General features: G+C 46.7%; 51 protein-coding genes (1 of these 51 running past the window's edge). 20 read left to right on the plus strand and 31 right to left on the minus strand.

Annotated elements, in window-relative coordinates; translation table 11 throughout:
- The 4 genes from HUU58_08415 to HUU58_08430 all read right to left on the minus strand — a co-directional run.
- Window positions 1-314, minus strand: a 314-nt coding sequence (locus tag HUU58_08415; GenBank protein NUN45691.1) for a 3-oxoacyl-ACP synthase, incomplete at its 3' end; no start/stop codon positions are given.
- A gap of 45 nt (window positions 315-359) precedes the next feature.
- Window positions 360-1,376: a phosphate acyltransferase PlsX gene (gene plsX / locus HUU58_08420; protein ID NUN45692.1), complete on the minus strand. Its 1,017-nt coding sequence runs from the start codon at window positions 1,374-1,376 to the stop codon at window positions 360-362.
- 159 nt (window positions 1,377-1,535) lie between these two features.
- The gene (gene rpmF / locus HUU58_08425) at window positions 1,536-1,718 is read right to left on the minus strand and encodes a 50S ribosomal protein L32 (protein ID NUN45693.1); all 183 of its coding nucleotides are present in this window, start codon (window positions 1,716-1,718) and stop codon (window positions 1,536-1,538) included.
- 28 nt (window positions 1,719-1,746) lie between these two features.
- Window positions 1,747-2,244: a DUF177 domain-containing protein gene (locus tag HUU58_08430; GenBank protein ID NUN45694.1), complete on the minus strand. Its 498-nt coding sequence runs from the start codon at window positions 2,242-2,244 to the stop codon at window positions 1,747-1,749.
- 447 nt (window positions 2,245-2,691) lie between these two features.
- Between HUU58_08430 and HUU58_08435 the strand changes: the two genes are divergently transcribed.
- Entirely contained in the window at window positions 2,692-4,059 is a 1,368-nt protein-coding gene (locus HUU58_08435) for a hypothetical protein (GenBank protein ID NUN45695.1), read from the plus strand.
- Here the strand turns inward: HUU58_08435 and HUU58_08440 are convergent.
- Entirely contained in the window at window positions 4,047-5,285 is a 1,239-nt protein-coding gene (locus HUU58_08440; GenBank protein NUN45696.1) for an ABC transporter permease, read from the minus strand. The genes HUU58_08435 and HUU58_08440 overlap by 13 nt on opposite strands.
- A 198-nt stretch (window positions 5,286-5,483) precedes the next feature.
- On the opposite strand from HUU58_08440, the gene HUU58_08445 reads away from it, so the two are divergent.
- From HUU58_08445 to HUU58_08510, 14 genes are all read left to right on the plus strand, one after another.
- A complete protein-coding gene (locus HUU58_08445; GenBank protein ID NUN45697.1) occupies window positions 5,484-6,848 on the plus strand; it encodes a glycine--tRNA ligase in 1,365 nt (454 codons plus the stop codon).
- A 207-nt stretch (window positions 6,849-7,055) separates the two neighbouring features.
- A complete protein-coding gene (locus tag HUU58_08450; GenBank protein NUN45698.1) occupies window positions 7,056-7,439 on the plus strand; it encodes a hypothetical protein in 384 nt (127 codons plus the stop codon).
- The gene (locus tag HUU58_08455; protein NUN45699.1) at window positions 7,423-8,118 is read left to right on the plus strand and encodes a hypothetical protein; all 696 of its coding nucleotides are present in this window, start codon (window positions 7,423-7,425) and stop codon (window positions 8,116-8,118) included. The genes HUU58_08450 and HUU58_08455 overlap by 17 nt, the downstream gene beginning before the upstream one ends.
- A complete protein-coding gene (locus tag HUU58_08460) occupies window positions 8,118-9,179 on the plus strand; it encodes a histidine kinase (protein NUN45700.1) in 1,062 nt (353 codons plus the stop codon). The genes HUU58_08455 and HUU58_08460 overlap by 1 nt, the downstream gene beginning before the upstream one ends.
- Window positions 9,176-9,910 (plus strand): response regulator transcription factor, encoded by a 735-nt coding sequence (locus HUU58_08465; GenBank protein NUN45701.1) that lies wholly within the window; start codon window positions 9,176-9,178, stop codon window positions 9,908-9,910. Before HUU58_08460 ends, HUU58_08465 begins: the two co-directional genes overlap by 4 nt.
- Window positions 9,911-9,998: 88 nt before the next feature.
- The gene (locus tag HUU58_08470) at window positions 9,999-11,249 is read left to right on the plus strand and encodes an efflux RND transporter periplasmic adaptor subunit (protein NUN45702.1); all 1,251 of its coding nucleotides are present in this window, start codon (window positions 9,999-10,001) and stop codon (window positions 11,247-11,249) included.
- Window positions 11,250-11,283: 34 nt separating this feature from the next.
- Window positions 11,284-11,955, plus strand: a complete 672-nt coding sequence (locus tag HUU58_08475; GenBank protein ID NUN45703.1) for an ABC transporter ATP-binding protein — start codon at window positions 11,284-11,286, stop codon at window positions 11,953-11,955.
- Window positions 11,956-11,994: 39 nt separating this feature from the next.
- Window positions 11,995-13,152 carry an ABC transporter permease gene (locus HUU58_08480; GenBank protein NUN45704.1) on the plus strand — a complete coding sequence of 386 codons (1,158 nt, stop codon included), beginning with the start codon at window positions 11,995-11,997 and terminating at the stop codon, window positions 13,150-13,152.
- A gap of 37 nt (window positions 13,153-13,189) precedes the next feature.
- Entirely contained in the window at window positions 13,190-14,356 is a 1,167-nt protein-coding gene (locus tag HUU58_08485) for an ABC transporter permease (GenBank protein ID NUN45705.1), read from the plus strand.
- 89 nt (window positions 14,357-14,445) lie between these two features.
- Window positions 14,446-15,702: a hypothetical protein gene (locus HUU58_08490; GenBank protein NUN45706.1), complete on the plus strand. Its 1,257-nt coding sequence runs from the start codon at window positions 14,446-14,448 to the stop codon at window positions 15,700-15,702.
- 117 nt (window positions 15,703-15,819) lie between these two features.
- Complete coding sequence (locus HUU58_08495) at window positions 15,820-16,173, plus strand: TIGR03067 domain-containing protein (protein ID NUN45707.1); 354 nt, start codon at window positions 15,820-15,822, stop codon at window positions 16,171-16,173.
- Between the two features lie 13 nt (window positions 16,174-16,186).
- The gene (locus HUU58_08500) at window positions 16,187-17,371 is read left to right on the plus strand and encodes a class I SAM-dependent RNA methyltransferase (protein ID NUN45708.1); all 1,185 of its coding nucleotides are present in this window, start codon (window positions 16,187-16,189) and stop codon (window positions 17,369-17,371) included.
- 95 nt (window positions 17,372-17,466) lie between these two features.
- A complete protein-coding gene (locus tag HUU58_08505) occupies window positions 17,467-18,456 on the plus strand; it encodes a hypothetical protein (protein NUN45709.1) in 990 nt (329 codons plus the stop codon).
- Window positions 18,457-18,488: 32 nt separating this feature from the next.
- On the plus strand, window positions 18,489-18,950 hold the full coding sequence (locus HUU58_08510; protein NUN45710.1) for a DUF3996 domain-containing protein: 462 nt from the start codon (window positions 18,489-18,491) through the stop codon (window positions 18,948-18,950).
- A gap of 680 nt (window positions 18,951-19,630) precedes the next feature.
- Here the strand turns inward: HUU58_08510 and HUU58_08515 are convergent.
- The 6 genes from HUU58_08515 to HUU58_08540 all read right to left on the minus strand — a co-directional run bounded on the left by HUU58_08515 (window position 19,631) and on the right by HUU58_08540 (window position 23,588).
- Complete coding sequence (locus HUU58_08515) at window positions 19,631-20,104, minus strand: Lrp/AsnC ligand binding domain-containing protein (GenBank protein ID NUN45711.1); 474 nt, start codon at window positions 20,102-20,104, stop codon at window positions 19,631-19,633.
- 347 nt (window positions 20,105-20,451) lie between these two features.
- Window positions 20,452-20,802, minus strand: a complete 351-nt coding sequence (locus HUU58_08520) for a hypothetical protein (GenBank protein NUN45712.1) — start codon at window positions 20,800-20,802, stop codon at window positions 20,452-20,454.
- 87 nt (window positions 20,803-20,889) lie between these two features.
- Complete coding sequence (locus HUU58_08525) at window positions 20,890-21,060, minus strand: hypothetical protein (GenBank protein ID NUN45713.1); 171 nt, start codon at window positions 21,058-21,060, stop codon at window positions 20,890-20,892.
- A 162-nt stretch (window positions 21,061-21,222) separates the two neighbouring features.
- Window positions 21,223-22,125 carry a hypothetical protein gene (locus tag HUU58_08530; protein NUN45714.1) on the minus strand — a complete coding sequence of 301 codons (903 nt, stop codon included), beginning with the start codon at window positions 22,123-22,125 and terminating at the stop codon, window positions 21,223-21,225.
- 150 nt (window positions 22,126-22,275) lie between these two features.
- Window positions 22,276-23,190: a hypothetical protein gene (locus HUU58_08535; GenBank protein NUN45715.1), complete on the minus strand. Its 915-nt coding sequence runs from the start codon at window positions 23,188-23,190 to the stop codon at window positions 22,276-22,278.
- Between the two features lie 56 nt (window positions 23,191-23,246).
- On the minus strand, window positions 23,247-23,588 hold the full coding sequence (locus HUU58_08540; protein NUN45716.1) for a helix-turn-helix transcriptional regulator: 342 nt from the start codon (window positions 23,586-23,588) through the stop codon (window positions 23,247-23,249).
- A 157-nt stretch (window positions 23,589-23,745) separates the two neighbouring features.
- Between HUU58_08540 and HUU58_08545 the strand changes: the two genes are divergently transcribed.
- The 3 genes from HUU58_08545 (at window position 23,746) to HUU58_08555 (ending at window position 25,639) form a co-directional block, all read left to right on the plus strand.
- Window positions 23,746-24,534, plus strand: coding sequence for a type 1 glutamine amidotransferase domain-containing protein (locus HUU58_08545; GenBank protein ID NUN45717.1), 789 nt, complete (start codon window positions 23,746-23,748; stop codon window positions 24,532-24,534).
- 16 nt (window positions 24,535-24,550) lie between these two features.
- Window positions 24,551-25,150: a DUF1211 domain-containing protein gene (locus tag HUU58_08550; protein ID NUN45718.1), complete on the plus strand. Its 600-nt coding sequence runs from the start codon at window positions 24,551-24,553 to the stop codon at window positions 25,148-25,150.
- A gap of 69 nt (window positions 25,151-25,219) precedes the next feature.
- Window positions 25,220-25,639, plus strand: a complete 420-nt coding sequence (locus HUU58_08555) for an OsmC family protein (GenBank protein NUN45719.1) — start codon at window positions 25,220-25,222, stop codon at window positions 25,637-25,639.
- A 46-nt stretch (window positions 25,640-25,685) separates the two neighbouring features.
- On the opposite strand, the gene HUU58_08560 is transcribed toward HUU58_08555, so the two are convergent.
- Window positions 25,686-26,438, minus strand: coding sequence for a response regulator transcription factor (locus HUU58_08560; GenBank protein ID NUN45720.1), 753 nt, complete (start codon window positions 26,436-26,438; stop codon window positions 25,686-25,688).
- Window positions 26,439-26,452: 14 nt separating this feature from the next.
- Entirely contained in the window at window positions 26,453-27,418 is a 966-nt protein-coding gene (locus HUU58_08565) for a histidine kinase (GenBank protein NUN45721.1), read from the minus strand.
- A gap of 304 nt (window positions 27,419-27,722) precedes the next feature.
- Here HUU58_08565 and HUU58_08570 point away from each other — a divergent pair, with 304 nt between their 5' ends.
- Window positions 27,723-28,133, plus strand: a complete 411-nt coding sequence (locus HUU58_08570; GenBank protein NUN45722.1) for a DUF1761 domain-containing protein — start codon at window positions 27,723-27,725, stop codon at window positions 28,131-28,133.
- 52 nt (window positions 28,134-28,185) lie between these two features.
- Here HUU58_08570 and HUU58_08575 read toward each other — a convergent pair whose 3' ends face one another.
- The 18 genes from HUU58_08575 to mraZ form a co-directional block, all read right to left on the minus strand.
- Window positions 28,186-30,519: a zinc-dependent metalloprotease gene (locus tag HUU58_08575; protein ID NUN45723.1), complete on the minus strand. Its 2,334-nt coding sequence runs from the start codon at window positions 30,517-30,519 to the stop codon at window positions 28,186-28,188.
- A 218-nt stretch (window positions 30,520-30,737) separates the two neighbouring features.
- A complete protein-coding gene (locus HUU58_08580) occupies window positions 30,738-32,030 on the minus strand; it encodes a cyclic nucleotide-binding domain-containing protein (GenBank protein ID NUN45724.1) in 1,293 nt (430 codons plus the stop codon).
- A gap of 103 nt (window positions 32,031-32,133) precedes the next feature.
- Window positions 32,134-33,489 (minus strand): MATE family efflux transporter, encoded by a 1,356-nt coding sequence (locus tag HUU58_08585; protein ID NUN45725.1) that lies wholly within the window; start codon window positions 33,487-33,489, stop codon window positions 32,134-32,136.
- Between the two features lie 310 nt (window positions 33,490-33,799).
- On the minus strand, window positions 33,800-35,044 hold the full coding sequence (ftsZ, locus tag HUU58_08590; GenBank protein ID NUN45726.1) for a cell division protein FtsZ: 1,245 nt from the start codon (window positions 35,042-35,044) through the stop codon (window positions 33,800-33,802).
- Between the two features lie 48 nt (window positions 35,045-35,092).
- Window positions 35,093-36,418, minus strand: a complete 1,326-nt coding sequence (gene ftsA / locus HUU58_08595; GenBank protein ID NUN45727.1) for a cell division protein FtsA — start codon at window positions 36,416-36,418, stop codon at window positions 35,093-35,095.
- A 24-nt stretch (window positions 36,419-36,442) separates the two neighbouring features.
- A complete protein-coding gene (locus HUU58_08600; GenBank protein NUN45728.1) occupies window positions 36,443-37,822 on the minus strand; it encodes an FtsQ-type POTRA domain-containing protein in 1,380 nt (459 codons plus the stop codon).
- 31 nt (window positions 37,823-37,853) lie between these two features.
- Complete coding sequence (gene murB, locus HUU58_08605; protein NUN45729.1) at window positions 37,854-38,783, minus strand: UDP-N-acetylmuramate dehydrogenase; 930 nt, start codon at window positions 38,781-38,783, stop codon at window positions 37,854-37,856.
- Window positions 38,780-40,141, minus strand: coding sequence for a UDP-N-acetylmuramate--L-alanine ligase (locus HUU58_08610; GenBank protein ID NUN45730.1), 1,362 nt, complete (start codon window positions 40,139-40,141; stop codon window positions 38,780-38,782). Before HUU58_08610 ends, murB begins: the two co-directional genes overlap by 4 nt.
- Window positions 40,138-41,250 carry an undecaprenyldiphospho-muramoylpentapeptide beta-N-acetylglucosaminyltransferase gene (murG, locus tag HUU58_08615; GenBank protein NUN45731.1) on the minus strand — a complete coding sequence of 371 codons (1,113 nt, stop codon included), beginning with the start codon at window positions 41,248-41,250 and terminating at the stop codon, window positions 40,138-40,140. The genes HUU58_08610 and murG overlap by 4 nt, the downstream gene beginning before the upstream one ends.
- Complete coding sequence (gene ftsW, locus HUU58_08620; GenBank protein NUN45732.1) at window positions 41,250-42,539, minus strand: putative lipid II flippase FtsW; 1,290 nt, start codon at window positions 42,537-42,539, stop codon at window positions 41,250-41,252. The genes murG and ftsW overlap by 1 nt, the downstream gene beginning before the upstream one ends.
- 3 nt (window positions 42,540-42,542) lie before the next feature.
- The gene (locus HUU58_08625) at window positions 42,543-43,895 is read right to left on the minus strand and encodes a UDP-N-acetylmuramoyl-L-alanine--D-glutamate ligase (GenBank protein NUN45733.1); all 1,353 of its coding nucleotides are present in this window, start codon (window positions 43,893-43,895) and stop codon (window positions 42,543-42,545) included.
- A 4-nt stretch (window positions 43,896-43,899) separates the two neighbouring features.
- Window positions 43,900-45,006 (minus strand): phospho-N-acetylmuramoyl-pentapeptide-transferase, encoded by a 1,107-nt coding sequence (locus HUU58_08630; protein NUN45734.1) that lies wholly within the window; start codon window positions 45,004-45,006, stop codon window positions 43,900-43,902.
- A gap of 11 nt (window positions 45,007-45,017) precedes the next feature.
- Entirely contained in the window at window positions 45,018-46,385 is a 1,368-nt protein-coding gene (locus HUU58_08635) for a UDP-N-acetylmuramoyl-tripeptide--D-alanyl-D-alanine ligase (GenBank protein NUN45735.1), read from the minus strand.
- A gap of 6 nt (window positions 46,386-46,391) precedes the next feature.
- Complete coding sequence (locus HUU58_08640; GenBank protein NUN45736.1) at window positions 46,392-46,580, minus strand: hypothetical protein; 189 nt, start codon at window positions 46,578-46,580, stop codon at window positions 46,392-46,394.
- A 16-nt stretch (window positions 46,581-46,596) separates the two neighbouring features.
- Entirely contained in the window at window positions 46,597-48,771 is a 2,175-nt protein-coding gene (locus tag HUU58_08645; protein ID NUN45737.1) for a PASTA domain-containing protein, read from the minus strand.
- A complete protein-coding gene (ftsL, locus tag HUU58_08650) occupies window positions 48,761-49,312 on the minus strand; it encodes a cell division protein FtsL (GenBank protein ID NUN45738.1) in 552 nt (183 codons plus the stop codon). Before ftsL ends, HUU58_08645 begins: the two co-directional genes overlap by 11 nt.
- A 27-nt stretch (window positions 49,313-49,339) precedes the next feature.
- Window positions 49,340-50,263 carry a 16S rRNA (cytosine(1402)-N(4))-methyltransferase RsmH gene (gene rsmH / locus HUU58_08655; GenBank protein NUN45739.1) on the minus strand — a complete coding sequence of 308 codons (924 nt, stop codon included), beginning with the start codon at window positions 50,261-50,263 and terminating at the stop codon, window positions 49,340-49,342.
- 3 nt (window positions 50,264-50,266) lie between these two features.
- A complete protein-coding gene (gene mraZ, locus HUU58_08660; protein NUN45740.1) occupies window positions 50,267-50,704 on the minus strand; it encodes a division/cell wall cluster transcriptional repressor MraZ in 438 nt (145 codons plus the stop codon).
- 498 nt (window positions 50,705-51,202) lie between these two features.
- Between mraZ and HUU58_08665 the strand changes: the two genes are divergently transcribed.
- On the plus strand, window positions 51,203-57,671 hold the 5' portion of the coding sequence (locus tag HUU58_08665; GenBank protein ID NUN45741.1) for a VCBS repeat-containing protein. Its footprint extends 3,062 nt past the window's final position; the window shows 6,469 of its 9,531 coding nt (coding positions 1-6,469); the start codon lies at window positions 51,203-51,205; the stop codon falls past the right edge of the window.

The raw sequence follows: 57,671 nt of genomic DNA on the forward strand, positions 1-57,671 counted from the left end.
CCAAGTCGTGCCTGTAAAAGACATGCGGTCGCCGGAAAAAACATATCCGGCGTAACGGTTCCTACAATGATCAAATCAATTTCGGCAGGATCTGTATTCGTTTGTTCCAAAAGACGTTTACAAGCTTCATAGGCAAGATCGGATGTGGCTTTACCTTTTTCTAAAATATGTCGTTCTTTGATACCGGTCCGCGTGGTTATCCATTCATCGGTGGTATCTACCATTTTCTCAAGCTCTTTATTGCTGAGAATTTGCTCGGGCACCCAGTGGGCAACACCCGAGATTTTTGCACGATACTTATTGCCTAACGCCATAATTCTTTTCTACTGCGGCATGCAGCACAGCGCGCAGTGTGTTAGTTATGATAATCGAATACGTTCTTTAATGACTTCGTTTATTTTTTTATCCACCATTTTTTGCGCAACCATGATCGCGTTGTACATGGCTTTGGGCGAAGAACTGCCGTGACCGATGATCACCACACCGTTTACACCCAACAAAGGAACGCCGCCATATTCTTCATAATTCATATCTTTAAAAACACCTTTGATGCCGGTCTTTGCCAACAGTAATTGGAGTTTCGTCATAAAACTCGACTCAGCGGCCTGTTTGAAACGGGCTTTGAGAAAACCGGGAACACTTTCTCCAAATTTTAATACGATATTTCCTACAAAACCGTCGCACACGATAACATCCGTCGTTCCCTTGAGAATGTCCCGACCTTCCACATTACCCGCAAAATTGAATAATTTTTTTTCTCGAAAAAGGGCGTTGGTTTCTTTGGTTACTTCATTTCCTTTGGAGTCTTCTTCACCGATACTCAAAAGCCCTACAGTGGGATTTTTTACACCCCACATCGCCTCCATATAAATACTACCCATGAGGCCAAACTGCAAAAGATGTTGCGGTTTACAATCCGAGACGGCACCCACATCAAGCACCAGAGAGCGCCCGCGGGCTGTCGGGAAAAAAGCACCTATTGTAGGACGTTGAACACCTTCGATCCGCCCAACGCCGAGTAACCCGGCTGTCATCATCGCTCCGGTATTGCCCATCCCGATAAACGCATCCGCTTGGCCGGATTTGACTAATTCCGCACCGCGATGAATCGAGGAACCGGACTTATTTCGCCAAGCGTCCGCCGGTGACTCATGCATATCGATGACAGATGTCGTATGTTCTAAGCGTAAAATATTGCCGCATAAATCACGACCTCCGCAGCGCTCGATCTCTTTCATTACTACATCTTTATCGCCGGTCAGAATGATTTCGTGATTTACGCCGGTAGATACCCATGCCCGAGCCGCCAAAATGACGCCGTCAATTATATGTTTGGGCGCTTCATCACCGCCCATCGCATCCACAACGATCTTCATTACCTTCTCCGACTTATATGCCTGTTCGTTTCATATTACGAAAAGACCGCGCCAATATACCGTTATCAACCCACATTATCAAACCGCAATTAAAAAAAAACCTGTCGTTGCCGTGGGAACAAGGACAGGTTTACTTAGACGATTTGAGCGCACTCCAAATCAGGCTTCGCGCGCGATCACGATCTGACGGCCATCGTAGTGCCCGCAGTTGGGGCACACACGGTGATGCATTTTGGGTTGACCACAGTTGGCACATTTGCCGACGGCGGCATTATCCAGTTTCCAGTGCGTACGACGTTTATCACGGCGCTGCTTTGAATGTCTGCGTTTGGGATTAGGCATGATATTCTCCTAAAATAATGTAAAATCGTTATTCGTTCACGGTCTGCGCATGCTCACATGCACGTTCATTGAGATTCGCTCCGCACTGTACACACAAACCTTTACAATCTTCATCGCAAAGAACTTTATGCGGCATCGCAAGCTCAATCGTATCTACAATATCTTTATCTAAAACGATTTGGTTTTCCTTGCGGACATCCAATAACCGTATTTCCGTTTCACCGCTCTGCGCGTTCCGCTCGCTCCGATGATCGGTGTAGATGACCTGAAAATCATCGGCCACATCTACACTTACATCCTCCAAACAACGGTCGCATACTAATCTCGCCTCCCCAATCACTTTCATCTTTATATAATAGACGTGATTGGTTTTGGTCAACACCGCGTCCGCCGAAATCGGTTTTTCGAAGTGATTCCGGCCTTCAAAATCAATACTGTTCAAGCCGATATCTTCGGCCTTAACATCAAAATGGAAACGGTGTTCACCGTCTCCTAAGCTTAAAATTTTGTCAATTTTCGCAACCAAGCGAACACCTAACTTCAATTTGATAAAACACTTATCAAATTTTGGGGCACGAAGATAGTTTTTTTTGTTTGGATTGTCAAGGGAAAAGAGGAGCTTTCAAGCTCTATATACATAGCTGCCCCATTAACGTCTATATCGCATCCTACCGCAAATCAATTTATTCAGCCAACTTCAATAGTCGGTCTTTCATCGGCTGAAAAAAAATTTGTTTTTGGCGCAAAATAAGATGTTCAACCTTTTTAATTTCAGACGGTTAATTAATATGTTCAGGCACTCAATCATGCACAAACATAAAATTCTAAAACAAATCCACAAAACATACATTGATATTTTTCACACAAACTAACCCACGCAAAAACAGCTACATCTTGATGTAGGTTGATGTTTTTGTAAGAAAGGTGGATTTTGCTCCATTCAATTTATACCTTCGCAACATCATTACATACAATGCACACATTCATCCAAAAATTCGTTTGGTTACCTCACGATCCCGGCCTCCCTCCGCTTGAATTCTGGAGAAAACGCATCACTATCGCCGTAGTAGCTGCCAACTGCATTATGGGAACCGCCGCATTGATCCCTACAATTCCATTTTTCATGCAAAGCGAAACGCCATGGATAGGCCTTATTTTCGTTGTGATGATGATCGGCATGTATTTCGCGTGGTTTTCTCAAAAACTATCACAATTAAAAAAGTCTATTTTAGTTACAGTCAGCTTTTTGATTGCCGGGACATTGTGTTTTAAACCCTTTGGTGCCGCGGGAGCAATATGCACTCTATTCGTCGCACATATCTTATCGTCATTACTTTTTCGTCCACGCCTTTTTCTTATAAGCCTTTCTTACATTTTTATCGTTTTTATCGTGGCCGGGTTTTACATGGATACCGGAAATACCATAGGTGATGACCAGTTTGAATCGCGTTATACATGGAACACCTGGTTCATCGTTATTTCTAATGTAATTGCAGCGCTCTTGACTATCGGCTGGGCAATTCACATAGTCATCAATAGTTTGGAACATTCACTGATCATGGAGAATTCTTCTCGATTAGCACTTCAAGAGGAAATAAATCAGCATAAAAGAACGCAAACCGAACGTATAAAACTAGAAGAAGAAGTATTCCATATGCAGAGAGCTCAGGCTATGCATCAGATGGCTGGCGGTGTTGCACACGACTTCAGCAATATATTAACCAGTACGCTCGGTTATCTTGCGCTTTTACAAGAACGGGTTCAGCATGACCCTAAAGCGATTGAAATGATAAGTTCGATGAATGCCGGAGCCCGGCGTGGGCGTCAACTTATTCGCCAATTGCTTATGTATAGCCGGCAAACCGAAGTGCATCAAGAAGCTTTTCAGCTTTCTCCTTTGATTGACGAATGTTATGATATGGTTAAACCCGCCTTAAAGCATATACGATATCAATTCATATCCGAAGTCAAAAATGACACTATATTTGGCGATCCGACACAAATGCATCAGGTGCTATTTAATCTGATGACAAATGCTATACAGGCCATGGATGGAAAAGGTCATTTGAGTGTCAAAGTAATCCCGGGACCGCACCAATATCTTCGAATTTTAGTTTCCGATACCGGCCCCGGCATAGCAACCGAAAATATTGATAAAATTTTTGAACCCTACTTCAGCACCAAGCCCCAAGGGCTCGGCACGGGATTGGGCCTTGCGGTGGTACAAAGCATTATACGAAATCACCATGGGGCTATTCGTGTTCGCTCCACACCCGGGCAAGGCGCCACATTTGAAATTGATTTGCCTTTGCAAAAACTTAATACGGATCAACCTTCATGACGGATGGCCTCCGCCGGATTTAGCTTGGATGCTAAAGCGGCGGGATATGTACCAAAAATAATTCCCACCATCACAGCTATACCTGAGACGGTCAGCAATGTGCCCCACGTAACGGAGGCTTGAAACGGTGTTGTAGCCATGTGGCTGATGATCACAGCCAAAAGCATGGCGCCGAGATACCCTAAAATCATCCCCAAAACGCTCCCCAAAAACGATACCACTACCGATTCCGATAAAAACTGAACCAATATATCGCGGCGCTTGGCACCGGCCGCTTTGCGAACACCGATTTCCATCGTACGCTGCGTGACTGAGATTAACAGTACATTCATCACACCGATACCGCCGACAAGCACTGAAATGCCGACGATAAACCCCATCACAATCCGAAATACAAGAAACCCTTTGGCCATCTGATCAACCCGTGATTTATTACTGGCTACGATCAATGTATCTCCCGCACTGACAGGGTGCGTATGGAGATAATTTTGTATATGCTCTTGCAGCGGTATCACGTTTTCTATCTGTGGTGTTTCAAACAATCCGATCGGCGGGTACTCGGTAAGCTTCGCTGAATCCATAAGCGAAATAGGCAGTATTGCTTCGGCGGTAGTTTCACGCGCCGCCGTAATCCCGATAATGGTATAAGTTTGCGCGCCGATATGTATCGATTTGCCAATTAACGCAGGAATCAAAGACGAATCTTTCGCAGATTGAAAAGCAAGAAACCGATTGATGACCGCAAATTTCCTTTTACCGTAGATATCCTCTTCCGATAAAACCCGGCCGTCCAATAAAGAATCTGCCCTTAAAACCATGGCCGAACTAAAATTGATCTGAGCGCCTACCCATTTGGATGAATCTACTTTTACCTCTGCACCATAAGTGGAAACTAATTGCGCGGTATGGGACATACGCAGTGAACTTTTCAGCGAATCAAATACGACCGGAGACAGTATGGCCAGGTCCGTTTTACGCATACGAACGCCGTCTGATTTTTTAAACGGCTCGCTGCTCACGATGACCATGTTCATGGACGTAGTTTGCAGTATCTGTTTACGAACGGATGCCTCCATACCTTCGATGAGGGCCAGCACCATCACCAAGGACGCCACACCGATCACGATTCCCAAAACTGAAAGAAAGGTATGAAAAAAACGCGCCTTCACATTATGCATTGTAAACGAAACGGCGCTACGGAAATTTTCAAAAAATGTCATTCGCATAACAACCCGGTTTTTAAATCTGTTTTATGTGCATGGTATACGTTTTCAATTCAAAAAGTTTCCTTTCAAATTTTATGGCCATTCATCAGTTGTAGTTTCAAATTGCAAATCATCGTGAATGTCAATATAATCCGTCGTTAAAATTAATTATGTCCGCACACATCCTATGTGCGGATTCACGTTGGTCAACGGAGCAGTATGAGCACGCAGAAGCCTCTTTCGGGAACAGAACTCATGGACAAAATCGTATCGCTATGCAAGCGGCGCGGATTTATTTTTCAATCGTCGGAAATTTACGGCGGCCTCAACGGATGCTGGGATTACGGCCCACTCGGCGTCGAACTTCTGAAGAATTATAAAGATGCTTGGTGGAAGGCCATGACCTTTCGGGACGATATCGAAGGTTTGGATGCCGCTATACTTATGCATCCGCGCGTATGGGAAGCCTCCGGTCACGTGGAAAATTTTACCGATCCGATGGTGGATTGCAAAGAATGTAAAGCGCGTTTTCGTGAAGACCAGATCGAGGATTCGATGTGCGGCAATAAAGCCTATCAAGGCCGGAAAGCACATAAATGTATGGCCGAAGGAAAGTTTACCGAAGCGCGACAATTTAATCTGATGTTCAAAACCTACATCGGACCGCTCGAAGACTCCAGCGCGGTAGTTTACCTTCGCCCGGAAACGGCGCAAGGCATCTATGTCAATTTTCACAATGTCAAAGATTCTTCCCGCCAAAAAGTACCGTTTGGTATCGCACAGATCGGCAAAGCCTTCCGCAATGAGATCAACACCAAAAACTTTTTATTCCGTACGCGGGAATTCGAACAAATGGAAATGCAGTTTTTTGTGAAGCCCGGTACGGATATGGAATGGTTTAATACGTGGAAAGAAAACCGTAAACAATGGTACCTTTCGCTCGGCTTTACGGAAGACAAACTAAAATTTCACGCGCATGAAAAACTGGCGCATTATGCGGCGGCGGCTTTTGATATCGAATTTCTTTTCCCCTTCGGATGGGGCGAAATTGAAGGTATACACAACCGTACGGATTTTGATCTCAAGCGCCATCAGGAATATTGCGGTAAGAATCTGGATTATTTTGACGATACGACCAAAGAAAAATACTTGCCGTATGTGATAGAAACATCGGCCGGCGCTTCGCGCGGTGTCATGGCTTCGCTGGTCAATGCGTATGCCGAAGAAGAAGCACCTACCGGCGACGGTAAAACGGAAACCCGCGTCGTGATGAAGTTTCATCCCACACTCGCACCGGTCAAAGCCGCTATTTTGCCTTTGGTCAAAAAAGACGGTATGCCGGAAGTGTCTATGACTTTATATAATGAACTCAAGAAGCATTATAAGATATTTTACGATGAATCCGCCACCGTCGGAAAACGCTACCGCCGGCAAGATGAAATCGGTACGCCGTATTGTTTTACGATCGATAGCGAGACACTGCAAAATCAAACCGTCACCGTCCGTCACCGCGACAGCATGACGCAGGAACGTATTGCAATGGATCAGGTTCTGCGGTTTCTCCGAGATAACTTGAACACTTAAAAGCATTGTGTGAAATAATACCGCTGCATGAGGGCGCATATTTGTCTTTCTAAAAAACAAAGACATTCATTTATATGCGCTCTTTTGCAACATATACTTGATCGCGTCGCCGTTCACCGACTTCCCGCCACCATTCACCGAAATGCGTGCAACAAAATTTATTTTCCTATGTATGTTTATGGCGTAAACAAAAACAAGGAAAAAGCCATGTTCACGCATCACTCTCATGACATAAAAAGACACCTGATCTGGGGCGTTGCCCTGATCGCAATCGGTTTCGTCGTGTTATTAGACCGATTGCACGTGTATGACATCGGCCCGTTGTGGAAATTCTGGCCTGTATTTTTGATCGTAGGCGGTATCAGCGATTTACTCAGTTACAACAAGGCGCGTCGCATCGCCGATGGCGTGTTTTGGATATTAACCGGCGGTTGGTTGCTCGCGGTACAGTTTTATGCATGGGGATTGACCTATCGCAACAGTTGGCCGTTTTTATTGATCGCCTGGGGCGTCAGTAAAATCACGAGAAGTTTATTAAACAAATATTATTTCACACCACAAACTACGACACATTATGAAAACGGACTCTAAAATCCCCGGGCAGGTTATCCTCGGAGTTATCGCCATCGTTCTCGGCGTTTTATTTCTCCTGGACAACCTCCGAATTATAGAAGACTTCAGGCTTTCGCGTTTATGGCCGGTTATCTTTATTATTTTCGGCGTCCTCAAAATTCGCCAATCGCGTACCGTACCGAGTTATTTTGTCGGCAGCGTATTGATATTCGTGGGTACGATCATGATTCTCCACAGACTTGGGATCATCTATTTCAGTTGGCACACATGGTGGCCGGTTTTTATGATCCTCGCCGGCGGTGCTTTTATACTCAAAGGTTTTTATCGCCATCGTGGACAGGACGAAACGAACATACCGAAAGCCGATAATGAACACGTCGTACAAGCAACAGCGATTTTCGGTGGCAACTCACGTATCATTGCCAGTCAGGATTTTAAAGGCGGCGAAGTAACGGCCGTCATGGGCGGATGTGAGATAGATTTGCGTCATGCTTCCGTCGCCGATGAGGCGACGATCCACGTGTTTGCATTATTCGGCGGTATTGATATCAAAGTGCCGACGGACTGGGCGGTATTTCTCAACGGCACACCGATTCTCGGCGGCTTTGATGACAAAACACTGCATCCCGCCGCTCAAACCAAACGCTTGCACATCCAAGGATATGCCATCATGGGCGGCGTTGAGGTTCGAAACTAATGCATCCTGTACTCGGCAACATTCGCAGTCTTGCATGGTACGCTCTGGTGTGGCTTTTTGCGGGTGTCCTGATCGCAAAGCTGATTTATTTTACCGGACGCGGTGATTGGGCGCAAGCTTTTGCATTTGCGATACCGCTCACATTGGTTTACGGATTCATCAATCTTTCGGCGTATTATGTCAGCCGTTCCTCGCCGCTCGCATCGGATCGCCGGCTTCGTGTGGTGCTCACAGCGTTATTCAACGCCATGCTCACCGCTTGTTTTTGGCTGGCACTGGCGATGGGATGGAATGTTATCCTGCATGAATGGCAGACGGCCATTGTCATGGATACCGGCACGACCATGATCATGATCGTCGTCGGCACGGTCTTGTACCTACTCTCCATAGCAATTTATTATGTGATGATGATGGCGCGGCAGGCCGAACAAGCCAAACAAAATGAATTGCAAAGTGCTGTGCTTTCAAGGGATGCCGAGTTGCGGATGCTTCGTGCGCAAATTGATCCGCATTTTTTATTCAACAGTCTCAACTCCATCAGCGCTCTGACGCATAGCGATCCTGACGGCGCGCGACGCATGACGGTGGAACTGGCCGCCTTTTTTCGTCAGACCCTGGCCCTTGCACAAAAGCCGCTGATCACTTTGCGTGAGGAATGGAATCTGTGTGAACATTTTTTGTCTGTTGAAAAAGTTCGATTCGGCAATCGTTTGACCGTAGAAATGATGTTACCCGAGCAATTGTACGATATACTTTTACCGCCCATGCTGATACAACCTTTAGCGGAAAACGCCGTCAAACACGGCATCGCACAGTGTGTTGAGGGTGGTACGATTCGTATTCATGCATTAACCGATGGACCGTATGCCCATATCGTTATCGAAAATCCAATGGAGGATGAATCATCCTATTCCGAAGGAACACATATCGGTTTGGATAATATCCGTAAACGTATTCAAAACCAATATGGTCGCGACGCCCGGCTCACCACCGAAAAACAAAACCGCCTATTTGTCGCTAAATTATCAATACCTGTTTCGCCCGGAGAAGTGTCAGCATGAATACACCACAACTTCGCGTTATCATCGTGGATGATGAAGCACTGGCTCGTCAGTTGATACGCGAATACCTCGCTTCGCATACAGATATCTCCGTCATCGAAGAATGCGCCAATGGGTTTGAAGCCGTCAAAGCAATCACGGAGATTCATCCCGATTTGGTTTTTCTTGACATCCAGATGCCTAAACTCTCTGGATTTGAAGTGTTAGAGTTAACCCAACGAAAGCACGGTGTGATTTTTACGACGGCGTATGATCAATATGCATTGAAGGCTTTTGAAGTGCATGCATTGGATTATTTACTCAAGCCGTTTAGCCGTGAACGTTTTGATGCGGCACTTGCGCATGCACGGCAACATATACAAGACGCAATCACATGGGAAGTTCCGTCGTCATTGACGTCGGATAAAAAAACAGAGCGTATTCTCATTCGCGATGGCGTACAGGTGCATGTGATACCCGTAACACAAATAGATTATATTGAAGCGCAGGACGACTACATTGCAATTTACACTGCCGGCAAGTGTTATCTTAAAACACAAACGTTGGCCGATATAGAGAAACAACTTGATCCGTCACGTTTTGTACGCATTCACCGTTCGTACATCGTCCATGTCGAACGTATTGCCCGAATAGAACTCTACGCCAAAGACAGCCGAACGGCAATTTTACGCGATGGCAAACAAATACCGATCAGTCGCTCCGGATATGATCATATCAAGCAGCTATTATGATTTGCATCGAATTATTGCAATTTTAAGTAATTTTACTGACTTTGGTTTCGTTTGAATAAAACATCACCGTCTATACAAAAACATAATTATGGCATCTGAAGCAGAAAAAGTAGATTTATCTTCGCTCCGTATTCAACGCGAGCCTATGAAATTTGATCCAGAAGACAAACGCTCCTCCGGTAGTTTAGTCAAATGGGCGCTGATCGTCATTGGCGTCGTAGCCATCGGGTTTATCGGCTATGTATCGCGCAATATGTTCAAATCAACACCGGTCGTGCAATTGACCACCGTAGCATTTGTAGCACAGGGCAGCGGTGGCGGCGTTCTGACGGCAAGCGGCTATATCGTGCCGCAGCGCAAAGCGTCCGTCGCTTCCAAGGGCACCGGTCGTTTAGTGTTTCTTGGCGTCGAAGAAGGCGACCGCGTCCAATCGGGTCAGGTCATTGCACGTTTGGAAAACAATGATATCCAAGCCGGACTCGAACAAGCCCGCGCCAATTTGCTCGTCGGTCAAGCGCAGGTCGAACAAACTGAAGCCGATCTGGAACGCGTGAAACGCAACTATGAACGAAATGAAACATTACTCAAAAGCAATGTCATTACCGATGCAGATTTTGAAATCGTTCGCGCCGAGTACCGTTCCGCACAGGCACGCGTGAATTCGGCCAAAGCCGGCGTAGCCGCGCTTCAAGCCGGGATCCATGCGACGGAAGTGGAATTGGAAAATACGATTATTCGTGCCCCGTTTGATGCAACGGTGCTTACCAAAAATGCCGACGTCGGTGAAATCGTAGCGCCGTTTGCGGCCGGAGCCAATTCCCGCGGCAATGTTGTGACACTGGCTGATATGAGTTCGTTGATGCTCGAAGCCGATGTTTCTGAATCCAACATCGAGCGCGTAAAAATCAAACAGCCTTGCGAAATCACGCTGGACGCGCTTCCGGAAAAGCGTTACCGCGGTGAAGTTTGGAAAGTCGTTCCGACGGCCGATCGTTCCAAAGCTACGATTTTGACCAAAATACGATTTATTGATATTGACAATCGTGTTTTACCTGAGATGAGTGCTAAAGTCAATTTTCTCACCGAAGCGATCAGCGACAGCGCGATGCAAGCCAAACCCAAACTGATGGTCAACACCTCCGCCGTCGTCGAACGAAACGGGCGTAAAGTCGCATTGAGTGTGGTCAGCGGAAAAATCCGCGCGATCCCCGTAATGACCGGTGAGCGTAACGGAAATAAAACCGAAATCGTAAACGGTCTCACGGCCGGCGATAAAGTCATTGACAATCCCACCGCCGATCTGAACGACGGCGACACCGTAACAACAGAACAAAAATAAAACATACATTATTCACTAAACCCGAGAACCAATTATGCCCGGATTAGTAGAAATTCAAAACGTAAGCAAAGCGTACCAACGCGGCAGCATGAGTATTCCTGTGCTGCAAAACATCAATCTTTCCATTGCCGACGGCGATTTCATGGCGCTGATGGGACCTTCCGGTTCCGGTAAATCCACGCTGCTCAATCTGATCGCCGGTATTGATAAACCGACGCAAGGATCTATCATCGTCGGCGGTACGGACGTCGCTTCGCTCAGCGAATCGGCTTTAGCTAAGTGGCGTTCCTATCACGTGGGATTCATTTTTCAGTTTTACAATCTTATGCCTGTCCTCACGGCCTATGAAAATGTGGAACTGCCGTTGCATCTGACCAATCTTTCTAAAAAAGAACGGGATGAACGTATTCAAAAAGTGCTCACCATCGTCGGTTTAGGCGATCGCATGAAACACTATCCCAATCAGCTTTCCGGCGGTCAGCAACAGCGTGTGGCCATTGCCCGCGCGATCGTCACCGATCCTACGCTGATCGTAGCCGACGAACCGACCGGCGATCTGGACCGCACTTCGGCCGAAGAAATCATGACGCTCATGACGCGCCTCAATCAGGAACTGGGTAAAACGATCGTCATGGTGACGCACGATCCGCACGCTGCCGAAAAAGCCAAAACCCAGCGCCACCTCGATAAAGGTACGTTGAGTTAAATCACTTAAACCTTCGACATCCAAAACGGACATAAATATATGCTCTTCAAAATGATGTTACGAAATGCGTTGCGCCACAAGCTGCGTACGATACTGACGATACTCGGTATCGCTATCGCCGTAGGCGCGTTTGGCCTTTTGCGAACGGTCATTACCTCATGGTATGCCGCCGTCGAAGCCGCCGCCGTGGATCGCCTTATCACACGGCAAGCCGTATCGTTTATTTTTCCTTTGCCTTACGCGTATCGTGATCAGATACTCAAAGTACCCGGCGTGGAAAAAGTCGGATATTTCAATTGGTTCCAAGGCGTATACAAAGATAAATCGGAATTTTTCCCGCGCATGGCCTGTGATCCGGAAACGATATTTGATGTATATCCCGAGTTCCTCGTCACACCGGAGGAAAAAGCCGCATTTCAAAAAGAACGCAACGCGTGCGTCGTCGGCGCGGACATTGCCAAAAAGCATAATCTGAAAATTGGCGATGTAATGAGTATCGAGGGCGATATTTATCCGGGGCGATGGGAATTTGTAATACGAGCGATTTATCAACCTAAAACGCCCGCGATTGACGCCACGCAAATGTTTTTTCATTGGACGTATCTCGACGAACGCATGAAACAAGATATGCCCGGGCGCGAAGGCAACGTCGGGTGGTACGCCGTCAAAATCAAAGACCCTAGCGAATCGGCCGCGGTATCCGAGGCGATTGATGCGATTTTCAAAAATTCCAACGCGGAAACCAAAACCGAAACCGAACGTGCTTTCAATCAAGGTTTTATCGGTGCGTACGGCGCCATCATCAACGGCATCAATATTATGGCGTTCATGATCATAGGGATCATCCTTTTGGTGTTAGCCAATACGATGATCATGTCGGCACGCGAACGTAACCGCGAATACGCCGTAATGAAAACACTCGGATTCACGGGCAAACACATTTTCGGCGTCGTGACCGGCGAATCAATTATTATCGGCATTCTCGGCGGTATAGCCGGTTATGCGGTCACGTTGTTCTTTGTCGGCGCCTTTTCCGTTGCGGTTCCAAAAAACTTCTTCCCTGTTTTTATTTTAGCGGATATTACGGTGATTCAGGAATTCTCGTTTGCAGTGATCGTAGGTATCCTCGCGGGTATTATCCCCGTTGTTCAGGCGATTAAAACGGATATCGTGGACGGTTTACGCTACGTCGGATAACAATAGCAATTGTGGATTGAATATAAAGGAAACTATCATGGTACCTATCAAATATATCGCCGGCGGTTTTAAACGCAGAGCTTTGACAACCTTCATCACGATTGCCGGTATCGCACTCGTCGTATTTGTTTATACGGCTGTTCTTATGATGTCATATGGTGTTGAAAAAACACTCGCTTCCGGCGGTTCCGAACGAAACGCCGTCATCGCACGCAAATCCTCGCAAGGCGAAATCTCAAGTATTCTCGATGGCGAAACGATCAATGTCATCATGACGCTGCCCCAAATCGCCAAAGGCGCCGACGGTAAACCGTTGGCTTCGGCCGAACCGGTCGTCGTGATCAATCTTGATCGCGTTGGCGGCGGTATCAGCAATATAACCGTTCGCGGAGTCGAACCGACAGCCATAACTTTGCGACCCAATATCCGCATCACGGAAGGCCGTATGTTTAATACAGGTTCGCGTGAAGTGATCGTGGGTACCTCCGTAACGGAGCGTTTTATCGGTGCACGTATGGGTGATAAGATCAAGTTTGCCAATGACTACTGGACTATTGTCGGTATAATGGATGCAAAAGGCAGCGCCTTCGAATCGGAAGTTTGGGGCGATGCCCGACAATTGCAAGCCGCATTCAATCGCGGCAATTCGGCTTCTACGATGAATGTTCGTATGGCGGACGGAGTAACAATCGAAGAATTTAAACAGGCTTTTGAAAACGATAAACGCCTGTCGCAGTTTGAACCTAAGACCGAAGTAAAATTTTACAAAGAACAATCCGAAGCGTTGGCCACATTTATCGTCGTGCTCGGAACTGCCATCACAATCATTTTTAGTTTCGGCGCCGTGATCGGAGCGATTATTACAATGTACACGGCCGTGGCTAACCGCATCACGGAAATCGGTACGTTACGTGCGCTCGGATTTCGCCGTCGCAGTGTTCTGGGAAGCTTTTTACTTGAAACGATTTTTATCTCTTTGTCCGGCGGCGTGATCGGTGTGATCATCGCCTCCTTTTTGCAGTTTTTCAAGATTTCAACGATGAATTTTAATTCATTTTCTGAGTTAGCTTTTTCGTTTTCGTTATCGCCGGGCATTATCATCAATGCATTGATTTTTTCGACGATCATGGGTTTGATCGGTGGTTTTTTCCCGTCCATCCGCGCGGCACGTCTCAAAATCGTGGATGCATTGCGTAACGCATAATTTTTTGAAAATATTTTGTAAGAGTTATCTTGTTTTGTGAACAATGAAGATACAACAACAGTATACTAACAACTAGAAAGGAGTTTGTTATGTATCTTCATCGTATCTTTTTTGTGGCGGCTTTTTTACTTTTTGCAGTTTTTGGCTGCTATCGTGATCCTGGGGACGGGTCATCGCAACTTCCTCCATCGGGACCGCGATGGATCGAAGCAAACCTTTGGCGCATGGTGCTTCAACCGGACGGCCGGTGGGGTTATGATGTCACGGATGATGATCACGACGGTAATAGTAGTGGCGCCGAATTTCCAAAAAACTCAGGAAACTACGGTCTCTATGCGGGCGGATTGATGGTCGGCGCATACAAAGACGGAGCACCGGTGGTTTTGGATATGAATTGGACAACCGAATTTACCGCTGGCAGAATTACCAATACTACGCCAACGTCGGTAGATCAACTGGAATATTCATCCGAAGACAATGCCCGTACTTATTTCATTACTTCCACCTCTCACCATGATTCTCCTGATCTACAAAACTGGCCTTCGGATTATGGCGGTCCTTGGGACAGTATATTATCAAAACCGACGTTAGTCTCCGATTTAGACACATGGGCTTCGGGTCACGATCTCCTTGCCGACTCTCTGAGCAATGAGGCGGGACAATCTTCCTTAGGTATTGAAGTACGTCGCATGACTTATTCCAAAACAGGTGCTTCCTGGGAAAACGCAACATTGATTCGTTTCCAAGTAGTTAATAAATCCGATCAAAATTACACCAATGCTTACCTTTCCTGGTGGGTTGACCATAATCTGGGTTCAACGGTAACCAATGATGCCGTTGGTACAGATACAGTGCGCAATTTAGTTTATACATACAATCTCTCACCCGATGTCACATCCACCGGTAAACAGTATGCCGTCGGACACACGCTTTTGTACTTTAGTTCGAGCGGAATAAATTCAAAATGGAATTCCACATACGCCTACTATAACGGAAATGACCCCGTCGGACAAACCGAAAAATACCGAATACAACAAGGCGGGATCAACCATAACAGCGGATTTTCTTTGGACAGTACAGTAACCGGAAGCGTAGGGGGAAGGTACGTTTATCCCGGCGATCCTGTTACGGGCACCGGCACTTTGTGCACACAGGGACGCAATGGGCGCCTTATAGGTAACGTCGGACCTTTTACACTTGAGTCGGGCAAGGTTTATGATATCGTCGTTGCCGTGATCGGCGGCGAAGGTACCGATCGTCTCAATGCCATTTCAGATTTAAAAACCAAATCCGATTTTATCCGAAGTGCATTTACGACTATATCTCCCAATATGAAATTGAAGTGATGTTGATTTAGTCATAAAATTTTCGACAAAAACCTTTGTAGCAACTAATATCCTTGATTATCGCCGAACAAATAGTGATGTTTGTTCCATCAAAGCGATAATCAGGGATATTTTTTTATGCAACTGGATGGTACATGGCAGATGGTTTCTGCGGAATTAGCCGGCGGTGCTTTTGAAGACGAAGATGTCAAGGATATGCGACTTATCATCAAAGGTAATACCTACGAATCGCACGTCGGAAAAGATTGCGATAAAGGCGTATTGCGTATTTTTCATTATGACCGACCGATGGGACTGGATGTCATCGGCACCGACGGACCCAACGCCGGGCGCACCATTTTCGCTATATTCGAAGTATCAAAGGAATCTCTCACGATATGTTACCAACTTGAGGGCAGTGCACGCCCTTTGCATTTTGAGACCAAACCCGGCACCATGTTGTTTTTAGTGCGCTACAAACGAACCGCCTGAAACGCATCCCCTAATGAACGAGCACACCCAGACACACACTTACATTGCTAAAACTTTTTTCGGCCTTGAACCTGTTTTATCGGACGAATTAAAAAACATCGGCGCCACACAAATCAAAACTTTAAACCGCGCCGTATCTTTTAGCGCCAGCGAAGAAATAATGTACAAAGCCAATCTATGGCTGCGCACCGCGCTTCGTATCATCAAACCGATTCATGAGTTTAAAGCGATCAACGAAGAACAACTTTACCGCCATACGCAAAAAATGGATTGGTCGCAGTTCCTCGAACCCAAAGACACGTTCGTTATTGATAGTACGGCCCATTCCAAATTTTTGACGCATTCGCATTATGCCGCTTTGAAAGTCAAAGACGCCATCGTAGATCAGTTGCGCGATCAATTCGGCGAACGCCCGTCTATTAACGCGGAGAACCCCACACTGCGCATCAATCTCCACATCGCTCACGATGATGTTACTATCGGGTTAGATGCTTCGGGAAATTCACTTCACAAGCGCGGTTACCGCACCGGTACTAATGAAGCTCCTCTCAATGAAATTCTGGCCGCAGGAATGATACTTTTATCCGGATGGGATCGCCGAGCGCCGCTGCTTGACCCAATGTGCGGATCAGGTACGATCCCAATCGAAGCCGCTATGATTGCGCTCAATGTGCCGCCGGGTCATCTGCGTACTTCATTTGGTTTTTTTACATGGAAAGATTTTGATCCGACATTATGGAAAAAAGTTCGAACCGATGCCGAAGCGCAGCGAGTCAGAAATTCCGATGTACGTATTTTCGGCTCAGATATTGATCGCGGTATTTTGGATAAAACAAGACAGAATATCGTCAATGCGAAAATGGATGCGCACATTTCCATAGCGCCCAAATCCTTTTCGGATGTAACACCGCCCGCCACACCGGGTATGATCATAACCAATCCCCCTTACGGGGAACGCCTTAAGCCTGCCGATTTGCAAACGCTTTATAAAATGATCGGCGACGTACTGAAAAAGAATTTTGCCGGTTGGGATGCCTGGGTCATCAGCGGCAATAAGGATGCGCTTAAACAACTCGGATTGCATCCATCTAAAAAACTTACCTTATACAATGGCGCTTTAGAATGCCGCTTTCAGAAATTTGCTATGTACCGCGGCAGCATTAAACAAAAACATCAGACACCAAACGACGAAAATTAACCTTGTTTAACACACCGGGTTTGATATAAATTTCCGCACCGTTCAATCATTCGCGTTTCAACGTTTAACAATTTTTCAATCATGGGAGCCTTATCATGAAAAAGATCGGCATTCTTTTCGGTATGGAAAACACGTTTCCGCAGGCCTTTGTGGGCCGCGTTAATTCCAAAAAAGAAAAAGGCATCACGGCCGAACTTGTTTCGATTGATAAAGTCATTCAGGGCGAACCGTGCGGATATGACGTAATCATCGATCGTATATCGCAAGATATTCCTTTTTATCGCGGTTACTTAAAAAACGCCGCGCTCAGCGGGACGGCCGTGATCAATAACCCTTTTTGGTGGAGCGCAGATGAGAAGTTTTTCAATAATGCGCTTTCGATCAAAGTCGGCGTACCGGTGCCTAAAACTGTGCTTTTACCATCCAATCAGCATCCACCCGATACGACGGCACAATCCATGCGCAATTTGGCCTATCCTCTGGATTGGGAAGGTATTTTCAAATATGTCGGATTCCCGGCCTATTTCAAACCCTTTGCCGGCGGCGGTTGGAAAAATGTGTACAAACTCAATAATCCTGAGGAATTTTTCAAAGCTTACAATGAGACCGGTACGCTTGTGATGATGCTTCAGGAGGAAATTATTTTTACGGAATATTTCCGTTGTTACTGTTTGGACGGAAAGGATGTGCATGTCATGCAATACGATCCGCGGCAACCGCATCACGCACGATATGTCAAAGGTCCGAAAACTGATGCCGTAAAAAAACTCGAAGCTACCGTCGTAGATTATGTATTGCGACTCAATCAGGCTTTGGGATATGATTTTAATACTGTGGAATTGGCTGTACGCGACGGGATTCCCTATGCGATTGATTTTTGCAACCCCGCGCCGGATGCTGATCTCAAGTCGGTAGGCGAAGATAATTTCGAATGGATTGTCGAACATGCGGCACAGATGGCGATTGAGCGGGCAAAAAATCACAAACCGGATCAAAACAATCTCACTTGGGGTACTTTTGTGAAATCTTTTGCAGCCGATAAACCGTTGATTTCTAGATCGCAACCGAAATCAAAGAAAAAATGATCCTTAGTTCATCATCAAAAGGAGATTCAGCCATGAAAGGCAAAGGTCGTATTTTATACTTCATTTTATTTTTTTGTGTGACAACTCTGTCTGCACAACAATCTGGAAGATTTGGTCTTGGTGTTATGGCGGGTGATCCGACCGGCTTGAGCGGTAAATACTGGACATCGTCATCCACAGCGTTTCAAGGAGCGGCTGCTTGGAGTGTTGTTGGAAACGACAAGAATCATATGATCGCTCAGATTGATTTTACAAAACATAATTTTTCGATTTTTAATGTCTCAAAAGGCCGGTTACCTTTTTATTTTGGACTTGGTGGATACGTTGTTTTTGCAGATAAATTAGGCATTGGTGCTCGTGTACCGATTGGTATAGACTATATTTTTGCAGATCAAAAGCTTGACATATTTCTTGAAATCGCACCGACACTTAACTTGATACCATCCACCTCGTTTACCGCCAATGGCGGGGTTGGGATACGTTATTGGTTTTAAAAGACACCTAAGTCATAAGACTAAAATTCTCCGTCTTCTGTAAAAAGGCAAATTTTTATTTTTTAGAAAAAAGAAACCCCGCGCATCTTGGAATGCCGGGGTTTATATCTGAGGCCTTGGCAATTTGATGGACTGTCCCATAGATCCACCTATCGCCTGTGGGTAATGAGGAGCGTTATTGATTGGGCCGCTGAGGTCCTTCATTGGAGATAGGGCGCTTTTGCGGTTTTGGCGTTAACTTTGAATTTGTCGGTTTCATAGCCCTACTCCTTTCTCTGTTGATTTTACTTTCTCTTTACGCGGAATCTCGCGCATTGTTTCGCCGACGGGTGTATTGATCGGCATACTTTGCAAGTCAACGCGCTTCTCCCAACAATCTACATGGTAATACGATAATTGGATGTGTCCGGTATCACGTCGGTTTAATTTTTTTTTTCTTTTTCATATCCGTATCACCTTTGCTATTTGCTTTATGTATTAGCATAGAGTGTGCCAGGTATATGAAAAATTATAACAACATGTTTTTTATGAAATGCGATATGCGCTCTGCAGCAAAAAAACTGTTATAAGTCGAATATTTAATATTGCAGTGTAGTTTTTTCACTACACTTCAAAATCAGAAACCTGAAAATTCAATCCGTATTCCGATACGTTATATGTGCGCTCCGTCACATCATAGATCAAATACGAATGGCTCTTTCTAAACTCGGTTCTAACGAAATAAAAGTCTCAGTACGCTCAACGCCTTCGATAGTCTGAATTTTATCGTTTAGTACATCTCTGAGATGACGCGTGTCCCGGCAATAGAGTTTGGCCAAAATATTATAATTACCTGTCGTGTAGTGGAGTTCGGTTATTTCCGGAATAGCCTCAAGCTGCTTCACCACTTTTTTATACAACGAGCCTTTTTCAAGAAAAATTCCGAGAAACGCGCACAGATCATAGCCCAACATGGACGGGTCAACACGCAGCTTAGACCCTATCACAACACCGGCTGCTTCCAATTTTCGCATTCGAACGTGTACTGTCCCGGAAGAAGTGTGAACTTTTTCAGCAATTTCTGTGTAGGGCATCTGGGCATTTTCCATCAAAAGATTTAATATCTTTCGATCCAGTTCATCAAAATCGGTAATTTTAGTGGTCTTTTCGTGCATAATTTTACAAAAAATTAAACAAAATAATTAATTTTATACAATATATGTAATAATATTCAAATTTCAATATATTATTTGTAATAATAAATAACTTGTATTATATTATTTACGATAATAATAGATTATTTTTGTACTTTTTATAATTCAACTATTGTAGGGTGATGAAACAGGCAGCCATACCGTCCGGTCTCGACGGTGGAGAATTTGGGATAAATTCCGATTACCGGGACTAACTACTCCGTGGAGGTTCGACTCCTTCCCCTACAGCTCGTACACCACCATAATAAAAAACTGTTCCGCCGGTCACGGAACAGTTTTTTATTATTAACTTTTGGGGTTAATTAGAATTAAAAAACAAGTTGTGCATGAAGAGCCAGAGTGCGTGATTTAGGGTCATACGAGGGACTCGCTGATAATTCAAATTTTTTGTTATAATCATGGACAGATTGTGGTAAAGTAAAAATGCTATACAAAGCTCCGATCGTATAAATAATGAACCCGCCTGTTATTTTTGCGCCGCCGTCACCTCGACTGTCATTACCTTCGTCATCAAACCAATCATCTTGAAGCGCATCCGCAACACCACTATAAAACAAAGCAGTACCAGCGGTGCGAATACCAACACCTAGAAGACCGCGCCCAAAATCTTGTGCATAAAAATTACCCATCGAAGGTCCAATTAAAAAACCGTAGCCCACTGCAAAGCTTCCGGCCGTCTCATACGTGTCTAATTTGTTAAGTATGTATCCTCCGGCAACAACAGGTAATACGGTATGTCCGGCGCTCTATAAAAAAGCTTCTGTAGCATTTTTTTTGGAATGAAGCGATGTTTTTCTATTCATTTGTGGATACGAAGCATTCAATCCGCGTTTAATAATCACACTACGTGATGAATCTGCTGGCATAGCCCAAAGATTTAAGCCGAAAAAATAGCTGATAAAAACGATGATTTTCATGTTAATAATTCTCCGATAAAGAGTTTAAATGCGTCTGATTTGTGTAAGACAAACCCTATGCCGAAAAATCGATTAAATAAAACAAGGAGGGAGATGGAAAATAATTTTACAATCGAGTAAAACTGTATCTAGTATTCACAGACGCAATAAAAAGATGGCACGTTAGCCGATACGATAAACAGTAACACTTCTTTCGTCGGCGTCGGTAATGGTCAGGAGTTTATTATCTTTGGAGAGTTCAAGCGACCGTACCATATGAAAGCGTGTTGCCAAATCAAGTCGGACTTCACCCGTTGCAAGCTCGATCATTTTAACGTTACCATTTCCTGCTATAAGCACATAATTAGAATCTGCGCTGAATATCCCCGCGGGCTCTCCGAATATAATTCTTTGCCCATAATATTTTTCTTCATTGCTCCAGCGATCGTAAACGCGAACCGCTCCGTTATAAATTTGCGCTAGATAACGTCCATTGGGGCTGAGTTTTATTTTATCAGGACGCTTTGCAAGCAACGTATCTACGATCCGACCGGTTTTAATTTCCGTTATGGTAATTTTCTTTTGATCATGATGATACATCGCGATGAGATGCGGCGTAATATCCATAGTCCACAAAGGACGTTCTTCCGGCGCATTGAGTTTTGCAAACTGTTGTCTGTACGGCCAGGATTGGACAATCAGCGCCCAATCGTCACCTTCCGTTTGCGTTTTTGCCTTTGCAAAACCTTGCGATGAAGGAAGTACTATAGAAAGCGAATCCGCATTTTCTTCTTTGTACAAAACTTCCCAGGTCTTAGTATCCCAGATTTCACGCCCCGCTGATGTTTCCAATGCGATATGATGACCATCGGCAGCATAACATACACGACGCAATCCGCTATCCATATTCATTTTGGTTTCGATACGCCACGAAATCGTATTGTACACCACCAGCGACGAATCGTCATACACAAGGACATAGTCTCCGTCCGGGCTGATCACCGAACGTACCGGCAGATCGGATAATGTTATCGTCTGCGCGGGTATAGCATTTAACAATGGAGTCTCTGGCCAAAACGATTCCATCAAATATCCGTATAGCGGGGCTAGAAAAAATAAAAATAAAAAAACACCACCTACCGTGAGCCCAAGCATTCTGCGCATCGAATGAGTCATAAGAATAACATTATATGAAGTTTTTTTGTACGGCGTGCCGCATGTGCGGACGTTGCGTTTTTAATACACTTTTATTTTCATACAAAATACCGAACCGCCGGATTTTATAAATTCCGAAGTATCTACACCGATAACTCTTTTGCCCAGCTTTTCCAATGCATGTATCGTTTCCACACACGTGCCCTGAATAAATACAATTTCTCCGTCCGGTGAAAATGCATTGCATGCAAAATTAGGCGCATATGCTTCTTCTTTACTCACGTCAATAATAGTTTTAAAGAATAGCCGCAGGATGGCCATGCCATGATCACCGACACCGGGCGGATAAACGAGGCATACATCTTTATCTATGATCGCCAATGTTGTATTGAGATGATAAAAATCCGGATGTTTCAACTCGATCCCAACCACCGGCCCATCGGTAATACGCGCCACTTGCTCCAACGCCAGCAAATCGGTGCGGTGATGCGTTGTACTTCCAAAGCCTGAAATGATCAGATGTTTTTCGGGAAACCACAACGCGTCACCGTTGGACTCGAAACAGCCGCCTTTCAATTCGTGAATCATGTAGCCTTGTTTGCGATACCATGATTGGAAGTACGGCACTTCCCCTTTGCGCTTATCTTTACGCATATTACTCATGATCACCGCGGGTTTTTCCTGATGGCGATCCCAAAAAGGAAAACTTTGATTGGCCGAAAAAACCATATCCTCAAGCCCTACTTCACCGCGTATTGTATGTACACGATACCCAAGAGCTTCGTATAAAAAACGAATATTGGTCCACTGCTGAAACGCGAGCGGGCGATCCACCTGATTCATTTGACCGGCGGTATCGGTCATAAAATTATTAATCGCTTCGGTCACATTAAAATGGTCAGGGGAGCACATCAAAAGTTTTTCAGGTTCCGGACGTTCCGGAATATCGGCAAGACGGAAATCAATAGACTCCGCGTTGGTATATACTTTGTTCATATCATCAAAACTAGTTTAGTTGTAGATAAGATCATAGATCATCCGTAAGTCCCACGTTATTCGATATTTTCACTTTTCATCATTGCCAACCCGAGCTCACGTAGTGCTTCGATAATTGGAACAACCGTGCGGCCTTTATTCGTAAGGCTGTATTCGACGCGTGGCGGCACCTCGGGAAACACTTCGCGACAAATTAAACCATCAGCTTCCATTTCATCCAGTTGTTCACTCAGCATTTTGTGGGTTATTTTTTTTAAATCACGTTTTAACTCGCCGTAGCGCCATACGCGGTCTTTGAGACGCCAAAGAATCGGAATCTTCCATTTTCCGCCGATTTTCCCAAGCGCAAATTCTACCGGATTATTATACCGTTTCCCGTTGGCTGTAAATTCGGGCATGATTTTTTTTGGATACGTAAGTAAAACAATAACACCAATACTCACTCAAAAGTGCGTATCACACCCAAAGGTGCGTTCTTGACGAACGAAAGTTAGCTATTATATTTATCGAGTACAAAACATTTTTATAGTCAACAAAATGCACGAGGAGTCTATAATGAGAGTATTTTGGATCGCCGTATTGATCAATACCGTTTGTGTTTTCGGTCAGCATGATCCCAACACATCGTCACCTAAAAAACGCATACTAATGGTCGCGGCAAATTCTTCGGTATCGGCACAAACCGGATGGCCGATCGGCGTGTGGGCGGCCGAGATCACGCATCCGTACTTAGCTTTCATCGAAGCCGGTTACGAAGTTGAAATCGTCAGCCCTAACGGCGGTAAAATTGAATTTGACAATTACAGTGATCCGCGCGATCCGAGCGGCTATTCGGCGCACGATATGATCAGCATGGGTTTTATTCATACGCCATCGCGCATGGTCCTGTTAGAAAAAACCCGTCGTTTGGATGAAATAAATGAAAAAAACTACGATGCGATCTTCGTATGCGGCGGCCAATCACCCATGTATACATTTATAGACAACACTAAACTGCATACTCTGTTTGCCAAATTTTACGAATCCGGTAAACCGTCGGCGGCAATATGCCACGGTACGTGCATCTTACTTAAGGCTAAATTAAGCAACGGTCAATATCTGGTCGAAGAAAAAACATGGACCGGGTTTGCAAACAGCGAAGAAGATTTTGCCGACAAAGCGGTGGGTAAAAAAATTCAACCATTTCGTATTGAAAGCGAGGCCGGAAAAATGAATAACACCAATTTTATCACTCACAATGCGTTCCTCCCTTTTGCCATTCGCGACGGGCATCTTATCACCGGCCAGCAACAAAACAGCGGCACGGAAGCTGCAAAATTAGTCATCGAAATGCTTGGCCACTAATACCTGTGAGTACATTATGTTATTTTCCAAAACACGAACCGAAGCCCTCAGTGACGGCGTTTTTGCTATCGTCATTACATTGCTCGTACTTGAAATCAAAGTGCCGGATATGCATGCATCCGGTCAATCGCTAACCCATGCGTTAGTCGGCCTGCTACCCAAAATTATCAGTTGGGTTATTAGTTTTGCCGTGGTGATGATTTTCTGGATCAATCATCACCGGTTATTTCACAGTCTTACATCGGTCGATGCACGTTGCATGGGTCTTAACGGAATTTTTCTGATGGGATTATCTTTTATTCCATTTCCGACCGCGCTGATGGGCGAATACATTCATGAGGCATTAGCCGTCAGTCTTTTTGGATGGATCATGGCGCTTACAGCCGGAGTATTGCCTATTCTTCGAAGTTATGCATCCAAAGCAGACCTGTTTGATCCAATGCACGATAAACAAACCATTAAGACATATAACCGGCGTTCATATATACTTGGCAGCGGAGCTTATGCCGTCGCGGCCTTGCTTGCCTGGATAGAACCTATTATCGCGATTGTTTTATACGCCGTGATTGCGATGTATTTTATTCGCCCCAAACATCGCCATTTAAAACAAGTATGATTTGCGTTGCACGTAATAGGCGACGATCCGTATACTATGCCAACTTAGATCAAACAAGGAGAAATAGTTATGCCGTTGATTAAACGTTCAGCACAAGCCCATTGGGCAGGCACAGGCAAAGAAGGTAAAGGCGATCTGTCCACGCAAAGCACCGTACTGAATAAAACACAATATTCGTTTGGGACGCGCTTTGAAAACGGCGTTGGCACCAATCCGGAAGAATTGATCGGCGCGGCGCATGCGGGTTGTTTTACGATGAAGCTAAGTTTTGTATTAAACGCTATGGGATTAACTGCCGAAGCCCTCGACACTAAAGCTACCGTTTCTTTTGAGGACGGTGTGGTAACGCAGGTACATCTTGATCTTACCGGTAAAGTGCCCGGCTGCACAGCGGAAAAGTTTCAAGAAGCCGCCAATGATGCAAAAGCCAACTGCCCGATATCCAAATTACTGAATACCAAAATCACTTTGGATGCAAAATTGGTTTAACTCGAAACAATATGAATGTATAAAACCACGCTTCGGCGTGGTTTTTTTATTTGCCCATCCAGTTTTTAAAATCGGCCGCGTTTTCCTGGCTCACGATAATATCCTCCGATGTACCAGGCTGCAATTCAACTTTGATTTTTCCTTTTTCGTACGGCTTAAACCGAACTATCGCCGAAATACGTGCAATATACTTTCGATTGAGTCTGAAAAAGGTTTGTTTATCCAAAGCCGCTTCCAAGTCTGCCAACGGTTTATCAACGATAAATTTTTTACCACGAACGTCAACCAAAAAAACCATTTTATGTGCGGTGAAAAAATAAGCTACATCATTTATAGGTACCGCGATAAAATCCGTTCCTTTCTGAACGACGATGCGTTGCAAGGAAGGCTCGGAAGAGCGACTCATCTGTGCCAGTAGATCGGAGAGACTGCCGGTGAAATGTTGCCGAAGCCGCACGTATTTATCAAGCGCGTGAAACAGTTTCGGTTTTTGTATCGGTTTGAGAAGATAATCTATAGAGTTAAATTCGAATGCTTTGATCAAATATTCATCAAATGCCGTTGTAAAAATGATCGGCGCATGGATCGCCGTATCCTTGAAAATTTCCAGCGATAATCCGTCATTGAGCTGAATATCCGCCAATATCACGTCGGGTGCGTTATGTTTTGCAAACCAACCCCGTGCTTCTTTTACACTGTAGAGTGTCGCTACGATACGAATCGCCGGATCGTAATCATGCACCATCGCTACCAACCGTTCACCCGCAGGTTTTTCGTCTTCGATAATCAGTACATTCATATAACATGGATCGTTTAGTACGGCACTGCATGTGCACCGGTCATCAGTACAGGCAGGTGAACCGTGAAATTTTCGATGCTTTCTTCAATATAGATCGTTTGTCCGATGATCAATTTGTAACGTTCATTAAGATTTTCAAGCCCGGTGCGCGACGAATTTTTGACCTGAACTTTTTTTCTTATCGGATTGTTCACTACGACCGCTTGGTCGGATACCCGAATCGTGATAGCCATCGGGTGCTGATCGGAAAACGTGTTATGTTTGATCGCATTCTCCAATAGAATTTGAAGTGATATCGGCGGAATCAGCACATTATCCGGAGAAACACTATCCTCCGCAATATACAAACCGATACTTTCACCAAAACGAATCTTCAGTAGCGAAAAATATTTTTCAGCAAAAGAGAGCTCCTCACTGAGTAAGACCAAATTACGATTGCGGTTATATAAAATATAACGAAAAACCTCCGCAAGGTTGTCGTTAAACATACGCGCTTTGGGCGGATCCTGTTCGATCAGGTGCGAAAGCGTATTAAGCGAATTGAACATGAAATGCGGATCAATCTGATTTTTCAATGCTTCTAATTCCGCCTGTGCTTTGGCCTTTTCAAGCGCCTCACTTTTGGTTTTATCAGTTTCCCATGATTTGATAAGAAAGACGGTTTCATATGTATGCGTTATAAATACCACACACACCACGCATAGCGCTGTCGCTTTGAAAATCACGTCCCAATCCGCACTGCGGTGCTGCGCAAAAACATACCAAGCCGTCATCAGTCCGACTGCAATCGGTACGGTATAAAACATATTGGAAACCATCAATGCGAGCACTTTATACATCGGCTGACTGAGCCATGAAAACCGAATGCGTAAACGAAATAACAAATACCGATTACCATGCCAAATCGCAAACGCGATAAACATAAAATAGAGATAGTGCAAAACGAGTTGATTAACGGTAAAGACGCTATTATCTATCATGCCTGTGATATTGGGAATCACTATGCCGAAAAAAGGAATCATAATCACACGTATTGTGCGATCATTCAATTCCTGATCAATATTTTCCTCGTTTAGCGGCTCCATGATTTGCTAATCTACATACTATTCATGCTTTGTGCAAAAATTTCACTCCGATTCAGCATCGTATTTTCCGGTTTCAGTTCGCGTTTTTTCGGTTTGAGTAGAATAACCTTTGCAGTGCTTCCATATTGCGTTTAACTTGCGATCGTATTTAAAAAAGTACCCGCATTTTTTTATTCAAACGGAGGAATGATGTATGGACATGGCAAGTGCATTTAATTCACTGAATTGGCTGGCCATTATCGTAGCCAGTATTTCGGCCTTTGTGCTCGGCGGTATTTGGTATTCGCCATTGATGTTCGGCAATGCCTGGATGAAAGTAGCCGGTATGACCGAAGAATCCGTCAAACAAGGCAATCCCGGTAAAATTTACGGCGGTGCTTTTTTACTGACATTGATCGCGGCGATCAATTTAGGAATGTTCCTCGGCCCCCAAAGCGATATGGCGTTTGGTATCGCGGCCGGTGCAGCGACGGGTATCGGCTGGGTTGCTCCCGCGTTTGGTGTGGTCTATCTTTTTGAGCAGCGCCCGACACTTCAGTGGTTTATCAATGGTGCCTATTGGGTTGTCACATTTATCGTGATGGGTGCGATCATCGGTGCATGGCACTAACAAAGTTTATAGATATAAAAAAACCACGGCAACTAACCGTGGTTTTTTTATGCTATTCAAAATCACACGAACCGATCGGCGCGCCCGGTGGTGCTGGTTTAGGCTTGTAAGGCAGTACAAAACTTTTTGGTTCATCATTAAATTCTCGAATCAATCGAGCTACCTCTTCATAGTGGATTTTCCATGCACCGGTAGTTTTTTGGTTGGCAACCCATTGCCCCAGAGCATTGATCTTACTCCGTGTTATCGCCTGGATTTGCGGCTGGGCTTCGCCGGAATTAGCCAAATAAAATAACTGATACAAAGCTACATAATTGATCGTACGCTGTACCTCCGCTTCGGCAGTATTAGTAACTTGTTTTTTAATGGTGCGGTTGATAAGGCTATCCAACACGGCAGCGGCATCAATCTTAGAAACTTCCCGGCGTTTTTGTTCCAGTAAGCGGTTCATACGTTGCGGATGCAAAAGTCCGCTGATCGTATGTTCGGCGGCTGTCTCTGCGATCGTCAAAGGATCAAGCATAATACCGGTTCGACGCGGGAATAATTCGCGATGCATATCGTATCCATCCGCACGCGGAGGGATAATCTTAATGATATGTTCGGGTAAAGTTAAAGCCGAAGTTTCGATGGTACTGAGAACTGCCGATAATGCACGTTCTTGCTCTTGATCGGTTGCCGGATACGCGGGTACACTTCCGTCACCACGCAGCGTATATTCATAATGCAAGCCGCCTATGATTTTAGCTGCCGCATCGGTTTGATAACGATGCAATAAATAGATCGGTACCAATACTTCTTCGATCGTACTGTTGGGTTCGCCAACGCGAATAACGCGATCTGAAAAATTACCAAGGGCTTTCGCACGAATCTTCATAATACGTAGGAGTTCGTCCGCGGCATTGGTACCATTATCCCAAAGATGCGCCGTGGGATGCGCTGTGCCGCGCGGCCGTGCATCCGTATCCGTGATGTACGTGAGACCTTGCTTGCGGCTTTGATCTATGATCGCACGTAATCCTTCTTTTTCCGAAGCGGCGTCTTTAAACGTTGCGTAAGCAAACCGTACCGTAGCTTTATCCCATGCGCCTATGCCCGTAGCGTACGCATTATCTAAACTGATTTTCCCTTCCGGCGTGAACGAGATCAGCGGATGGGGATAATCCATCACCGAAGCACGTTCGGAAACGCTGGCGGCAAAGTTATGCTGAAATCCGAGTGTATGTCCGACTTCGTGTGCGGACAGTTGTTGCAATCGCGCCAGTGCCATAGCTTCCATTGCTTTCGGGGCAGGTTTACCTTCTTCAAACGGCGCAAGCAATCCTGTGGCTATCAGATAATCCTGTCGCACACGGAGTGATCCGAGCGAAACGTGACCTTTGATAATTTCTCCCGTGCGCGGATCCGTAATCGGATTACCGTACGACCAGCCGCGCGTCGAACGGTGAACCCACTGAATGACATTATAACGTACATCCATCGGATCAGCCGTGTCCGGTAATACTTTGACCTGAAAGGCGTTGATAAAACCGGCGGATTCAAAAGCTTCGTTCCACCATGATGCGCCCTCCAGAAGAGCGGAACGAATCGGTTCCGGTGTGCCACCATCCACATAATATACGATCGGCTTTACCGCTTCGGATTTTTCAGCAGCCGGATTTTTTTTCTCTAAACGGTGGCGCGTGATCCAGCGTTTTTTGATCGGTTCCGCGATCGGTGTCGCATAGTCGTGAAATTCGACCCAAATCATACCGGCGCGCGGATCATGCCAACGCGGTTGATAACCCGGATCCGGTAACTGCACAAACGAATGATGCTGATGAACAGTCACCGCATCGGGCGAAGGTGTCACGGAGCGCAACCATTCGCCGGCCGGGCCGCCGGTAAACGTCAATACGGCATCAAACTCCGAATTGCGAGGAAAGTTTTTGGTTCGCTCCATATACATCGCACTGCGCGAAGCATCCACCTGATAATTTCCCTGCTGCGTACTTTTGAGCGAACCGGCCACATCGTGCGCATCCCGCATAAAAAAAGACGTGGCATCCACCAGCACGCGGCGTCCTTCTTCGGCGTCGACCGTAAATCCCCACAAAATTGATTCGGCAAATGATTCGCGTACGGCTTGCCGTTCACGCGGGTCGTCGGAATTGGCGCGATAATACGTATTGGATTCGATCAAAAGCACTTTGGGGCCGACACGGGTAAAACGAACCAAACGACTACCGCCGATCTGCCCGCGATCCAAACCGATATCATTGGAACCAACGCCGTGCGAAAGCCCTACGATGTAAATGAAGTCATTGTCCCATCGTTCGACTTCTAAAAAAATTTTTCCGGATTTTTCATCCCAATAATACGGAATGTATCCGTCGTATTTTTTCATCGTCGCGGTTTTATTCGCGAGAGAGGACGTTTGTCCCCACAGTGAAAGGCCGGCAAAGATGAACAGAAAAAAAGTACGCACCATTTGGGTCTCCGGTATTTTTTTGGGATCCGAATATGAAGTAAATATATATATGACGGGCTTGAACGGATTAGACGATTACCATTCGCTTACGAAGTCCGTGCCGAAAAAGTTGCACCGAAAAGCGAGGTCTCTTTTCATTCCAAAGTTTTGAAGAAGATGGCTGCTAAAAAGCCAAATAGTGTGGACAACCCGGTCACAGAACCGCCTTTGTGAAACGCCTCCGGTAACATGGTTTCTGCAATCATGGTGAGCATCGCACCGGCGGCCAATCCTTCGACAAGCGCAAAGAGAAACAGCGGTGCTTCGGCAAAAAACAAATTACCGAAGTACGCGCCAATCCCGGTCGCAATCATAAGCGACATCCACATCCAAAAGATTTTTTGCCCGCTGTACTTTTGTTGACGCATACCGACGGAACTGGACAATGCTTCCGGGAAATTGGATAAGAACAATCCGGCCAGAAGCGAAAAACTGATCGAAGCATGGAGCATACTGGAACCGATGACAAGCGATTCCGGAATGCCGTCCAAAAAGATACCGAGCCATATCGCGAGCGGTGCGCCTCCATGCGATTCCGAAACTTGTTTGACTTCTTGTGCCGTCGGAGGTTGCATATGCGCCTCCAAATGATGCGTGGCATCATCATACCACGCTTCGGCATGTTCATCACTGACCGGACCGTGTTCTTTCAGATCGGCTAAACGCGTTTCTACCAAACTGTGCATCGCCGCAGCGAGCACAGGTGACTGGCGTATTAAAAAATCAAAATCTTTTTTGTGAATCTCCCACGCCAACACATCCGTCTGGGCCGTTGCGGAAGCCGTCCGCGGTTCACCGGTGATTAACGCCATTTCACCAAACACATCCGACGCACGCAATGTCGCAATGGTGCGATTATTTTGCTTAGGATCGGTGATGAGCACGTCGCCTGATTGAATGACAAACATGCTTTCGCCGGGATCACCCTGGCGAAGAATACATTCGTCTTTTTTGAAACGATGTGTTTTGACGGTACGTACCAACGCGGTGAGTTCTTCGGGCGGAAGAATCTGAAACAGCGGAACCTTGCTCAAACGGCGATAAAACGATTGATAACTCCGAAGTTTAAGTTTATTCAAATGCTGCATCGTCGTCGCCGCTTTACGAAGAAAACCACCGTTGTCATTGACGATTTTATTAAGCAGAACAAAAAGTAGCCCGCCACCGATACAACCGGCGGCCAAAGGATAAAATTCACCTTTGCGTAAGGACTCGGCTACTAAATCAATGGTCAGTGCAGCTAATAACGCGCCTCCGCCAAATGCCATCATCGCTGCGACCACGCGATCTTTGGGTGTCCAATACATGGCGATAATCGCTCCCAGAGGCAACGATGCAGCGCTCAAAAGTCCCATCAGAAATGATTGAACAGCCAAATCTTGTAGCATGATTTTTTATCCTCGGTTAAATAGATCAACGAGAGGTGTCAAAGCGAAGTGCGATGGATTTATTGTACTAACAAACGATGAAAAGTGCAATCGCTGCATTCGTTTACAAACGCACAAGTTTCCAAGAGCCGCGATTGAATTTTATAAAACTAAGTACACCAAACAATGTGATGTAAACACCCCACGCTATCCACGGCCCGTAGTTTCGCAGATTCAGAGTAAATGTAAGCAAATAAGTCAGCGGCAAAAAAACACCCCAGTTAACCAAAATTTCCATCATCATCACCCATCGCGTTTGCCCTGCGCCCTCAAGCGCCGTTGATAAAACCATCCCGGCTGCATCTACGATTTGCACTATTCCGACAAGCCGCAGCGGGCCAATCGCATACTTCATCACTTCTTCGTCATCCGTAAATACACGCACGACCCATTCCGGTGCGACGAGAAATAAAATGCCCACGCTTCCCATAAATATAATACCGAGTTTCATCGCTTCGTAACCTGCACGTTCGGCGCGTTCAGTGTTACCGGCGCCAAGACTGTGACCGATCATCGTCGCGGCGGCAATTCCGAAACCATATCCCGGCATAAATGAAACCGATTGAATATTGATCACCAGATTAACTACAGCGGCTTGCGCGACACCGACCCGATCCACCATAGCATAAAACACCAACAATCCGCCGATGACCATCACGCCACGAAACATATTGGGCCAAGCCAGCCGGGCAATCTCTCCGACCAATTCCCAGCGCCACTTTGCACCGGAAAATAATTCATAATCGGCTAATGTTTTTTTACGATGCCAAAACGTGTATAAAATAAGAAAAGAAAATCCGCATATCATGGAAAGCGCCGAGCCGACGGCTGCACCGGATACGCCCATTGCAGGCGCACCCCAATGGCCATAGATAAACATATAATTGCCGCACAAATTGGCCGTGAATAATATGCCCGCCGACATAAGAAATACCCGTGTGCGACCGATACCGCTGAAAAAACCGCGCAATGCAAAGAACATCCCCGACAACCAAAGCGTCGCAAATAAAACACGGATGTATCCCGTCGCCAAAGAGGCTACTTCTTCATTAGCTGATATCCATCGTGTCAACCGGGGCGCCATGCTATACAAAACGATCATTGAGAAAAAACTCAACGTTAGTGAAAACACCAGCGCATGATGCAGTACTTCGCCACAAGCCGGGAGTTGCCCTTCACCAAATCGGCGCGCACTGATCGCTTGCGTTGCCAATTCGACGGAGCGGAGAACCCAATTGACGGTCCAAAACACCATAACGGCTTGACCGGTTGCAGCCAACGCCGTTGCGCCGAGTCGGCCCACCATGATCGTATCCGTCAGACCTATCGCCGTAATGGATGCAAGCCCTGCAACCACCGGAAGCGCCAGATGCAGTACCTCTGTAGAAAGTTTACGATCTAATGTGAACCACTTTTTCATACCGTGTATAATCCGTATTAATCAGACAACAAAATCGTATCAAGATTTCATCACTATACGATGAAAATCTCTTTTGTTCAATCTCGCACATGCAATCTTGATCACTAAGTTTATCTAAGTGATCGTATAAAAAGTGATCCATCCTTCGTTTCTAATATTAAAAAATCAGAACCCGCCCTCTGACATTAGATTCAATGAACTTCATATACAATCCTTGCGTGATAAAATTAAACAAATAAAAAAGCCGCTAATGGAACATTCCAATAACGGCTTAACCCTGTCTTTTTGAGAGAAAAGACGTTTATATTTTTTACATCTTTCGTTGACGAGCGGCATTACGCAAAAAAGCCGGTATGGCGCTGTCATCCTGTGCATCCGTTCCGGTCTTGGACAGAAAATCGTCTTCTTCCGCAACGGGTTCGCTCTCTTTCATACGCTCGTATGCCGGCTGATCCAGTTTACCGTATTTCTGCTCTTTGAGTTCTTTCAAATGCTCATAATAATCATGCGGATTTTTCTTCGTCCGCAAGGTCATCGGTTGCTGCGCTTGTTCAGAAGCCGAAGTCGGCATCTCCGGGGCAACGGATTTGGTATAACGATGTTTATTGAGACCGGCGGCGATAACCGTGACGTGCACTTCGTTTTTGAGATTTTCGTCCACCGAATAACCCCAGATCACATCCGCTTCTTCGCCGGCGACACCGGTGATCATATTGGAAATCTGATCTACTTCTTCCGTTGTAAAATCCGGAGGGCAGGTCAGATTGAGCAATACGCCGGTTGCACCTTCGATACTCGTTTCTTCCAGGAGAGGGCTATTGATGGCTTGTTTGACCGCCATTTCACCACGACCCTCGCCGGAACCGACACCCATGCCCATGATCGCATCGCCAGCGCCGCTCATGACGCGCTTGACATCGGCAAAATCCACATTGACATAACCGGTATTGGAAATCAAATCGGCGATACCTTTGGTCGCACGATACAGTACGTCGTCAGCGGTACGAAATGCCTGAATGAACGGTGTATTTTTGGGCATGACCATCAGAATTTTTTCGTTGGGAATCACGATCAGCGTATCCACGTTTTTGCGGAGCTCTTCGACGCCGCGCAACGCCTGACGCATACGTTTCTCTTTTTCAAAGTTAAACGGTTTTGTCACGATACCGATCGTCAGTGCGCCCATACTTTTAGCGACTGAAGCCACGATCGGTGCGGCGCCGGTACCCGTACCGCCACCCATGCCGCATGTAATAAATACGAGGTCCGTGCCGTCTAAAATCGCTTTGATCTGATCCATGTCTTCTTCGGCGGCCCGTTTGCCGAGCTCCGGATCTGCACCGGCACCAAGACCGCGTGTCAGATTTTTTCCGATCTGGATTTTGTGGTGCGCTTGATTGCGCTCTAAGGCCTGCACATCGGTATTGATCGCGACAAATTCGACGCCGGACAGCGTGGACGCGATCATCGTATTGACGGCATTACATCCGCCGCCACCGATGCCGACGATGCGCATTTTGGCACCGTATTCGCGGGCTTCTTCATAAGTAATCATAATAATCCTCCATGGGAGAGGTTGGTGAAATGAGTATTATATTAATTTTTAAAAAAATTCTTCCGTCCAGCGTTTCATCTTTTTGGAAATTTTCTGATACAAGGGCGCCTGGTATTCACCGGTTTGGCTTTGCATTTCCAAAGCGTCCGTATGCGTTTCCCCCGGATCGCCCTCCGTCGGACCTTCCGGAGGTGTTTCGTCACCTTCGTCTTCCATATCGTCATCGCCCGATTTTTCTTTTTGGATACCGTAGTGAATCAATCCGATACCTGTTGCATAGATCGGGCTATTGGCGGCATCCATGAGTCCGCCGAAACCGCGCGGTGAACCGATACGTACCGGCAACTGGAAAATTTCCGTTGCCAATTCCGCCGACCCTTCCAGCAGCGAACCGCCGCCCGTGAGTACAACACCGGCATTCATCATACTGCGCAACTTACTTTTTTCGATAACGGAGCGCACCAGATTAAAAATTTCCATCATGCGCGCTTCGATGACTTTCGAGAGAAACTGGCGATTTTCACGCCGCGCATCGCGCCCACCGACTCCCGGTATCAGAATACTTTCCGTTTCATCCACGAGCGAAGCCATTGCGCACCCGTGTTTCTTCTTTATTTCTTCCGCTTTGTCATAGGGTATTTTTAAACAAATTGACACATCATTGGTCACGGCTTGTCCGGCAATACCGAGCATATCCGTATTACGAATGCTGCCGTCAAAAAACATCGCGATATCCGTCGTACCGCCGCCGATATCAATCAGTACGACTCCCAACTCTTGCTCATCCGTTTCGAGTACGGCGTAACTTGACGCCAGCGGTTCTAACACTAAATCTTTGACTTTATATCCCGCGCGTTCGACACAACGATAAATATTTTGTGCCGAAGCGACGGCGCCCGTCACGACATGCGCTTCCACTTCAAGGCGCGTACCGGTAAGACCGATCGGATTTTGAATACCTTCTTGTTTATCAACGATAAATTCTTGCGGGATGACGTGAATGATTTCACGATCCATCGGCATATTGATGGCTTTGGCGGCATCAATCACGCGACGCACATCGTCTTCGGTGATCTCGCGATCGTCGCGACCGACCGCTACGACAGCGTGGCTATTGATTCCGCGAACGTGATCTCCGGCTATGCCGACGTACACCGATTCCGCCTGAATGCCGGCCATGAGTTCGGCCTGCTGCATGGCTTTTTTGATGGATTCGACAGTATGTTCGATATTGACCACCATACCGCGCCGGAGTCCGACCGACGGGCATGTACCGACACCTTTGATTTTAATTTCTTTTCCGCCGACCTCGGCGATCAGCGCCGCGATTTTGGTGGTACCGATATCGAGACCAACCACAATGCGATTTTTCATAATATCACCTATGTTTTATCTATGCTAATTCCTAAGAAAAATTTGCCCGTTGTATCGCAGATCCACTTCGCGCGTACCCTTGACCGCGTCATCTTCTTGTTTGAAGTGCTGCGCCGCCGCTGAAAGATAAACAGCCGCACGCATAAGTTCTTCGTCCTCTATGCGAAAAGCGACATGCAGTGAATTCAAAAATACCGTCATGTCTTTTTTATTGACGACCACTTCCGATATATCGTAAAACAAAGATTCATCGGCCTCTTTAGCCTTTGCAAGAAATTGTAACGCCAGCGGCAAACGGTCATTTTTAAATTTTTTGCCCGGTTGCGCCACGCCGGTCATACCGGAAATCACCGGAAGATTGTAAATCATCCGCGCTTTCAATTTGGGCAACACAAATCCGTTCGCATCTACAGGATACAATTCGTCCATCGGCAAAAAAGCAAACGGCTCGCGTTCTTTGACCGTAATCACGACGCTGGACGGATAGTTACGGCTTACCGCCACATGCTCAAAAAGCGGATTCATTTTGATGCGATCTGCGGTTTTGGTCAGATCGATTTCCGCCAAACGCCGTCCCATATCCAGATCCGCCGCCTTGATAATATCTTCTTTACTGCCGATCAGATTGCCTTGCACGTACACATTGCGTAACGAGAAAAGTGACGAATTAACCACCCATTCCTGCCAGTTAAAAAGCACCATAACAAAAAACAGCAGTAACAACACCGAAACCGTTTTGACGGCAAGTTTATTGATTCGACGCGCGCGCCGCTCTTGTTTTCGGGCACGTTTGGCTTCCTCGGCTTTGATGCGCGCTTCTTCCGTCAGATAAAAACCTTCCGAAAAATCACGATTGATGATCTTCGGTTTGGCCTCTTTGGGAATAATTCCGGGTTTGGTGTGAACTTCAACCGCTTCTTGGGATTCATCCTCAGAATTTTCCGACAGCGTGACCGCCTGCGGTTGAGGTTCTTCAGCCGCAATAGCTATAATCTCATCGTACGGTCCGGAATTTTCTTTCACCTCTTCCGCTGCCGCCGGGATGGCATCGGCTTCCGCTTGTTCGGTCCGACCAAACACTTTATCCAGGCTGATCTCTTCCGTCGGTTGGCTAACCGATGCACGAATGGATATCTCTTCCGCTGTCACTTCATCGCGTTTGTGAATTTCGCGCACCGCGTTTTCAGTGGACTCGTCTTTTTTATGTTCGGCGGTTCCGTTAAATTCGCCCATCAGAATCGGATTTTTAAACGTCCGCTCAATTTGAATCTTCTTGATCACGGTTTCTTTGTTTTCGGTGTGTCCTGTTTCGGCCGATTTAGACAAAAACGAAGGTTCCTCCGGAAGGATATTTTCCTTCACAAACAAATCGACCTGTGCCACTTCGCGTTTTTTTCGTATCATAGTTTAGGTACGTTTGCGCATCGCTGCGCCGTTAATCCGTAATCCCGTCTAATTCTTCGTGATTAAATCCGACAAACTTAACTTCCGTTTCCAGACGAATACCATTGCGCTGTGCAATCGTTTGTCGAATGTGTTTAATAATTTCGAGAACATCGGCAGCTTTCGCTTTGCCTTCATTGACTATAAAATTGGCATGTTTTTCCGATACACTTGCCCCGCCGATTCGAAACCCTTTGAGCCCGGCTTCTTCGATCAATCGCGCCGCATGATGACCCGCCGGGTTTTTAAAAACACTGCCGCTGCTGGGCAAATTGATCGGCTGCGTCAGGCGCCTTTTCTCCATATATGCTTTTCGTTTTTCAGCCAACGCTTCTTTATCACCATACTCCAGAACCATCTTACCTGATACGATCACCGTGTCCGGCTTTTCCAATGTCTCGACATGACGGTACGCGTATCGAACATCCGATTTGCTGCGCGTGACTAAAACATTGTCTTCGAGAGTAGTTACCTCTGTCAGCACGTCAAACATTTCTTTGCCGTGGCAACCCGCATTCATCCGTATCGCGCCACCGACAGTTCCGGGAATCCCCGCAAACATTTCGATTCCTGCGAGTCCCTGACGTTCACACTCAAGCACCAGCTTGGGCATATATACACCTGCGCCGACGGTTACCTGTGTTTTTTCAAATTGTGTAAAAGAACATGCTTTTTCGAGATCTATCACGATCCCTGAAATACCGCGATCACTGACTAACAGATTACTGCCTTTGCCGTGCACAAAAAAACCGATGTTATTTTTTTTGCACATGCGCAGCAAATATTTGAGATCTTCTATATCATCCGGTTCGCACCATGCTATACATGGTCCACCGATTTTGTACCAAGTTTTATCCGAGAGTAAAACGTTTTCCGTCCAGCGTCCGCGAAATCCGGAACGCATATCCTCTGTCGTTTTCATACGCCGCGCACCATCTGACGCCCAATGTGCGTAATGTCCCCCGCACCCATCGTGATCACGATATCACCCGGTTTTGCCGCTTTACGAATGGCCTCTGATAGTTTGGCTTTATCGCCGACGAACGTGACATGCGCATGATTTTTTTTCGTTGTTTCGTACAATTTCTCTCCGGTGATGCCCGGTATCGGCATTTCACGCGCCGGATAAATTTCCGTCAGTATCACTTCGTTGGCTGCCGTAAATGCCGACGCAAAATCTTCAAAATAATCCCGTGTGCGCGAAAAAAGATGCGGTTGAAACACAGCGATGATTTTTCGTCCGCCGGCGCCGTCCCGCGCACCTTCAAGCGTTGCGCGTATTTCCGTCGGATGATGCGCATAATCATCAATAAAAAGAACTCCGTCTTTTTCCCCGAGCCGCTCAAATCGCCGTCCAGTCCCGCCAAACTTGGCCAGACTTTCAGCGATACGCGCTACAGGCACTTCGCACATCAAACCGGCTGCGATACACGCCAGTGCATTCTTAATATTGTGCGTGCCGCTCATCGGCAACATCATGCGTTCGATCTTTTTTGATTGTAAAAGAACATCAAAATGTAATTCGCAAAATTTTGTTTCGATATTTGCCGCGCGAAGATCAGCCGCTTCCGATAAACCGAAAGTCATCGTACGTTTACCGCACTGCCTTAGCACTTCCACGACGACCGGATCATCCGCATTGCCGATCACCGCACCCAAAAACGAAGTCTGTTTAGCAAACTGCGTAAACGCGCCCGTGATATCGTCCAGATCGCGGTAGATGTCAAGGTGATCCGATTCGATATTATTGATCACCGCGATATGCGAATGCAATTCTAAAAACGAGCGATCATATTCATCCGCTTCAACCACCACCCAAGCCGAGTCGGAAAGTTTAGCATTGGTGCCCAGCTGCCGGACTACACCGCCAATGAACATGGTCGGGTCCAATCCTGCATACTCCAGCATCATGCCGATCATGGCACTGGTCGTCGTTTTACCGTGCGTTCCGGCTACCGCGACTCCTTTTTTTCCGCGAAGAAATTCACCCAACAGCGCCGACCTTTTGATCATCGGAATATGCTTTCGCCTGGCTTCGATGATCTCGGGATTATCTTCATGCACGGCCGCGGTGTATACTACAAGATCGGCGTGCACTTGTTCCGCACGATGCCCTTCATAACACGTAACGCCTAATTTCTGAAGGTGCGCCGTTTGTTCATTGAAGGCCTTATCCGATCCGCTCACTTTATAACCCTGACGGAATACCACTTCGGCAAGTCCGCTCATGCCGATGCCGCCGATGCCGATGAAGTGAATATGTTGTATCGGTCGAATCACGCACGAACTCCTTCTAGACTAAACATGTGCCGTACAATGTTTTGTGCCGCATCCGGTTGGCGCAGTGCATAACTGGCTTCAGCCATCGCACGGCGATATGCTTGATCTTGCATCATCTTTCGCAACGCCGGTAAAAGTTGTTCATTCAGATCGGTTTGCAATAGCGTCATCGCCGCGCCGCGATCCGATAAGGAGCGGGCATTATATTCCTGATGATTGTCCGCCGCAAAAGGATACGGCACAAGTACGGCCGGCAAACCCATCATAGTGATCTCTGATAACGTCATGGCACCCGCCCGGCATAAAACTGTATCCGCCGCCGAATACGCGCCGATCATATTGTCAATGAAAGCATGTACCTGCACTTGCGAATAGGGTTTCATCGTATCCCGTACATTTTCATAATCCGGTTTTCCCGTTTGCCAAAGAACCTGTATGTTATCGTCTTGCAATAACGTATCCATGATTTTAAGTAATGCCGCATTTACCGCACGGGCGCCGAGGCTTCCGCCCAGTACAAGCAATGTGTTTCTTCCGCTGTCCAATCCCAACGCCGCACGGGCGGCCGCCATATCCTGACGGGCAAATCCTTTGCGCAAAGGGTTACCGCTCATCATAAGTTTGCGTTTGGGATCAAAAAACCGTTGCGCATCTTCGTACGTGAGATGAATCGCGTCAGCCCAACGCGCAAGACTCAGTGTCGTTCGGCCGGGACGGCTGTTTTGTTCCTGCAAAATTATTTTTTTACGAAACAGCGCCGCCAAAAGCACTATCGGCCCGGTCACGTAACCGCCGCATCCGATCACGACATGCGGGCGAAACGTCCACATCACGGTTATTGATTGAAGCAGCCCGAATAACACTTTGAACGGCATCACCAGATTTCTAAGAACATCGCGCGGATGCAAACTGCGTTGCACGCCGCTCATCACTATCGTTTTCAATCTAAATCCCGCAGCCGGAATGACGCGCTCTTCCAAACCGCGATTCGTACCGATAAACAAAATTTCCGTCTCCGGTTTTTGCGCCCGGATTTCTTCACCGATGGCCAGCGCTGGAAATACGTGTCCGCCGGTGCCACCGGCCGCTATGATCACACGCGACGCCATCAGGACATGTCCATACCGACGATATTGGTGCGAACGGCTTTTTTCGCCGGTGCTTTTTTTGTCGGTACCGGTGTCGTATCGGTCGAATATTCTTCCTCTTCGCCGATTTCACCGCCGACATTAAAATTTTCCGTGAATCGGCTTCGCATCGCATATTCCGGCGCCGTTGCTTTCATCGCTTCATCTTTGCTCACCGTTTGCGAAGAAATATTTAACAATACACCCACGAGAAAACAGGTGAAGAGCAACGAAGTACCGCCGTAGCTGATAAAGGGCATCGGTAAGCCCGTGGTCGGAAATACACCTACCGCCACACCCGCATTGACCAGTGCATACACGACAATGCTGATGATAATACCTGTCGCTAAATAAAAGCCGTACATATCGGGCGCTGTGCGTGCAGTTTTGATCGCACGGAAAAGAAAAACAATAAACAATCCGAGCACCAGTACAGCGCCGATGAACCCCATTTCTTCGCCGATGATCGAATAAATAAAATCCGTAAACGGTTCCGGCAAAAATAACAACTTCTGCTGACCTTGCCCTACGCCGACCCCCGTGAGCCCGCCATTGGCAAAACTGATGAGCGACTGTTTGATCTGATAACCGCTGCCTTGCATGTCAGCCGTCGGATCAAGGAAAGCCATCAATCGTGCGCGGCGATACGGACTGAGTATGACCGTCAGTAGCGCAACCGGAATCGCCACGGCCGCCATCATTCCCAAGTGTTTGATGTCCATGCCCCCGATAAAGAGCATCAGGATAACCATACCCATGACGACGGCAGCCGTACTGAAATTGGGCTGCAGAATAATCGCAACAGCAAATACGCCGGCCATGATGAGCGGCGGTAAAAGACCGTTTTGGAAATCACGAATGCGGTCGCCTTTGCTATCCATATAACCCGCGACATAAAACACGAGTGCGATTTTGGCTATTTCCGAAGGCTGAATACCGAACCCGCCGACTTGCAACCATCGGGCGGCTCCTTTGAGCTGACCGAGCGTGAGCACCACGGCACAAAGCACTCCCGCGATGAGAAGCATCATCATCGTGTGCCGTTTATAATTATGATAATCGTATTTGGCGGCAAACATCAGGATCACGATTCCCATCATCGCACGCAAAAACTGATTGACCAGAAAATGCGTACTGCTGCCAAATTTTTGTTCGGCAATCACATTGCTCGCACTGTACACCATCACGATGCCAAACAGCATCAGCGTCAGCACGATCAGAAAAAGCCCTTTATCAATGGTTTTGCGGGGCGTCAATGTTTCTGTAGTCATAATTTATTTCAAACCTTCCACGGCTACTTTAAACTGGCGGCCGCGATCTTCATAATTTTTGAACATATCATAACTGGCACAGGCCGGCGAAAGTAAAACAACATCACCGGGCGTGGCCGTCTGTTTAGAAATTTCCACCGCTTCTTGCATGGATGCGGCGCGCTGCACACGGGTCACGGCACCGAGATCACCGGCGATAATGTCCGCCGCTTGCCCGATCAGTACGAGGCTCTTCACCCGCGCTTCCACGAGCGCTTTCAAAGGTGTGTAAGGCGAACCTTTATGTTTTCCCCCGGCAATCAAAATTACTTTTTCTTTCTTAAAACTATCCAATGCGACATAGGTCGAATCCACGTTCGTAGCCTTGGAATCATTGTAATAGCGCACACCTGATTTTTCCGCGACAAATTCCAAACGATGTTCTACACCGCGAAATGATCGCAGTGTTTCGGCCATCACCGATGTCTTTACATCAAGTGCTTTTGCAGCCAAAACGGCTGCCATGGCATTGTACAGATTATGCCGGCCGATAATACCGATATCACCGGTGGCTATTACCGGTTCAGGTTTTCCATTTATTTTCATCATTAACATATCATTTTCTACGTACGCGCCGTTTTCCGGAATACTTTGTAACGAAAACGTCCATCGCTGCGCCTTCGAATCGTCGATCAGTTGCATGAGCGTCGCATCATCCTGATTAACCACCAGTACATCCGACGCTGTTTGATTTTTGATTATATTTTTTTTGGCTGCATAATAAGCCTCTACACCGCTGTACCGATCCAAATGATCGGGCGACAAATTGAGCATGATGCCGACTTGCGGATGAAATGATTCAAACCCTTCGGCTTGGAAGCTGCTCACTTCCACGACGGCTACACCGTCTTTGGGCAACGTCTCCGTGCAATCCGAAAGCGGCGTGCCGATATTACCTGCGACAAGTGTCGTACGACCGGCGTGTTTAAAAATCTCACCGATCAATGTTGTCGTCGTCGTTTTGCCATTACTGCCTGTGATCGCGACGATCGGCGCCGGGATCCACCACGATGCGATTTCCACTTCGCTATACACCGGGATATTCCGCGCATACAGTGTTTGCAGAACGGGAATGTCGGATGGCACGCCCGGACTCACGACAGCCCAATCGCAATCCGTCGCTCGTTCGGTGTGACCGCCAAACTCAGAGGCGATATGTTCGTTTTGTAAAAGAACTTTGGCTTCGTTTTTCTTTTCTTCCGAAGCGAATTCGCTGACAAAAACCGATGCACCTTTGTGCTTAAGCAAGCGGGCGGCGGCGATACCGCTGGACGCCGCGCCGATGACCGTTATTTTTTTTCCTTTCACATCCCGCATACGCTCAACGCACTTTAAATGTAGTCAACGTGAGCAGGGCACATAAAATAGCCATGATCCAAAACCGCGTCACCACTTTGGTTTCATGCCAACCTTTGAGTTCAAAATGATGGTGTAATGGTGCCATTAAAAAAATCCGGCGCCCTTCGCCGTATTTTTTCTTCGTGTATTTGAAGTACATCACCTGCGCAATGACGGAAATATTTTCTGCGACCAACACCGCGCCGATGATCGGCAAAAGCAATTCTTTTTTGATCAAAACAGCCAACGTACCGAGCGCACTGCCGATGGCCAAAGCGCCGGTATCGCCCATAAATACCTGAGCGGGATATGCGTTGTACCAAAGGAAACCCAAACCCGCGCCCACCATGGCCGTACAGAAAATCGTAAGTTCGCTCGCTTGCGGAATGTACAAGATATTAAGATAGTCGCTGAAGTTGACATTGCCCGTCACATAGCACATTACCGCAAAGGCCGTCATCGCGATCGAAACGACGCCGATCGAAAGGCCGTCCAACCCGTCCGTAAGATTGGTGGCGTTGGATGTCGCCGTAATTACAAATATCACCATCGGTATATAAAAATATCCAAAATCAAAATTGAGATCTTTGACAAAAGGTATCGTTGTCACCGTTGCAAAACGCTCAAACTCCGGTGTCATGATCATTACCAAACCGACGATCAATCCGAGAGAAATCTGGCCCGCCGTTTTATAGCGCGCAACGAGGCCTTTTTTCATTTTTTTAATCGCTTTGAGGTAATCATCAATAAAGCCTACCACACCCATCCACGCCGTTGCCAGCAATACGAGCAATACATACGTATTGGACAAATCCGCCCAAAGCATCGTCGGTATCAATGTGGATGCTAAAATGATCAGACCACCCATCGTCGGCGTGCCGGCCTTGGATAAATGCGACTGCGGTCCGTCGAGACGAATTTCCTCGCCGATCTGCATTTCGCGCAGTTTGCGAATGATAAACGGTCCGACAAAAAGACTGATGGCCAACGCCGTTACCGCCGCCATCGCCGAACGAAACGTGATGTAGCGGAAAAGATTGGAACCGGTAATCCCGGAATCCGCAAATATTTGATATAAAAAATAAAACATAAAATTTTTCGCTATGCTAAAATTGCCTGTACAATATCTTCCATTTTCATACCGCGCGAACCTTTTACTAAAACCACATCGCCGGGTTTCACGGCTTCTTTCAACATCTCTATCAATCGGGCTTTATCTTCAAAATAAAACTTGTTCTTCATACCTTGTGCACCGTTCATTGCATGGGCGGCCAACGGACCCGTGAGATACAACGCATCCACCTTTTTTTCTGCGGCATATGCGCCCATGTCGGTGTGTTCGCTATCCGCCATCGCCCCAAGTTCCAACATGTCCGCCAATACCGCGATTTTGCGCCCGGATGTTTTTATGCTCATCAGTGTGTCCATTGCCGCGCGCATGGAATTGGGATTTGCATTATAGGTATCATCCATCACGGTAATCCCGTTTTTCTCTTTAAAACTTACACGATTCGACGGTTGACGATACGCTTCTAAAGCTTGTACTATCGCTTCATCCGGCATCGGCATGTGTTTGGCCACCGCTACCGCTGCAAGAACGTTATATGCATGATGCAAACCCGGTACACCCAGCCGAATATGCATCACCGGTGATTTGTCTTCTTCGATACCCAGTGTGATGCATCCTTTGTCGCTGACCTCATGTATCGTTCCACGAAACTGCGCAGATTGCTTCATGCCGTACGTAACAAGATCGCCAGCCAATTCAGTTTGATCGCGTAAAAAAGGGTCGTCCGTATTTACAAACCGTACGCCATGATCAATCAAATGCCGGTACAATGCCGTTTTTGTTTCCGCTACGGCTTCGACGCTGCCAAAGCGTTCGATGTGCGCTTTACCGATATTGGTGACAATACCAAAATCGGGCCTTACGATACGACACAGCGTTTCGATATCACCCGGGCGATCCGCACCCATCTCAATAACCGCAACCTGCGTATCCGCTTCCAATTTCAAAAGTGTCAAAGGAACGCCGATTTCATTATTCAGGTTACCTTCGGTTGCTTGCGTGATAAATGTTTTGCTCATCACGGCTTTGAGCATTTCTTTGGTCGTTGTTTTTCCGTTGGAACCTGTAACGCCGATTACTTTGGCGCGGGATTTTTGGCGATGGTTCTCGGCCAGTCGTTGCAATGCATTCAGCGTATCTTGAACGATCACTAACGGCAACTTTTCCCAAGCCGACGCATAACGCGCAAAAGCCTCCGCCGTCACGACGCATACGATACCCCGCAACGCGACATCGCGGACAAATGCGTGCGCATCAAAGCGGGCACCTTGTAATGCAAAGAACATTTGGGATGTTTGTACATCCCGGCTATCCGTCGAAACGCCCGATGCCGACCACGTGTCTAAAATATTTCGGCATTCGCCGATGGCTTTCAGATCCGCCGGTGTGAATACGGGCATAACGAATTACTGATCCTTTTTGGGAAACAGTTTATAATTGGTTTCGTCAAAATATTCTTTGGAATGCACATCCAGTTTGTCGGGATTATTGCGAATATCCGACAACAACTCATTGTGTGAAAAAACACCGGGCTCAAACGTCTTAGGATCGAAATGGCGAAATCCCAATTCTTCTTTTTTCTTTTCAAAATCCATACGCCTCTCCCTTCACTTAGAGGTTGGGTTTGCACTGAATGATGACCGATTCACCGTTTTTGGCGACGGCGCCGGCACGCGGGTATTGAGCGATCACGTAACCGTTGCCTTTTATTTTAACATCAATTCCCGACTCATATAACTTATTCATCGCCATACGCATACTCAGGCCGCGCACGTCGGGGATTCGTTTCTTGCGAAAGTCCAACGTATCGGATTCACTGACCGTAACGGCATTTCCGGTCGTCAGCAAAAGAATGTTCTGTTTCAATTTCGGGTCGTATGTCCATTCTTGTGCCGTCACCATATCACCGGTTCCCGCGATACGAAATTCGAGATTCATACGATCCAACACATTTTTGGCTGCAGCGATATTGAGATATTTCACATCCGGTGCAGTCATCGCGGCGTCACCGGCTGTCGTATCCTGATCAAGATCCGCCAAAACACGATTGACGTGTTTGGCAAAATCATCCGACGAATTGATAATTTTTTCGAGAATCTGCCTGGTCGCATTCGCTGCGGAGGCTTCGCCCCAAATGCTTCGGCGCGGATTGTCCACCGTTACGATAAATGCAACCTGCGGATTTTGTACGGGAAAAAATCCCGCAAACGAAGCCACATAGGAATTCGGCGCATAACGTCCGGTATTCACATCAATTTTTTGGGCCGTTCCGGTTTTTCCGGCTACTTCGATACCTTTGATCGCCGCCCGATGACCAGTTCCGCCTTCGACGACTTCTTTGAGCATACGGCTGACACGCTGCATGGTCTCTTGCGAAGCCACCGTACGGATCAACTGCGTTTCATGTTCAGTTTGTGTTCGCTCCAGCGGATCGTACACACCTTTGATGATATAAGGTTTGTACAGCGTACCGCCGTTGGCTATCGCGCTGTACGCCGTCACCATCTGCAGCGGCGTCACCCCGATTTCCTGACCGATGGAAATCATCGGACGCGAAAGGCCCGACCATGTGCTGGGATGGCTCAGCAATCCGCGCGTTTCGCCTTCGAGATCTACGCCGGTTTCGTTGCCAAATCCGAACGCACGCACATATTGATAAAGTTTTTCCGAACCGATCAGATCGGTCGTTTTGATAATGCCGATATTGCTGGATTTCTGAACAACCTCGGTAAATGAAATCGTGCCATGCTTTTTAGTGTCGTGTATGACATGTCCGTACAATGTCATTTTTCCCCATTCGCAATTTATCCGGTCTTCCGGATTGCGCACTTTTTCTTCCAACGCCGCTACTGCAGAAAAGGCTTTGAATGCCGACCCGGGTTCATACAAATCCGTAATGGCGCGATTGCGCAGCAGCTCGGCATCAAACGTTTCCGGAGCATTGGGATCCAATCCGGGATAATTGACCATTGCAAGAATTTCGCCTGTTTGCGGAGACAACAGGACGGCTGTCGCGTTATCGGCGTTGTAGTCTTTGACGGTTTTTTCGAGTACCTGATAGGCGGCCATTTGATAATTCATATCCACCGTCAGCACCACATCTTTACCGTTGACGGGATCTTCGTGCGGGTAATCGGGATTGGGATACAAACGTCCGAGAGCATCGGCTTGTAAGATCGCCCAACCGTCTTTCCCGCCGAGCGTGGCCTGCTGATCCAGCTCAATACCGGCCGAACCTTCGTTATCAATATTCGTCATGCCGAGAAGCGCAGCGCCCGCTTTACCAAACGGATAGTGGCGCCGCAGAGATTGCAATTTGATCAATCCTTTGACCGAATCATTGACTTTTTCAGCTACCTGATCGTTGACGCGCCGCTCCAGCCAAACAAACGCACCGGGTTTGTTGAGTCGTTTTAAATATTCGTTCTTCGGTTTACCGAAAACGCGGGAAAAATTTTCCGCAACGCGCGCTTTGTCCTGTTCATTCATAAAACTCGGATCGGCGGCGAAGGAATAGTTGATCAGGTTGACGGCGATTTTCTGCATGTTGCGGTCATAGATTACACCGCGTTCGGCTTCCAACACCGCCCGGCGCTCATACTGCCGCTTGGCCATCGCCTCGTAGTCGCCGATATTGGCCACTTGTACAAAAAATAAGCGCCCCACGATGATCAGCGCAAACGCCACTAAGCCAAACGCCAAAATACGCAGACGCTCTACGCGCGTTTTTACAAAAGTCGCGTGATCTGTTTTAGGCTGGATTTTAGGTTCGGGTTTAGGGGTCATATTTTTTTGCTTCGGCATCCTGAAGCATTTTTTGTTTTTCTGTATCTAAAAAAATCACACCTGGTTTTTCTGTTGCCGGTTTCATTTTCAATTGCTCTTTGGCGATTTTGGCAATGCGTTCATAATTGGACAACCGCGTGATTTCGGCTTGTAAACTCTCATTAGCCTTTTGCGCCTCAAGCTGTTTGTCTTTGAGTTGTTCCAACATGAGCATTTCCTGACGTACCGTCACGGACATCCATACCCACACCAACATGAGTATAGCCACTACGACGAAAGCGAGAAACATCCGAAGCGGTGTGATACCTTTTTTGTTGGATGCCTCGACCGCCGCCGACGCTACTGTTTCTTGTACGGCCGGCTTGGTTTCAACGCGCACGGTTTCGGTTTCACGCGCAGATGATTTTACCGGCGCTTTGGAATACCGCGCGTAACGGTCTTCCGTTTTTGTGCGCTCCGTCGGCGAAACCGGTGTTTCCGTCGTTTTTTTCTTTCGGCCGGAAAAATCCACGCCGACAATATTTCCACTGTATGTTGACATGATATTTTATTTCAAAAAATATTTTTTCTATATCCGCTCCGCCACACGCAGTTTGACACTGCGCGCACGCGGATTTTGTTGTATTTCTTCGTCCGTCGCTTCATAAGGTTTTTTTGTAATGACTTTCAGTCGCGGCGTTTTGGGTTCGGACAGTTCGGGGTAGTGCGTATTGAGTATTTTATCCATCGCTTCATCTCTGAAGAAATCTTTGACGATACGATCTTCTAATGAATGGTAACTCATCACCACGATACGCCCGCCAGTCGCAAGTATCGCCGTCGCATCGGCTAATGCCTGACGCAGATTATTCAGTTCGTCATTGACCTCGATACGGATTGCCTGAAAAATGCGTGACAGCGTTTTATTGGCGTGACGCTCCGGTATGATGCGCCGTATCAAGTCTGCCAAATCTTTGGTCGTCTGAAGCGGGGCCGTCGTTCGCTGTTGTACGATCGTACGCGCGATACGCCGGGATTGCTGCTCTTCGCCGTAATGAAAAAAAATACGGGCGAGCTCTTGTTCAGAATATCCGTTGACTACGTCACGTGCCGTGAATGCGGCGTCATCGGCCATAGCCATCGTGAGCGGCGCTTCGAACCGATAGCTGAATCCTTTGTCGGACCAATCCAGCTGATGCGAAGAAACGCCAAGGTCAAGTAGGATGCCATTGATCTGTGTGATACCCCGAGCCGCTAACGCCGAACGCACATGACGAAAATTATCATTGATGAGCGTCGCGCGATCACCGTATTCCGCAAGGCGAATACCCGCCGCTTTTATGGCATCGCGATCCATGTCAAATGCGAACAAACGACAGGAATCGTTTTGCTGAAGAATAAAAGCGCTGTGCCCTCCGCCGCCCAGTGTACCGTCAACGTAGAACCCGTCGGGACGAATCTGAAGAAAATCAATACAGGATTGTAAAAGAACAGGTATGTGATAATCCGGCATGGATTAAAACTTTACAAATTTCGCGGCGGTCGTTTCGAGGTCAAACCCGTTGTGCGCCGTATCATACTGTTTGGGATTCCACGCTTCCATACGTTCGAGCGCGCCGATGATGACGATTTCCTTTTCGATCCCTGCAAATGAAAGTAGCGGTTGGGGAATGATCACACGGCCTTGTTTATCAAGTTCGCACTCTTGTGCAAAACCCATCAGCAAACGAACGAGTTTTCGCGCGTCGGAATCCATATTGGATAATTGACGCAACTCATCCTCACGGCGCAACCATTCCGAATATGGATACATGTAAATGCACTGTTCAAACCCGCGTGTAAGGATCACCGTATCTTTATCCTCGGGAACAAACGCGCTGCGCATCTTCGCCGGAATGTTGAAGCGGTTTTTGGAATCCAATATGTGGTTGTACGTGCCTTTAAACGAAGGCATACACTTTAAACCCTGTTATTCCTTAATAAACCTTTTTAACCCACTATAACCCACTTTCCTACTAAATTCAACTAAAACAAGCTCAATGTCAAGCGAATTTTTGTTATTTCTTACGCTCCGGATATTGACGCTTCGCAAAAAAATGTGACCTGCAATACAGACATTAAGAGTGGAATTTCTTTCTTTTCAAGGTTCCATGGCTAGACCTGTTAAGGGCATACTTCAGAGAAATCGAATCATGTATAATTTTTGATAAAGCTCCGATGACGAAATAACACGCGCTGCGTGTTTAAAAAGCAAAAAAGTGCATAGAGACATTCAAATTTTTTACAAACTATTTCCAGTTATTACACTCTTAAATAGAGATCCGCATACATCAAAATTAGATATATGATTTGTTGACATGCTAGCTCTGTTGAAGTATATTTTAAGGTAATTTCTCCTCATGAAAATTCGTAATAAATTCATTCTTACTTATAAACAAACCGGAGTCACACGATGAAACGGTTCATGTACGATTTTCTCAAGAAAAACGCGGTGATGTTATGCGTTTTATTGTGCTGTAGCGCGAGTCTTTTCGCTCAGAACAATGCTTTGACACTCAACGGTACGTCGCAGTATGCTTACTATGGCGGTTCGTTATCTACTTACGAAGACGTTACCATGGAAGGTTGGTTCAAGTGGGATGGAAGCACCGGAAGCAACCAGTTGCTGATGTACGACGGGCACACTTCGCTCAGCGGTTTTGGGCTTATGCTTGATGCATCCGCAAGCAACAATCTGATCATTCTTGCCGGTGGTTATCAGGTCACTTCCGTGAGTCGCGGATTAGACATAGGCGAATGGTCACACATTGCCCTCGTTAAGAAAGGGAACTTTTTTAGTCTTTATATCAATGGGGATCCGGAGATCGCTAAGGCTATGACTTACGCCTATCCTTCGGGCTCCTATATGGTCGGCGGCAACTCGCTCAATAATTCAGAATTCTTTAAAGGCGCCATTGACGAAGTGCGTCTGTGGAATAGAGCATTATCTTACAATGAAATTTTTACAGCAGCCGCCACGCCCATGACCGGCGCGGAGACAAACTTAGTAGCGTCCTATCGTTTAGACAATAGCGCCGATGGCTTAACGGGCGATCAAACAGTTAACGGTTATAATCTGACTTTAGTTGGCACTCCCACATTTACCGCTTCGTCTTCGGACAGCGTGATGATTCGCCAACAGACGAAATCGTTATATACCGGCGGCACATCGGTATCCGTGGGTTGGCATGCCGATCCACATAGCTTTGTCACCGGCTACATTGTTTACGCAGATACATCCGATGCCGTAAGGACGCAGGTCGGCACTACCTCGGCCCGCACCGATACGACGTTTACTGTCACGGGACTTCTTCCCAATACGGTGTATTATCTCACGGCGCGCGCTGTTACCGCCACGGACACCAGCGATTATTATCGGTTGGCCGTGGTTTCCACATTCGAAAGCGGCGGACGTGCGGCTATGTTTTCGGATAACAACTACTATGCCGCGCCATTTAATGAAAACATCCCCATCGGAAGCAGCGCCTATACTATCGAAGCCTGGATCAAACCAAACTCGATGGGCGTACACGGTATTGTGGGTTGGGGACAATATGGTTACAGTTATCAAACGAATGCATTGCGACTTACCGACGACGGTATTATTAACTATTGGTGGAACAATGATATCTCTATCTCCACGGGTAATATCGCCGGAAGCTGGCACCACGTAGCAGCGACCTATGACGGTACGACGCGTAAAATGTATTTCGACGGTAAACTCATGGCGTCGGAAAATGTTGTGTACAACCCTGAGATTCCCTTTTCTCACAACTTCACCATCGGCGTTACCAACTATACTGAATATTTCAACGGAGAAATTGACGAAGTACGCATCTGGAATGTTGCGCGTTCGGAATCTGAAATCGTTTCATTAATGTTTTCACCGGCGACAGGTTCGGAAAACGGGCTCGCATCGGTATATCATTTTGACGAAATCGGCGGCAATTATGCCGGCGATTATGTCGGCGCCAACCACGCCGAAGCAACCGGCGGAACCCCGCAAAGAACATTATCGGATGCCATGTTGCCGTTCATGCCGGCTCGTTTGCAAGCCATAGCCGGTGACGGCCAGGTCGAATTGCGTTGGGAAAAATCCATTCATCCCGATTTTGCGAGCTACACATTGATGGCTGCAACCGATATCGAATTTACCGATATCGTAGCAACGCATTCCTCTGGCGTCGGCAATCCATCTGACACATCCCACACCGTAGCCGGACTGACTAACGGAACGCTGTATTATTTCGCAGTCAAGATGACAACAAACTCCGGCGCAACCACACCGTTTCGTATGAATGCGGCCGTTCCTAACACCGGCGGTCCCGGCAATGCGCTTATATTTGATGGTGTGGATGATCAGATCATACTGGAAGACAATATCGTGCGATCACGGTCCGAAATGACCATCGAAACATGGTTTAAAACCACAACTTCCGGCGGCATTTTTGGCTATAATGACGCCTCGAATGCAGAGCATGTACCTGTAATCTATGTTGGCATGGATGGATATCTTCAATCTCAATTGTGGATCGGCGATTATAATTCTGTCATGCGATCACTTCGACCTGTGTCAGATGGTTATTGGCATCACGTCGCGCTTACTGCCGGTAATGACAATCAATACCTATATATCGACGGCCAGCTGTGTGACTCAATTATCGGTCGACCGCTCAATCATCTAAGCATGATCAAAAACCAAATCGGTAGGGCTACTACTTCAGGTTGGCCAAATGGCGGGAATGAATACTTTAGCGGCGAGTTGGACGAATTCCGTTTTTGGGATCGCGCCCTCTCACACAAAGAAGTTTATTCTTACGCCAATCAATCTCTGCGCGGAGATGAAAGCGGTGTTGCCCTATTGCATCATTTTAATGAGCCTTCCGGTTTGATATATACGTATGACGCCGGGCCTAACGGTTGGACGGGCGGATTAGAGAGTTTCTCCGCATCAACAACAGTGGCATCCGGAGCAATGCGGCCATTCTCACCGTATAATTTACAATCTACCAATACATTGTCTTCCATCACCTTAAAATGGAATCCCAGCAACGCCTCTGCAGTACGTGCATATTATATTTATACTTTTGACGGCGAATCCACGATGTTGTGGGATTCTACGACAGGCGGATTGACCGACACGACGATAACATTCGGTGAATTACCGTCATTCACAAATTTCACTTATTACATATCGACCGTTGATGCATCGGGCTCCGAGTCGGAAAAATCTAACCCCATTTTCGTGACGACGACTTCCTTTAAAGAAGTTACCGGAACGAATTTTTCACAAGTCGTTGACGGAAAATTCCAATGGGCGGATTATGATAACGATGGCGATTATGACGTATTAGTCGCCGGTTCGGAAAATAACGACTACTATCCTCCCTATCAAAACGGAACGATCAAACTGTATCGCCACGATAACGGCGGAACATTTACTTTAGTTGACGTGGGCCTAGCTCAGGAAATTCATCGCGGTACGGCGGCTTGGTGCGACTATAACAATGACGGACTTCCGGACATCTCCTATATGGGAAGCGGCGGCAGCGGAACGCGCCCGTTTAAATTATATAAAAATGACGGCGATGGTACTTTTACAGAAATCCTAAATAATATCCAAGGCGCCATTTTCGGTGCAATGGCTTGGGGTGACTATGACAACGACGGTGATCAGGATGTGTTTGTCATGGGTTCGATAGGAAGCGAAGGCGGGGATAACTATTCCATGCTTTTCAGAAATGACAGAAATGATCTGTTTACTCAAATAGACATCGGTCTCATCGGATACTCCGGAGGTTCAGCGGCTTGGGGCGATTATGATCGAGACAACGATCTTGATCTTTTGATTTTAGGTTCAACCAACGGTAGTTATAGCGGCGGTAATCTCCATGTTTATCGCAATGACGGTAATGATGTGTTTACCGAGCCCGGGGAAGGCGGCTATCGAAGCGGGCTTCATCGCGGTACTGCGATATGGGCGGATTATAACAACGACGGTTATTTAGATATCGTATACAGCGGCGCTATCGGCGGCGGTTCCCGTGATGCGGGCGTTCTTAAAAATCTAAGCGGAACCGGTTTTACCGGATTTGAATCCAATCCTTTTATCGGTCTTTCTGAAGCTTCCGTCTCTGCGGGTGATTTTGATAACGACGGCGATCTTGACTTTTTCTTCGCCGGTAATCATGCCGGTGGTGAAGGTTCCGCCGATATACGCTCCATCCTTATGCGTAATGACGGCGAAGATACTTTTACCGAATTACAAACCGGTATTAATCCTATTGCAGGAAGCTCATACGCCCAAGCCGCATCGGCAATGGTTGATTACGACCGCGACGGTGATTTGGATATCATGATCGAAGGTATTTACGACGACGGTTTTGGCAATACATCCTTTGTCACGAAACTCTATAACAACGATTGGGCAACAGCCAATACACCACCATCCGATCCTAACGGACTGAGCGCTGTGACCGTCATGGATACAGTCACGATGAATTGGAATAAATCAACGGATGCCGAAACACCTCAGGATGGTTTGACTTACAATATCCGCGTAGGTAAAACCTCCGCCGGTGTGGACGTAATGTCTCCATTGGCCAAAGTCGTAGGTAGTGGCAACGCCGGAGGATTCCGCTATGTACAGGAATCCGGCAACACAAGTCATAATAATTCATGGCGCTTATCCGGTCTATCCGATGGCACCTACTACTGGAGTGTCGAAGCGATTGATCAAGTTTATCGCAATTCCAAATTTCAATCGGCGGCTCAATTCACGATTGACGGCGCTCCTTCTGCACCGGACAGTCTTAGCGTTACTTCCGGCGTCAATTCCGTTACTTTGATGTGGGGTTCAACAAACAAGTCGGATGTAAGCAAATACTTCATTTATGTCAGCGCGGATAACGAAGGCTATACACTTGTTGACTCTACCACGACCGGAATTTTTGGTACGACCAAAACGGTGACCAAAGGTCCTTCGGGCGGCATACTTCAAAACGGTTCCATCTATTATTTCCGCGTCGAAGCCATGGATCACAATGGTTATGTAGGCCCGTATTCAAACTATGTAACAGCAATACCATCCGCCACACCCGGTAAGTGGTTTGTTGTAAATACAGATGACTCCGGTCCCGGATCATTACGTTCAGCTATTGATTCGACCAATCTTTCAACACAGAAAGATACCGTTGTGTTCCTCATACCCATCGGTTCCAGTATTACATTAAATTCAGAACTTCCCGCGATCTCGACAGACTATACCGTGATTGATGCGGACAGCAACGATGACGGCAAACCGGATATCTCGATCTCACCGGAGGGCGAAGGCGGCGGATATTTTACGGGGTTGTCAATCCAATCATCCAACAACGTCATTCGCGGGCTCGTGATCGGTGGTTTCGGCGATTATTATTCGGGCGGAGGATCCCTCTTTATCAACGGAGACAATAACCGGATTCTTGGTAACTATATCGGCGTTTCAGCCGACGGTATGTCAACTCATGGTAACGCCCATGGCATTTTGATCAATGGCGGCTCCAGCGGTAACTGGATCGGCGACGGCACAGGAACCGGTAGAAATATCATTGGCGGAAATCAACAATACGGAATTTATCTCAACGGCGCTTCCACGTCCGTGAATAACACGAAGATTCTCGGCAATTATATCGGTATCGCTACAGACGGTTTAACGGCACTTCCCAATTCGGGTCCCGGTATATCCATCTATAACAGAGCGCTTAACACAATAATCGGCGACGGCACGGCCGAAGGCCGCAATATTATTTCAGGAAATAGCAGCGACGGTATATCGTTGACCGACAACAACGGACACATTGAAGGAACTTCGATACTGGGCAACTATATCGGTACGGATGTTACCGGCAATGTCGGCGTGGGCAACAATAATCACGGTATCTTTTTTAACACTCTAACCGGCGAAGGCGCCTCCATCGTAAATAACACCATCGGTGATGGTACGGCCGGCGGACGCAATGTTATCTCCGGAAACGCCGGTAGCGGTATTAATTTTTACTACTACCAAGTACATGACAATACTATCAAAGGAAACTATATTGGAATAACAGCCGACGGTTCCACGGCTCTCGGCAATGGTATGTACGGAGTGAATATTGAACACAGCAATAATAATATCATTTCCTCCAATACAATATCAGGAAACGCCTATGACGGTATCATGATTAATGGCTCGTATGGTGAAGCTAACAACAATGTGGTAACCGGTAATTACGTAGGAACCAACCCTACAGGATCATTTGCCATAGCTAACGGTCAACGCGGTATCTATCTTCAAAACGGCGCTTCTTATAACCAAATCGGTGGTACGGCAGCCGGCGAAGGTAATATCATTTCCGGTAACCTCAACGGAGGTATCGGTTTTGGTTATGCTTATACACCCACCGTATCTAATCAGATTCTTGGCAACAAGATAGGAACCGATGCATCCGGTATGTTTGGTATTCCCAACAAAGAATCCGGTATTTACATCAACGGCTCGAATCACAATTATAACTATATCGGCGATGGTACTACCGGTGGTCGTAATATTATTTCCGGAAACGACGGCGATGGTATCTATATCAACGGCGATGCCTCTGATAATTTTATTTTAGGCAACTATATCGGCGTTGATGCAACCGGTAATACCGGATTAGCCAATGATTCCAACGGTATCGCGATTTACAACTCCGGTCACATTCTGATCGGCGATGAAACGGCCGGCGGTCGTAATATTATCTCCGGTAACGGTAAAGAAGGTATTGCTGTTTATGCGCAAAGCTCGGAGATAATTATCGGCGACGGTCAAGGCGGCGGCGGTGAAGCATTAATCATTGAAGGCCGCGGCGGCGACAAGGCGG

This window comes from bacterium (assembly GCA_013360215.1).
In the GTDB taxonomy this organism is placed as follows: domain Bacteria; phylum CLD3; class CLD3; order SB21; family SB21; genus JABWCP01.

What these genes read in the sequence shown, in the direction of transcription:
- plsX (NUN45692.1), bottom strand. Translation starts at nt 1,376, where the DNA reads ATGAAGATCGTTGTGGATGCGATGGGCGGTGATGAAGCGCCCAAACAT.
- rpmF (NUN45693.1), bottom strand. Translation starts at nt 1,718, where the DNA reads ATGCCTAATCCCAAACGCAGACATTCAAAGCAGCGCCGTGATAAACGT.
- HUU58_08435 (NUN45695.1), top strand. Translation starts at nt 2,692, where the DNA reads ATGCACACATTCATCCAAAAATTCGTTTGGTTACCTCACGATCCCGGC.
- HUU58_08440 (NUN45696.1), bottom strand. Translation starts at nt 5,285, where the DNA reads ATGCGAATGACATTTTTTGAAAATTTCCGTAGCGCCGTTTCGTTTACA.
- HUU58_08445 (NUN45697.1), top strand. Translation starts at nt 5,484, where the DNA reads ATGAGCACGCAGAAGCCTCTTTCGGGAACAGAACTCATGGACAAAATC.
- HUU58_08450 (NUN45698.1), top strand. Translation starts at nt 7,056, where the DNA reads ATGTTCACGCATCACTCTCATGACATAAAAAGACACCTGATCTGGGGC.
- HUU58_08455 (NUN45699.1), top strand. Translation starts at nt 7,423, where the DNA reads ATGAAAACGGACTCTAAAATCCCCGGGCAGGTTATCCTCGGAGTTATC.
- HUU58_08460 (NUN45700.1), top strand. Translation starts at nt 8,118, where the DNA reads ATGCATCCTGTACTCGGCAACATTCGCAGTCTTGCATGGTACGCTCTG.
- HUU58_08465 (NUN45701.1), top strand. Translation starts at nt 9,176, where the DNA reads ATGAATACACCACAACTTCGCGTTATCATCGTGGATGATGAAGCACTG.
- HUU58_08470 (NUN45702.1), top strand. Translation starts at nt 9,999, where the DNA reads ATGGCATCTGAAGCAGAAAAAGTAGATTTATCTTCGCTCCGTATTCAA.
- HUU58_08475 (NUN45703.1), top strand. Translation starts at nt 11,284, where the DNA reads ATGCCCGGATTAGTAGAAATTCAAAACGTAAGCAAAGCGTACCAACGC.
- HUU58_08480 (NUN45704.1), top strand. Translation starts at nt 11,995, where the DNA reads ATGCTCTTCAAAATGATGTTACGAAATGCGTTGCGCCACAAGCTGCGT.
- HUU58_08485 (NUN45705.1), top strand. Translation starts at nt 13,190, where the DNA reads ATGGTACCTATCAAATATATCGCCGGCGGTTTTAAACGCAGAGCTTTG.
- HUU58_08490 (NUN45706.1), top strand. Translation starts at nt 14,446, where the DNA reads ATGTATCTTCATCGTATCTTTTTTGTGGCGGCTTTTTTACTTTTTGCA.
- HUU58_08495 (NUN45707.1), top strand. Translation starts at nt 15,820, where the DNA reads ATGCAACTGGATGGTACATGGCAGATGGTTTCTGCGGAATTAGCCGGC.
- HUU58_08500 (NUN45708.1), top strand. Translation starts at nt 16,187, where the DNA reads ATGAACGAGCACACCCAGACACACACTTACATTGCTAAAACTTTTTTC.
- HUU58_08505 (NUN45709.1), top strand. Translation starts at nt 17,467, where the DNA reads ATGAAAAAGATCGGCATTCTTTTCGGTATGGAAAACACGTTTCCGCAG.
- HUU58_08510 (NUN45710.1), top strand. Translation starts at nt 18,489, where the DNA reads ATGAAAGGCAAAGGTCGTATTTTATACTTCATTTTATTTTTTTGTGTG.
- HUU58_08515 (NUN45711.1), bottom strand. Translation starts at nt 20,104, where the DNA reads ATGCACGAAAAGACCACTAAAATTACCGATTTTGATGAACTGGATCGA.
- HUU58_08525 (NUN45713.1), bottom strand. Translation starts at nt 21,060, where the DNA reads ATGAAAATCATCGTTTTTATCAGCTATTTTTTCGGCTTAAATCTTTGG.
- HUU58_08530 (NUN45714.1), bottom strand. Translation starts at nt 22,125, where the DNA reads ATGGAATCGTTTTGGCCAGAGACTCCATTGTTAAATGCTATACCCGCG.
- HUU58_08535 (NUN45715.1), bottom strand. Translation starts at nt 23,190, where the DNA reads ATGAACAAAGTATATACCAACGCGGAGTCTATTGATTTCCGTCTTGCC.
- HUU58_08540 (NUN45716.1), bottom strand. Translation starts at nt 23,588, where the DNA reads ATGCCCGAATTTACAGCCAACGGGAAACGGTATAATAATCCGGTAGAA.
- HUU58_08545 (NUN45717.1), top strand. Translation starts at nt 23,746, where the DNA reads ATGAGAGTATTTTGGATCGCCGTATTGATCAATACCGTTTGTGTTTTC.
- HUU58_08550 (NUN45718.1), top strand. Translation starts at nt 24,551, where the DNA reads ATGTTATTTTCCAAAACACGAACCGAAGCCCTCAGTGACGGCGTTTTT.
- HUU58_08555 (NUN45719.1), top strand. Translation starts at nt 25,220, where the DNA reads ATGCCGTTGATTAAACGTTCAGCACAAGCCCATTGGGCAGGCACAGGC.
- HUU58_08560 (NUN45720.1), bottom strand. Translation starts at nt 26,438, where the DNA reads ATGAATGTACTGATTATCGAAGACGAAAAACCTGCGGGTGAACGGTTG.
- HUU58_08565 (NUN45721.1), bottom strand. Translation starts at nt 27,418, where the DNA reads ATGATAGATAATAGCGTCTTTACCGTTAATCAACTCGTTTTGCACTAT.
- HUU58_08570 (NUN45722.1), top strand. Translation starts at nt 27,723, where the DNA reads ATGGCAAGTGCATTTAATTCACTGAATTGGCTGGCCATTATCGTAGCC.
- HUU58_08575 (NUN45723.1), bottom strand. Translation starts at nt 30,519, where the DNA reads ATGAAAAAATACGACGGATACATTCCGTATTATTGGGATGAAAAATCC.
- HUU58_08580 (NUN45724.1), bottom strand. Translation starts at nt 32,030, where the DNA reads ATGCTACAAGATTTGGCTGTTCAATCATTTCTGATGGGACTTTTGAGC.
- HUU58_08585 (NUN45725.1), bottom strand. Translation starts at nt 33,489, where the DNA reads ATGAAAAAGTGGTTCACATTAGATCGTAAACTTTCTACAGAGGTACTG.
- ftsZ (NUN45726.1), bottom strand. Translation starts at nt 35,044, where the DNA reads ATGATTACTTATGAAGAAGCCCGCGAATACGGTGCCAAAATGCGCATC.
- ftsA (NUN45727.1), bottom strand. Translation starts at nt 36,418, where the DNA reads ATGAAAAATCGCATTGTGGTTGGTCTCGATATCGGTACCACCAAAATC.
- HUU58_08600 (NUN45728.1), bottom strand. Translation starts at nt 37,822, where the DNA reads ATGATACGAAAAAAACGCGAAGTGGCACAGGTCGATTTGTTTGTGAAG.
- murB (NUN45729.1), bottom strand. Translation starts at nt 38,783, where the DNA reads ATGAAAACGACAGAGGATATGCGTTCCGGATTTCGCGGACGCTGGACG.
- murG (NUN45731.1), bottom strand. Translation starts at nt 41,250, where the DNA reads ATGGCGTCGCGTGTGATCATAGCGGCCGGTGGCACCGGCGGACACGTA.
- ftsW (NUN45732.1), bottom strand. Translation starts at nt 42,539, where the DNA reads ATGACTACAGAAACATTGACGCCCCGCAAAACCATTGATAAAGGGCTT.
- HUU58_08625 (NUN45733.1), bottom strand. Translation starts at nt 43,895, where the DNA reads ATGCGGGATGTGAAAGGAAAAAAAATAACGGTCATCGGCGCGGCGTCC.
- HUU58_08630 (NUN45734.1), bottom strand. Translation starts at nt 45,006, where the DNA reads ATGTTTTATTTTTTATATCAAATATTTGCGGATTCCGGGATTACCGGT.
- HUU58_08635 (NUN45735.1), bottom strand. Translation starts at nt 46,385, where the DNA reads ATGCCCGTATTCACACCGGCGGATCTGAAAGCCATCGGCGAATGCCGA.
- HUU58_08640 (NUN45736.1), bottom strand. Translation starts at nt 46,580, where the DNA reads ATGGATTTTGAAAAGAAAAAAGAAGAATTGGGATTTCGCCATTTCGAT.
- HUU58_08645 (NUN45737.1), bottom strand. Translation starts at nt 48,771, where the DNA reads ATGACCCCTAAACCCGAACCTAAAATCCAGCCTAAAACAGATCACGCG.
- ftsL (NUN45738.1), bottom strand. Translation starts at nt 49,312, where the DNA reads ATGTCAACATACAGTGGAAATATTGTCGGCGTGGATTTTTCCGGCCGA.
- rsmH (NUN45739.1), bottom strand. Translation starts at nt 50,263, where the DNA reads ATGCCGGATTATCACATACCTGTTCTTTTACAATCCTGTATTGATTTT.
- mraZ (NUN45740.1), bottom strand. Translation starts at nt 50,704, where the DNA reads ATGCCTTCGTTTAAAGGCACGTACAACCACATATTGGATTCCAAAAAC.